Source organism: Enterococcus pseudoavium NBRC 100491, assembly GCF_001544295.1.
GTDB lineage: Bacteria > Bacillota > Bacilli > Lactobacillales > Enterococcaceae > Enterococcus_A > Enterococcus_A pseudoavium.
Map to the genome: position 1 here is coordinate 57672 of NZ_BCQF01000005.1, position 57671 is coordinate 115342.

60 protein-coding genes (1 of these 60 only partly in view) are annotated in these 57671 nt (G+C 39.1%); 6 read left to right on the forward strand and 54 right to left on the reverse strand.

From position 1 onward, the window contains the following. Positions 1-28 precede the first annotated feature (28 nt). The 28 genes from EP1_RS03865 to EP1_RS04000 form a co-directional block, all read right to left on the reverse strand. Complete coding sequence (locus EP1_RS03865) at positions 29-757, reverse strand: class I SAM-dependent DNA methyltransferase (RefSeq protein WP_067623726.1); 729 nt, start codon at positions 755-757, stop codon at positions 29-31. Then, the gene (rsfS, locus tag EP1_RS03870) at positions 757-1095 is read right to left on the reverse strand and encodes a ribosome silencing factor (protein WP_067623729.1); all 339 of its coding nucleotides are present in this window, start codon (positions 1093-1095) and stop codon (positions 757-759) included. Before rsfS ends, EP1_RS03865 begins: the two co-directional genes overlap by 1 nt. Positions 1096-1166: 71 nt before the next feature. Further along, positions 1167-1763 (reverse strand): bis(5'-nucleosyl)-tetraphosphatase (symmetrical) YqeK, encoded by a 597-nt coding sequence (gene yqeK / locus EP1_RS03875; protein ID WP_067623732.1) that lies wholly within the window; start codon positions 1761-1763, stop codon positions 1167-1169. After that, a complete protein-coding gene (locus EP1_RS03880) occupies positions 1753-2388 on the reverse strand; it encodes a nicotinate-nucleotide adenylyltransferase (protein WP_067623734.1) in 636 nt (211 codons plus the stop codon). Before EP1_RS03880 ends, yqeK begins: the two co-directional genes overlap by 11 nt. A 29-nt stretch (positions 2389-2417) precedes the next feature. After that, entirely contained in the window at positions 2418-2729 is a 312-nt protein-coding gene (gene yhbY / locus EP1_RS03885; RefSeq protein ID WP_067623737.1) for a ribosome assembly RNA-binding protein YhbY, read from the reverse strand. 24 nt (positions 2730-2753) lie between these two features. Further along, positions 2754-3863, reverse strand: a complete 1110-nt coding sequence (gene yqeH / locus EP1_RS03890) for a ribosome biogenesis GTPase YqeH (protein WP_067623739.1) — start codon at positions 3861-3863, stop codon at positions 2754-2756. After that, on the reverse strand, positions 3863-4387 hold the full coding sequence (locus tag EP1_RS03895) for a YqeG family HAD IIIA-type phosphatase (protein ID WP_067623743.1): 525 nt from the start codon (positions 4385-4387) through the stop codon (positions 3863-3865). The genes yqeH and EP1_RS03895 overlap by 1 nt, the downstream gene beginning before the upstream one ends. A gap of 128 nt (positions 4388-4515) precedes the next feature. After that, positions 4516-5250, reverse strand: a complete 735-nt coding sequence (locus EP1_RS03900; RefSeq protein WP_067623746.1) for an amino acid ABC transporter ATP-binding protein — start codon at positions 5248-5250, stop codon at positions 4516-4518. Positions 5251-5262: 12 nt separating this feature from the next. Next, positions 5263-5952 (reverse strand): amino acid ABC transporter permease, encoded by a 690-nt coding sequence (locus tag EP1_RS03905; protein WP_067623749.1) that lies wholly within the window; start codon positions 5950-5952, stop codon positions 5263-5265. Positions 5953-5964: 12 nt separating this feature from the next. Continuing rightward, positions 5965-6807, reverse strand: coding sequence for a transporter substrate-binding domain-containing protein (locus EP1_RS03910; protein WP_067623752.1), 843 nt, complete (start codon positions 6805-6807; stop codon positions 5965-5967). 153 nt (positions 6808-6960) lie between these two features. Further along, on the reverse strand, positions 6961-7767 hold the full coding sequence (locus EP1_RS03915) for a transporter substrate-binding domain-containing protein (protein WP_067623755.1): 807 nt from the start codon (positions 7765-7767) through the stop codon (positions 6961-6963). 157 nt (positions 7768-7924) lie between these two features. Next, positions 7925-8710, reverse strand: coding sequence for an acetyl-CoA carboxylase carboxyl transferase subunit alpha (locus EP1_RS03920; protein WP_067623758.1), 786 nt, complete (start codon positions 8708-8710; stop codon positions 7925-7927). Then, positions 8707-9576 carry an acetyl-CoA carboxylase, carboxyltransferase subunit beta gene (accD, locus tag EP1_RS03925; RefSeq protein ID WP_067623760.1) on the reverse strand — a complete coding sequence of 290 codons (870 nt, stop codon included), beginning with the start codon at positions 9574-9576 and terminating at the stop codon, positions 8707-8709. The genes EP1_RS03920 and accD overlap by 4 nt, the downstream gene beginning before the upstream one ends. A gap of 11 nt (positions 9577-9587) precedes the next feature. Beyond that, on the reverse strand, positions 9588-10952 hold the full coding sequence (locus EP1_RS03930) for an acetyl-CoA carboxylase biotin carboxylase subunit (RefSeq protein ID WP_067623764.1): 1365 nt from the start codon (positions 10950-10952) through the stop codon (positions 9588-9590). Positions 10953-10958: 6 nt separating this feature from the next. Then, positions 10959-11381: a 3-hydroxyacyl-ACP dehydratase FabZ gene (fabZ, locus tag EP1_RS03935; protein WP_067623767.1), complete on the reverse strand. Its 423-nt coding sequence runs from the start codon at positions 11379-11381 to the stop codon at positions 10959-10961. A 12-nt stretch (positions 11382-11393) separates the two neighbouring features. Then, positions 11394-11861: an acetyl-CoA carboxylase biotin carboxyl carrier protein gene (gene accB, locus EP1_RS03940; RefSeq protein WP_067623771.1), complete on the reverse strand. Its 468-nt coding sequence runs from the start codon at positions 11859-11861 to the stop codon at positions 11394-11396. A gap of 3 nt (positions 11862-11864) precedes the next feature. Then, a complete protein-coding gene (gene fabF / locus EP1_RS03945; RefSeq protein ID WP_067623774.1) occupies positions 11865-13091 on the reverse strand; it encodes a beta-ketoacyl-ACP synthase II in 1227 nt (408 codons plus the stop codon). 17 nt (positions 13092-13108) lie between these two features. Beyond that, positions 13109-13840 (reverse strand): 3-oxoacyl-[acyl-carrier-protein] reductase, encoded by a 732-nt coding sequence (fabG, locus tag EP1_RS03950; RefSeq protein ID WP_067623776.1) that lies wholly within the window; start codon positions 13838-13840, stop codon positions 13109-13111. Between the two features lie 54 nt (positions 13841-13894). Beyond that, complete coding sequence (gene fabD / locus EP1_RS03955) at positions 13895-14818, reverse strand: ACP S-malonyltransferase (protein ID WP_067623780.1); 924 nt, start codon at positions 14816-14818, stop codon at positions 13895-13897. A gap of 64 nt (positions 14819-14882) precedes the next feature. After that, positions 14883-15110, reverse strand: a complete 228-nt coding sequence (locus EP1_RS03960; RefSeq protein WP_067623783.1) for an acyl carrier protein — start codon at positions 15108-15110, stop codon at positions 14883-14885. A 52-nt stretch (positions 15111-15162) separates the two neighbouring features. Continuing rightward, positions 15163-16125: a beta-ketoacyl-ACP synthase III gene (locus EP1_RS03965; RefSeq protein ID WP_067623788.1), complete on the reverse strand. Its 963-nt coding sequence runs from the start codon at positions 16123-16125 to the stop codon at positions 15163-15165. After that, on the reverse strand, positions 16122-16562 hold the full coding sequence (gene fabT, locus EP1_RS03970) for a fatty acid biosynthesis transcriptional regulator FabT (RefSeq protein WP_067623792.1): 441 nt from the start codon (positions 16560-16562) through the stop codon (positions 16122-16124). The genes EP1_RS03965 and fabT overlap by 4 nt, the downstream gene beginning before the upstream one ends. A 520-nt stretch (positions 16563-17082) precedes the next feature. After that, complete coding sequence (locus EP1_RS03975) at positions 17083-17313, reverse strand: YkuJ family protein (protein ID WP_010740403.1); 231 nt, start codon at positions 17311-17313, stop codon at positions 17083-17085. A 110-nt stretch (positions 17314-17423) separates the two neighbouring features. Further along, the gene (locus EP1_RS03980; protein ID WP_067623795.1) at positions 17424-18284 is read right to left on the reverse strand and encodes an NAD(P)-dependent oxidoreductase; all 861 of its coding nucleotides are present in this window, start codon (positions 18282-18284) and stop codon (positions 17424-17426) included. Positions 18285-18346: 62 nt separating this feature from the next. Next, the gene (locus tag EP1_RS03985; RefSeq protein WP_067623799.1) at positions 18347-19585 is read right to left on the reverse strand and encodes a glycosyltransferase family 4 protein; all 1239 of its coding nucleotides are present in this window, start codon (positions 19583-19585) and stop codon (positions 18347-18349) included. 15 nt (positions 19586-19600) lie between these two features. Next, positions 19601-20644 carry an LTA glycolipid anchor biosynthesis glycosyltransferase, IagA/BgsA family gene (locus tag EP1_RS03990; protein ID WP_067623803.1) on the reverse strand — a complete coding sequence of 348 codons (1044 nt, stop codon included), beginning with the start codon at positions 20642-20644 and terminating at the stop codon, positions 19601-19603. A 201-nt stretch (positions 20645-20845) separates the two neighbouring features. Next, a complete protein-coding gene (gene ptsP, locus EP1_RS03995) occupies positions 20846-22573 on the reverse strand; it encodes a phosphoenolpyruvate--protein phosphotransferase (protein WP_067623806.1) in 1728 nt (575 codons plus the stop codon). Next, the gene (locus EP1_RS04000) at positions 22573-22839 is read right to left on the reverse strand and encodes a phosphocarrier protein HPr (RefSeq protein ID WP_067623808.1); all 267 of its coding nucleotides are present in this window, start codon (positions 22837-22839) and stop codon (positions 22573-22575) included. The genes ptsP and EP1_RS04000 overlap by 1 nt, the downstream gene beginning before the upstream one ends. A gap of 436 nt (positions 22840-23275) precedes the next feature. Between EP1_RS04000 and EP1_RS04005 the strand changes: the two genes are divergently transcribed. Continuing rightward, positions 23276-25495 (forward strand): ATP-dependent Clp protease ATP-binding subunit, encoded by a 2220-nt coding sequence (locus tag EP1_RS04005; protein WP_067623809.1) that lies wholly within the window; start codon positions 23276-23278, stop codon positions 25493-25495. 152 nt (positions 25496-25647) lie between these two features. After that, positions 25648-25947 carry a DUF1827 family protein gene (locus EP1_RS04010; RefSeq protein WP_067623811.1) on the forward strand — a complete coding sequence of 100 codons (300 nt, stop codon included), beginning with the start codon at positions 25648-25650 and terminating at the stop codon, positions 25945-25947. 14 nt (positions 25948-25961) lie between these two features. Here the strand turns inward: EP1_RS04010 and EP1_RS04015 are convergent, their stop codons facing one another. The 4 genes from EP1_RS04015 to EP1_RS04030 all read right to left on the reverse strand — a co-directional run bounded on the left by EP1_RS04015 (position 25962) and on the right by EP1_RS04030 (position 32119). Next, entirely contained in the window at positions 25962-27737 is a 1776-nt protein-coding gene (locus EP1_RS04015; protein ID WP_067623813.1) for a hypothetical protein, read from the reverse strand. A gap of 23 nt (positions 27738-27760) precedes the next feature. Continuing rightward, positions 27761-29338, reverse strand: coding sequence for a peptide chain release factor 3 (locus EP1_RS04020; RefSeq protein WP_067623816.1), 1578 nt, complete (start codon positions 29336-29338; stop codon positions 27761-27763). A 171-nt stretch (positions 29339-29509) separates the two neighbouring features. Beyond that, entirely contained in the window at positions 29510-30886 is a 1377-nt protein-coding gene (locus EP1_RS04025; RefSeq protein ID WP_067623823.1) for a hemolysin family protein, read from the reverse strand. A 108-nt stretch (positions 30887-30994) separates the two neighbouring features. Continuing rightward, positions 30995-32119 (reverse strand): AI-2E family transporter, encoded by a 1125-nt coding sequence (locus EP1_RS04030; RefSeq protein WP_067623826.1) that lies wholly within the window; start codon positions 32117-32119, stop codon positions 30995-30997. 77 nt (positions 32120-32196) lie between these two features. On the opposite strand from EP1_RS04030, the gene EP1_RS04035 reads away from it, so the two are divergent. After that, positions 32197-32652 carry a GNAT family N-acetyltransferase gene (locus tag EP1_RS04035; protein ID WP_067623830.1) on the forward strand — a complete coding sequence of 152 codons (456 nt, stop codon included), beginning with the start codon at positions 32197-32199 and terminating at the stop codon, positions 32650-32652. 115 nt (positions 32653-32767) lie between these two features. Here the strand turns inward: EP1_RS04035 and ntdP are convergent, their stop codons facing one another. From ntdP to recX, 3 genes are all read right to left on the reverse strand, one after another. Further along, entirely contained in the window at positions 32768-33301 is a 534-nt protein-coding gene (gene ntdP / locus EP1_RS04040) for a nucleoside tri-diphosphate phosphatase (RefSeq protein ID WP_067623833.1), read from the reverse strand. Between the two features lie 97 nt (positions 33302-33398). Beyond that, positions 33399-34550 carry an A/G-specific adenine glycosylase gene (gene mutY / locus EP1_RS04045; RefSeq protein ID WP_067623836.1) on the reverse strand — a complete coding sequence of 384 codons (1152 nt, stop codon included), beginning with the start codon at positions 34548-34550 and terminating at the stop codon, positions 33399-33401. Further along, positions 34543-35340 carry a recombination regulator RecX gene (gene recX / locus EP1_RS04050; RefSeq protein ID WP_067623839.1) on the reverse strand — a complete coding sequence of 266 codons (798 nt, stop codon included), beginning with the start codon at positions 35338-35340 and terminating at the stop codon, positions 34543-34545. Before recX ends, mutY begins: the two co-directional genes overlap by 8 nt. A gap of 196 nt (positions 35341-35536) precedes the next feature. On the opposite strand from recX, the gene rlmD reads away from it, so the two are divergent. Then, positions 35537-36910, forward strand: coding sequence for a 23S rRNA (uracil(1939)-C(5))-methyltransferase RlmD (gene rlmD, locus EP1_RS04055; protein WP_067623841.1), 1374 nt, complete (start codon positions 35537-35539; stop codon positions 36908-36910). 42 nt (positions 36911-36952) lie between these two features. On the opposite strand, the gene EP1_RS04060 is transcribed toward rlmD, so the two are convergent. The 3 genes from EP1_RS04060 to EP1_RS04070 form a co-directional block, all read right to left on the reverse strand. Further along, positions 36953-38167 carry an LCP family glycopolymer transferase gene (locus tag EP1_RS04060; protein ID WP_067623844.1) on the reverse strand — a complete coding sequence of 405 codons (1215 nt, stop codon included), beginning with the start codon at positions 38165-38167 and terminating at the stop codon, positions 36953-36955. A gap of 229 nt (positions 38168-38396) precedes the next feature. Then, on the reverse strand, positions 38397-39005 hold the full coding sequence (locus EP1_RS04065; RefSeq protein WP_067623847.1) for a superoxide dismutase: 609 nt from the start codon (positions 39003-39005) through the stop codon (positions 38397-38399). 72 nt (positions 39006-39077) lie between these two features. After that, a complete protein-coding gene (locus tag EP1_RS04070) occupies positions 39078-39545 on the reverse strand; it encodes a GtrA family protein (RefSeq protein ID WP_067623851.1) in 468 nt (155 codons plus the stop codon). A gap of 162 nt (positions 39546-39707) precedes the next feature. Here EP1_RS04070 and EP1_RS04075 point away from each other — a divergent pair, with 162 nt between their 5' ends. Then, positions 39708-40523 (forward strand): DUF1189 domain-containing protein, encoded by an 816-nt coding sequence (locus tag EP1_RS04075; protein WP_067623853.1) that lies wholly within the window; start codon positions 39708-39710, stop codon positions 40521-40523. An 88-nt stretch (positions 40524-40611) separates the two neighbouring features. After that, positions 40612-41559 carry a phosphoglycerate dehydrogenase gene (locus EP1_RS04080; protein WP_067623856.1) on the forward strand — a complete coding sequence of 316 codons (948 nt, stop codon included), beginning with the start codon at positions 40612-40614 and terminating at the stop codon, positions 41557-41559. 12 nt (positions 41560-41571) lie between these two features. Here EP1_RS04080 and EP1_RS04085 read toward each other — a convergent pair whose 3' ends face one another. The 16 genes from EP1_RS04085 to EP1_RS04160 form a co-directional block, all read right to left on the reverse strand. Further along, on the reverse strand, positions 41572-42504 hold the full coding sequence (locus tag EP1_RS04085; protein WP_067623859.1) for a glycosyltransferase family 2 protein: 933 nt from the start codon (positions 42502-42504) through the stop codon (positions 41572-41574). An 11-nt stretch (positions 42505-42515) separates the two neighbouring features. After that, positions 42516-42809: a HesB/YadR/YfhF family protein gene (locus tag EP1_RS04090; RefSeq protein ID WP_067623862.1), complete on the reverse strand. Its 294-nt coding sequence runs from the start codon at positions 42807-42809 to the stop codon at positions 42516-42518. Positions 42810-42819: 10 nt separating this feature from the next. Beyond that, a complete protein-coding gene (locus EP1_RS04095; RefSeq protein WP_067623867.1) occupies positions 42820-43485 on the reverse strand; it encodes a potassium channel family protein in 666 nt (221 codons plus the stop codon). 130 nt (positions 43486-43615) lie between these two features. Beyond that, entirely contained in the window at positions 43616-44248 is a 633-nt protein-coding gene (locus tag EP1_RS04100; protein WP_067623869.1) for a response regulator transcription factor, read from the reverse strand. An 88-nt stretch (positions 44249-44336) separates the two neighbouring features. Then, positions 44337-45434 (reverse strand): sensor histidine kinase, encoded by a 1098-nt coding sequence (locus EP1_RS04105; RefSeq protein WP_067623874.1) that lies wholly within the window; start codon positions 45432-45434, stop codon positions 44337-44339. Then, positions 45431-46153 (reverse strand): cell wall-active antibiotics response protein LiaF, encoded by a 723-nt coding sequence (gene liaF, locus EP1_RS04110; protein WP_067623877.1) that lies wholly within the window; start codon positions 46151-46153, stop codon positions 45431-45433. The genes EP1_RS04105 and liaF overlap by 4 nt, the downstream gene beginning before the upstream one ends. A 201-nt stretch (positions 46154-46354) precedes the next feature. After that, positions 46355-46828: a transcription elongation factor GreA gene (gene greA, locus EP1_RS04115; RefSeq protein ID WP_067623881.1), complete on the reverse strand. Its 474-nt coding sequence runs from the start codon at positions 46826-46828 to the stop codon at positions 46355-46357. A gap of 95 nt (positions 46829-46923) precedes the next feature. Continuing rightward, positions 46924-48066 carry an endolytic transglycosylase MltG gene (mltG, locus tag EP1_RS04120; RefSeq protein ID WP_067623935.1) on the reverse strand — a complete coding sequence of 381 codons (1143 nt, stop codon included), beginning with the start codon at positions 48064-48066 and terminating at the stop codon, positions 46924-46926. 682 nt (positions 48067-48748) lie between these two features. After that, positions 48749-49699, reverse strand: coding sequence for a glycosyltransferase family 2 protein (locus EP1_RS04125; protein WP_067623884.1), 951 nt, complete (start codon positions 49697-49699; stop codon positions 48749-48751). A 117-nt stretch (positions 49700-49816) separates the two neighbouring features. Further along, positions 49817-50785: a glycosyltransferase family 2 protein gene (locus EP1_RS04130; RefSeq protein WP_067623889.1), complete on the reverse strand. Its 969-nt coding sequence runs from the start codon at positions 50783-50785 to the stop codon at positions 49817-49819. A gap of 11 nt (positions 50786-50796) precedes the next feature. Beyond that, entirely contained in the window at positions 50797-52245 is a 1449-nt protein-coding gene (locus tag EP1_RS04135; protein ID WP_067623891.1) for a hypothetical protein, read from the reverse strand. Positions 52246-52318: 73 nt separating this feature from the next. Beyond that, positions 52319-53269, reverse strand: a complete 951-nt coding sequence (locus EP1_RS04140; protein ID WP_067623895.1) for an NAD-dependent epimerase/dehydratase family protein — start codon at positions 53267-53269, stop codon at positions 52319-52321. A 21-nt stretch (positions 53270-53290) separates the two neighbouring features. Further along, complete coding sequence (locus EP1_RS04145; RefSeq protein ID WP_067623899.1) at positions 53291-54424, reverse strand: SDR family NAD(P)-dependent oxidoreductase; 1134 nt, start codon at positions 54422-54424, stop codon at positions 53291-53293. Positions 54425-54438: 14 nt separating this feature from the next. Beyond that, positions 54439-55836: a lipopolysaccharide biosynthesis protein gene (locus EP1_RS04150; protein ID WP_083507485.1), complete on the reverse strand. Its 1398-nt coding sequence runs from the start codon at positions 55834-55836 to the stop codon at positions 54439-54441. A gap of 21 nt (positions 55837-55857) precedes the next feature. Next, entirely contained in the window at positions 55858-57261 is a 1404-nt protein-coding gene (locus EP1_RS04155) for an O-antigen ligase family protein (RefSeq protein ID WP_067623907.1), read from the reverse strand. Between the two features lie 7 nt (positions 57262-57268). Continuing rightward, on the reverse strand, positions 57269-57671 hold the final stretch of the coding sequence (locus EP1_RS04160; protein ID WP_067623910.1) for a CDP-glycerol glycerophosphotransferase family protein. The gene runs 806 nt beyond the window's last position; the window shows 403 of its 1209 coding nt (coding positions 807-1209); its start codon lies beyond the right edge, outside the window; it ends in the stop codon at positions 57269-57271.

The window sequence follows — 57671 nt, forward strand, 5'->3', positions numbered from 1 at the left end:
CATATAAAAAAACCGAGATTTCTCTCGGTTATTTCTGACAAACAAAAAACCAACGTTGACTTGTCTCAGTCGGTGCTTCATCCGTAAAGTCGGCAAAGACCTGTGTCTTAAAGCCAACTTCTGTTAACAACTTTTGATAGGTCGCTAATGGATACGTCCGCTCTTTGTGCAATTCATCCACCCGTTCAAAGGTGTCCTCATTCTTTTTTACAAAAAAAGTCAGAAAATGTTCAATACTATGAGGAACTTCTCCTGGATAACTATCCCACAAAAAAGCAAAATCTTCGGTTTGATCGTGGAAACTATACGCCGGGAAAACTTCATCGATTTGGAAAAGCGAATGAACATCGAAAATAAAGGTTCCCGTATCTTCCAACAACTGATAGACGCCAGCAAAAACTTGTTTGACTTGGGTCTCATCCTGCATATAACACAACGAATCTGAAAAACAAGTAACGGCTTGATACGTACCAATATCAGTCAGATCCAGCATATCCCCAGCGATCCAATTAACGTTGGTATCAGCTTCTAATGCTCGATCACTGGCTAATGTCAGCATTTCTTCTGACAGATCTAGCCCGGTCACTTCAAAACCCGCTTGGGCAAACTCCACTGCTAATGCTCCGGTCCCGCAAGCCAGTTCCAAGATTTGATTAGTCGTTTTAGGCAGATGGCGCAAAGAAAAAGCTAACCACTGCTGATAAAGCGTCTCATCCATCACTTCGTCATAAACGAAGGCAAAGGTCTCATATGCCATTAGTCGATCCAAGCCTCGATATTTTCTAAAGGAGCATCTGACCATAATTTTTCTAAATTGTAGAATTCACGTTCTGAGTTACTGAAGACATGGACGATCACGTCTCCTAAATCGATCAAGACCCATTTACCACCGTCTTTACCTTCCACCCGTTTCACTTCTACTTTAGCTTCTTCTTCTTTATCCATGATTTCATCGACAATCGCATTGATTTGACGATCGGAATTCGCAGAACAAATCAAAAAATAATCCGCTAATAATGAGACTTCTGAGACATTCAAGGCCACGATATCTACCGCTCGTTTTGCGTCGGCAGCCTTCACGGCGATTTCTAACATTTTTTTACTATCTATGATAATTCTCCTCCTATTGTTGCGAGTAACTTTTACTCACACAAGTGTTATAATTTTTACTTCATGCCAGCGACCCAACGGTTATAAGTTTCGATCGTTTTAGGATACACCGGCGTTTCTTTTTCGATCAAATGAGCAAGGGTATGCTTCGTTTCAAAAGCCACCGCTTGATCTAAATCACTAAAAGCAATCACGCGGGCATCTTCCACACCTGGAAAATCACGCCCCGGTTCAATATAGTCGGCGACGTAAATAATCTTATCTAGTAAAGACATCTCAGCTGCACCGGTGGTATGCAAGCGAATCGCGCTCAAGATCGTTTCATCGGTGATGTTTAACTCCCGGGCAACGAAATCAGCACCGACTAGACCATGCCAAATCGAATTACCATACTTTAAAAGTTCGGCTTTATTGTCATAGTTGCCTCGCTCGATTGCCAGTTGAAACTCTTCATCGGAGCGTTCTTTTGCATAATCATGGGTCAAGGCCGCAATACTAGCTTTTTCGGGTGATTCGCCAAACCGCTCTGCCAAAGCTATCGCGGTTTCTTCCACTCCTAAAACGTGTTTGAAGCGGCGTTCACTCATGCGCATTTGAACAGCCTGCATCAATGCTTCACGCGCTAGCGCAGCATATTCATCACTATACTTCATCAAGATACAATCCTTCTTCCGCAATATACTCCCGCACCCGCTCCGGTACTAAATAGCGAATCGAGCAACCTTGTTGGACTTGCTTACGAATGTATGAAGACGATAACTGAATCTCTGGTACATCAACCCAGATGATCGGATAAGGACTCTCTAGCGAGTAGCCGGCCCGCTTAACAGCAACAAAATTTACTAATTGTACCAGCTCATCAATCCGATACCACTTAGGCAGATAGGCGACTTCATCTCCACCGATGATAAAATAATAGTCCGTATCAGGGTGTTCCGCCGTCAGTTCCAACATCGTATCAATCGTATAACTTTTCCCTTTACGCTTCAACTCCCGTGTATCGACGGTTAAAAACGAATTGTCTTCAATCGCCAATTTGACCATCGCCAAACGGTGGCTGCTGTCGATCGTTTTTTTCTCATCCACATGCGGTGGCAAATAACTTGGCAGCAGATGTACTTCGTCAAATCCCATTTTCTGTCCGACTTGTTCCGCAATCATCAGATGCGCTTGATGGATTGGATTAAAATTCCCCCCCAACAAACCCACTTGTTTTTTAGGCATCGCGGCAACCGTCAGTGGTTCGACTTTTGGAATCGTTAAGACATCTTGATACAACAGTTATTCCCCCTCATTTTAATTGATGCTTAAATACTTTTAACTTCTTTCGAGATCTTTTGATATTTTTCCTTGCTTGATGGTTTGTATAAAACCAAGACTCGGCCAATGATCTGAACGATTTCACAGTGAATCTTCTCAGCGATAACACGAGCCACATCTTCTGCGATCTCATCTGTATTTTGCAATAGATTGACTTTGATTAATTCTCTTTTTTCTAACGCTTCATTGATTTGAACGACCATCGCTTCATTAAGACCATTTTTACCAATCTGGAAAATCGGCTGTAAGTGATGAGCCTGACTCCGCAAAAAACGCTTTTGTTTTCCTCTTAATTCCATATTATACCCCTTTGGCTGCTATTTTTAGATTAATGCTTTACGAGTCAACACATCGACTCCCTTTGGTGCCCAGCCGGCTACGACCGCTGGTTTAGTAACCGTGACCCAGCCAAGTCCGGCAAATACGATATCCGTCTTTTCTTTGATTGAGAATTCAAAGCGGACTAATTCAGGAAACTCGCCAACTTCATCAGGACGCGGTGGCTGTAACAAGCCTCCCACATGTTTGGCATAGAAAGCATCCGCTTTTTCTAGTTTTGTACGATGGGGCTCAATGTCATTTGACACGTAAGCCACAAAAGAAGCTCGCTCTCCTTGAATAAAATCAAACCGCGCTAACCCGCCTAAAAACAGCGTTTGTCCAGCATTTAGCTGATAAATTTTAGGTTTGATTTCCTTGTGAGGCGCAATGATCTTCAAATCTTTCTTACCAAGGTAGTGTGCCATTTGATGGCGGTGAATGATCCCTGGTGTATCGAAAAGAAAATGTCCATCATCTAAAGGAATCTCAATTTTATCTAGGGTCGTTCCTGGAAACTGCGAAGTCGTGATCAAATCTTGAACCCCGGCGGTTTGTTTGATGATTTGATTGATCAACGTCGATTTACCGACATTGGTTACGCCGACCACGTACACATCGCGACCTTCACGGTATTCCTCAATTTTAGCTAACAATTCTTCCATCTCATGTGGCTTACGAGCACTCGTCAACAAAATATCGCGAGGCCGCAGTCCTTCTTCATGGGCACGTTCCCGCATCCATTGCGTCAGGCGTCCCCGCTTCAATGATTTAGGCAATAAATCGACTTTATTGCCGACCAGTAAGACTGGATTATCCCCAACAAAACGATGCAACCCAGGAATCAATGAGCCGTTGAAGTCAAAGATATCGACGACATTGACGATTAATGCATCGGCTTTTCCTAGTTCATTCAATAAACGGAGAAAATCATCGTCAGTCAAGGCAACATCTTGGATCTCATTGTAATGACGCAAACGGAAGCAACGTTGACAATAAACTTCTCCATTGGCTAAACCTTTTTCTAAAGCCGACTGCGGCGTATAGCCCAATTCATTAGGTTGCTGTGTTTGAATCTTTGCACCGCAACCGATACAGAATAATTCTTCTTCCATTATAATCCACTCTTCCATTCCATTTCAGGGTCTTTACGAGACAAGATACGCATCACGCGCCGTTCAAAGAAACGATTGATCCGGGTATTCCAGCCATCGGTATCAATAATCGGTTGAACTAAGATACTGCGAATCCCCGCCGCACTAGCACCACGAATATCCGTCATGACTTGATCACCAATCATCACAATCTCATCTTTTGACAGCCCCAATTGTTCTTGCGCATGCTTGATGCCAACTGCAAAAGGTTTCATAGCTCGCGAAACAAAATCCAACTCAAACTTTTCTAGGGCCTTGGCTACGCGACTGGCTTTATTATTTGAAACAACGACTACAGGAATTCCTGCTTCATCCATCATTTTTAACCAATTGATCAGCTCTTCCGTACCGTTGGGATTATTCCAAGCGATCAAAGTATTATCTAAATCCGTTAGAACTGCTTTGAAGCCGTGAGCTCTCAACTGCTCAGGTGTTATTTGATAAATGGCTTCGACCATCCACGTTGGTTTGTATTTATCTAACATGGCAACTCCTATATCTTTATTTTATACATCTACAAAACCTGATTATAACGCAATTTTTTTGAAAACTCTACATTTCACGCTAAAGGTTTAAAAAAAGACTAGGCTTTTTCGGCCTAGTCTGATTAATTCTATAAAACTTTAGATAAGAAATCGATCGTCCGAGGACTTTTTGTATGATCGAAGACTTCTTCAGGTGTTCCTTCTTCAACGATCACACCGCCGTCCATAAAGATCACTCGGTCGCCAACTTCTTTAGCAAAGCCCATTTCGTGGGTCACGATCATCATCGTCATGCCTTCTTTAGCTAGTTGCTGCATAACTTGTAAGACATCTCCCACCATCTCTGGATCAAGTGCCGAAGTTGGTTCATCAAACAGCATCACATCCGGCTGCATCGCCAATGCACGAGCAATCGCGATCCGTTGTTGTTGTCCCCCAGACAATGATTGCGGATAAGCATCCGCTTTTTCGGATAGGCCGACCTTTTCCAATAATTCTCTGGCAATTTTCTCAGCCTCCGTCTTCGCCAAACCTTTCACTTTGATTGGCGACAACGTGATATTATCGAGGACCGTCATATTAGGAAACAAATTGAATTGTTGAAAGACCATTCCCATTTTTTCCCGTGTTTTAAAAATATCGTTCTTTTTGTCGGTAATATCCGTACCTTCAAATTTAATCGTTCCAGAAGTTGGAACTTCTAATAAATTGACACAACGTAAAAAAGTACTTTTCCCTGAACCAGAGGGCCCGATAATTACGACTACCTCACCTGGCATGATCTCAGCGGAAATGTCCTTCAAGACCTCATTGTCGCCAAATTTTTTATTTAAATGTTCGATTTGAATCAATGCTTCTGCCATTATGCCCACCTCTTATCGTTGATAACCTTTCCCAAGTTTTTTCTCCCACAGATTCAGCAGGCGTGAAGTGATGAAGGTCATCACAAAATAAAGTCCCGCTGCCACGATTAATGGTTCTAAAGGAATATAGGAATTTGAGACAACGATTTGAGCAGAGCCCATCAATTCATTGATCCCGATCGTTGCTAGTAAAGAGGAATCCTTAATCAACGTAACAAATTCATTCCCTAAAGGCGGCAAAATATTACGCAACGCCTGGGGCAAAATCACATAGCGCATCGTTTGAGCTGGCCGCAGACCTAACGAATGGGCTGCTTCTGTTTGCCCAAAGTTGACAGCACTGATCCCTCCACGAATAATTTCCGCCACATAAGCTCCTGAGTTCAATGATAAAATAATCATCCCTGGAAACAGCCGGTTGATGCCCACTGACAAGACGCCGAAATCGATATCTTTCGAAGGAAAAAAGCCTTGTAGGATTAAGAAACCGATCGTAATTTGTAATAACATCGGAGTGCCTCGCAGCACTTCGATGTAAATATTCGCTAACCAGTTCAACGGTTTATGTTTTGATAGTTTTAATAAAGCCATCGCTAATCCGATCAAAGTCCCTAAACAGACCGTCACTAGTGAGATAACTACGGTGATTCCTGCACCGGAAACGAAATACGATAAATATTTACTTAAAAATGAAAAATCCAAAACGTATGCCCTCTATTCTTTTGCTGATTTTTCAGCTAATTCATGGTTTTGTTTGACAAATTCATCAATCTTGCCTTCATCATTCAATTTTTTGATGATCTTGTTCAATTCCGTCTGCAATTCATCGCTACCTTTTGGTAAGGCGATTGCAAAGGCTTCATCTGCTGAAGCTTTTAAATCGATATTGGCAATCATCAAATCGGGGTTTTGTTCTACGTAAGATTCAGCGATCGTTTTTTCCACGACCATCGCATCTAATGACCCGCTATTTACTTCGATCACCATATTCGGTACCTTTTCAATTGAAACGAGTTTTGCATCTTTAAGTTGCGTTTTCACGATGTCTTCTTGAATCGAGCCCTTTTGTGCACCGACATTTTTAGCTTTCAAAGCGGCTACACTGGTGAATTGATCTTGATTCTTTTTGTTAATAATAACTACTTGTGGTGGATTGTAATAGTTATCAGTAAAGTTGAACTGCTCTTTCCGTTCTTTGGTAGCAGAGATTGCTGAGATTGCAATATCCGATTTACCTTCTTTTAAAGAAGCTAAGACCGTATTGAAACTCATGTCAGAAACTTCTGCTTTGACACCTAGCTCGTCAGCGATCGCATTGACCAGATCAATATCGGCTCCTACGATTTTATCTTTGCCGTCCACCATCGTATGGAATTCAAATGGCGCATAATCTGCTGAAGTTGCCACTTTCAAGACGCCTGCTTTTTTGATAGCTGCTAATTGGTCTTCCGTTTTTGCTTTTGTTGATGAGTCAGTAGTTTTATCATTGCTGTTGCCACATGCTGCTAAAGTAAATAGTGCGAATAAAGTAAATACTACGCCGGTAATTTTTTTCATCCTGATTCCTCCTAAATTTGAAAGCTTTTTTCAATGCATTTATTATAGCATGAAATTTTCATAAAACAAGCATTTATATGTATAAATATTAAATATAATTTATATATAGTCTTATTTAATGTATATATACAAAGCCAAAATGAATAAACATTTTTAATCAACTGCCTTTTGCGCTAGTTGATTGTTTTTTTCAACCATTTTTTCGATCGTACCGTCTTCCTTCATTTCTTTGATCTGTTTATTCAGTTCCTTGACTAATTTTTCATTTCCCTTAGGAACAGCTATACATAATGAATCTTCTTTCATACTTTTTAAAGGAATATTGGCAATCATCAATTCTGGATTTTGATTGACGTACGCATCGGCAACAGTTTTTTCTACCACTAGTCCATCTAATGAACCATTTTTGACTTCTAGAAAAATATTCGGTAATTTTTCGATTGAGACCAATTTTGCATCTTTCAACTGTTCCTTAACAATATTTTCTTGGATCGTCCCTTTTTGCGAACCGACTTGTTTTCCAGCAAAACTATCGATCGAAGTAAATTGACCAGCGTTTTGTTTATTGATTACGATTACTTGTGGAGACGTATAGTAATCAGTCGTAAAGTCAAAACTTTGCTCCCGTTCACTGGTGACCGAAATCGCTGATACGGCGATATCGGCTTTACCTTCTTTGGCCGCTGCTAAAACTGCATTAAAACTCATATCTAGCCAATCAACCTTGACGCCCATTTTTTTGGCGATGGCTTCAACCATTTCAATATCCGCTCCGACAATTTTATCTTTCCCATCAATCGTCGTATGAAAGCCAAAAGGTGCATAATCCGGTGACGTAGCCACCTTGATGACACCTTCTTCTTTAATCGTATCCAATTTGTCCGCTTTCTCTTCATTCCCACAAGCAGCTAATAAAAATAAAACCAATCCCGCTAAAACAACCTTCATCCCTTTTTTCATCGCTAGCCCTCCAAAATCTTTTTTTATTAGTATAGCATAATATTTCATAAAGTCCACAAAATAATGAATATTTATTTATTTTCATGAATAATCATCACAGCAAAAAAGTACTCTACTTGACCTAGATCAAGTAGAGCACTTCTTTTGCTTTAAGAGATTAAAATTTTCGAAAACGCTGGTAACGTTGTTCAATCAATTCAGCCGCTGAAAGCTGTGCTAAATCAGTGATTTTTTCGATCAATGCTTTTTGCAGCATTTGAATGATTTTATCCTCACTGAGTTTTTTGCCCTTCAGCGTTTCCGGAATCACCCGATCGATCACATCCAAATCTAGTAATTCAGCTGCGGTGATTTTCATCAGCTCAGCTGCCTCGTCGGCTCGTTTGCCATCTTTCCAAAGGATCGAAGCAAAACCTTCTGGCGAAAGAATCGCGTAAATACTGTATTCCATCATCCAAACTTCATCGGCTACCGCCAAGGCCAAAGCTCCGCCGCTACCGCCTTCACCAGTCACAATCGAAATAATTGGGACTTGCAAATCAGACATTTCCATAAGGTTACGGGCAATTGCTTCCCCTTCACCACGTTCTTCAGCTTCAACCCCGCAGAAGGCTCCCGGTGTATTTACAAAACAAATCACCGGCCGTTTAAACTTTTCAGCTTGTTTCATTAAACGCAAGGCTTTGCGATAACCTTCCGGATTGGGTTGACCAAAATTACGAGCCATGTTTTCTTTCAGATCGTTTCCTTTTTGAATACCGATTACCGTGACCGGTTTTCCTGCAAGTCTTGCGATCCCACCAACAATGGCCGGATCATCACCAAATAAGCGATCACCGTGGCACTCCTGAAAATCGGTAAAAACTTTTGCAAAATAATCAAGACTCGTCAAACGATCTTGGTGTCGCGCTAATTTTACAATTTCGCCAGCAGTTAGACTCATTTATCACACCAGCCTTTCTGTTGATGAAGTGCTAATAATTGCGTCAAACGCTCTCGCAACTCTAACCGAGGAACGATTTGGTCGATAAAACCATGTTGCAGCAAAAACTCGGCCTTCTGAAAATCATCCGGTAGCTGCTGACGAATCGTCTGCTCGATCACGCGCCGTCCGGCAAAACCAACTAGCGTTTGCGGTTCGGCTAAAATGATATCGCCTTCCATCGCAAAGCTGGCAGTAACTCCGCCGGTCGTTGGATCGGTTAAGACCGTCAAATACAGTAAACCGGCATTACTATGGCGCTTGACTGCTGCTGAGATTTTCGCCATCTGCATCAATGAAAAAATCCCTTCTTGCATCCGAGCACCGCCGGAAGCCGTAAATAGAACCACCGGTAATTTTTCAACGACGGCTTTTTCAAACAGTCGGGTAATTTTTTCCCCTACAACGGTTCCCATACTACCCATGATAAAATTGGCATCCATCACACCAATCGCCACCGGCTGCTGATTGATCAAGGCTTTCCCCGTCAAGACGGCTTCATCAAGTCCGTTCTTTTCCTTCATTTTATCGATTTTAGCCAAATAATCCGGAAAATCGATCGGATTTTTTTGGACTAAGTCGTTATCCCAATCAACAAAACTTTTTTCATCGATTGTTAACGCCAAGCGTTCCCACGCACTGATTCGGAAGCTGTAGCCACAATGGGGACAAACTTTCTCCGCACCCATCTCTTTTTTATAAAGGGTTCGTTTACAGTTTGGACATTTCGCCCACATGTCGTCTGGTACGGCTGGTTTCGTTGTCGGTACACTGTCGCGGTTAGGATTAATCCGAATGTAGTTTTTTTTCTTATTAAAAAGTCCCACCTAAATTCCTCCTACTCGCTTTGCTGCCACTCAGGTAAAAATATTTTTTGTAAGAAACTTGTATCATAGTCGCCAAATAATACATTTGGATGACTGATCAAGTCCATTTGAAACTCGACATTCGTGATAACGCCGTCAGAAACAAATTCACCCAAGGCACGTTGCATCTTCATTAAAGCATCGAAACGGTCTTCCCCGTGAACGATGATCTTGGCAATCATTGAATCGTAATAGGGTGGAATCGTCACGCCACTATACATCGCACTGTCAACCCGCAATCCTAAACCGCCGCTCGGCAGAAGCAAGGTTTTGATCTTACCCGGTGAAGGTGCAAAGTTGAAAGCAGGATTTTCTGCATTGATCCGACATTCGATGGAGTGACCATGAAACTTCACATCTTCTTGCTTTAATCCGAGTGGTTCTCCCGCGGCGATTTTAATTTGTTTCTTCACGATGTCAATTCCTGTGATCATTTCAGTAATTGGATGTTCTACCTGAATCCGAGTATTCATCTCCATAAAATAGAAGTGGCCTGCTTCATCACGTAAAAATTCAATCGTACCGGCACTTTCATAATTTACCGCTTGACCAGCCTTAACTGCAATTTCTCCCAACATTTGGCGGTTTTCTTCACCGATCACAACGGATGGGGCTTCTTCTAAAACTTTTTGATTGTTCCGTTGTAAAGAGCAATCACGTTCGCCGAGATGAATCACATTCCCTTGTTGATCACCTAGAATCTGAACTTCGATATGACGAGCTGGATAGATAATTTTTTCCATATACATCGCGTCATCACCAAAAGCTGCTTTAGCTTCTGATTTTGCTGATAAAAAGTTTGCTTCTAGTTCTTTTTTCGAAGGAACTTTACGAATCCCTTTACCGCCACCGCCAGCTGCGGCTTTCAGCATGACCGGATAACCGATCTTATCGGCTAAAGCTTCCGCTTCGGCTAACGTATTGATCGCACCGTCACTTCCAGGAATCACCGGTACTCCAGCTTTTTGCATCAATTGACGAGCATGGATCTTATTCCCCATCGCATCAATCGTTTTTTCACTTGGACCAATGAACTTGATATTGCATTCAGCACACATCGTCGCAAACAGACTATTTTCAGACAAGAAACCAAAACCGGGATGAATCGCTTCAGCATTCGTCACGATTGCCGCGCTTAAGATTTCCTGCATATTTAAATATGATTCACTCGAACGTGCGGGCCCGATACAAATGGCTTCATCTGCCATCTCGGTATGCAACGCTTCTTTATCCGCCTCCGAATAGACCGCGACTGTCTGAATGCCTAATTCACGACAAGCCCGGATGATACGAACGGCGATTTCGCCACGATTGGCGATCAAAATTTTTGAAAACATCGACATCTATCCAATCATAAAAGTCAGTTCAGCTTCAGCAACTTTTTTACCATCGACATAGGCAATCCCTTTGCCACAACCTGCTGAAGAACGGACTTTTGTTAATTCTACATCTAAGACTAAGGTATCGCCAGGAACCACTTTTTTACGGAATTTTGCTTTATCGATTCCGCCGAAATAAGCCGTTTTCCCTTTGAATTCTTCCATTGATAACAAGGCCACAGCTCCTGCTTGAGCCATCGCTTCAACGATTAGAACACCCGGCATTACTGGTTCGTGGGGGAAATGACCTTGGAAAAAGGGCTCATTGACCGAAACATTTTTCTTGGCCTTGATACTTTTACCTGCTTCTAATTCTTCCACACGGTCGATCAATAACATCGGATAGCGATGCGGGATGATTTCTTTGATTTCTTCAATTGTTAACATCTGTTTTTCCTCCTAGCTAATACGAAATAGTGGTTGACCATATTCAACAACGTCTTCATTTTCCACCAAAATCTCAGTGATGATCCCGTCATAATCACTGGTAATCTCATTTAACAGTTTCATCGCTTCGATGATACAGACGGTCTCCCCCTGTTTAACCGGATCGCCAACAGCTTTGTATGCTGCTTGCTCTGGCGACGGCTGCAAGTAAACGATCCCGACGATCGGTGACGTGATGACTTTCCCTTCACCTTTACTCGCAACGACCGGCACGGGCTCTGAGTCCATCGGCGCTGCAGAAGCAAGTGGGGCTGCTGACGCTGTTTCTACAGATTGCTCAACTTGGACGGGTGCCGCGGTTTGACGACTCGTCTGATTTTTATTCATGTATAATTCAAAACTGCCTTCACGTAAATCAAATTCGGTCAAGCTAGAATCGTTGAACTGATTCAGCAGTTCTTTGATTTCTTTGATTTCCATTCATTATGCCTCCCAGCGTTTCAAGCAGATCACCGCATTGTGACCGCCAAAACCTAGTGAATTACTTACCGCGTAATTTACTGGAGTTGCTTTTGCTTCGTTCACAACGACATTTGCTTTGATTTCTGGATCTACTTCATTGATATTCGCAGTTGGCGGGATAAACTGATGCTGTAAAGACATCAATGATGCAACTGCTTCGACACCGCCAGCGCCACCTAATAAATGTCCCGTCAATGATTTCGTGCTGCTGACATACGCATTTTCAGTTAAAGCCGCTTCGATTGCTTTACTTTCTGCTTTATCATTGGCTTGTGTACTCGTGCCATGAGCATTGACATAGTTAACTTCTTCAGGTTGAATCCCCGCTTCTTTGATTGCTTCTGTGATCGCTCTTGCTGCACCTTCACCATCTGGAGATGGAGCGGTCATATGGTAGGCGTCACAAGTCGCACCATAGCCAACGATTTCGCCAAGAATATTCGCCCCGCGTTTTTGCGCATGTTCTAAAGATTCTAAAACTAGAACACCCGCGCCTTCTCCCATCACGAAGCCGTTACGGTCTTTATCAAATGGAATCGATGCATGAGCTGGATCTTCTGACGTGCTTAAAGCGGTCAATGCTGCAAAGCCTGAGATACCAATCTTATTGATGCAAGATTCCGCTCCCCCGGCAATGATCACATCAGAATATCCATGTTTGATATTCCGGAATGCTTCACCGATTGAATGCGTTCCACTGGCACAAGCCGTTACCGTACTTGTACAAATACCTTTCGCCCCAATCCGTAATGCCACGTTTCCAGCCGCCATATTGACGATCGCTAATGGTACGAACATTGGTGAGACCCGTGCTGGGCCTTTTTTATCCATCTTAATGACTTGGTCTTGGATCGTTCCTAGACCGCCGACACCAGAACCGATCATGACACCAAAGCGCTCCATGTCTTCTTCTTCGGTCTTGATACCACTCATTTCTAGCGCTTCAAGCGCAGAATAAATCGCATATAACGAATACGTCTCCATCCGTTTAGTATCTTTTTTGACAAAATATTTTTCCAATGGAAAATCTTTAACTTCCCCCACAACACTGATACCTGTTTCGCTGGCATCAAAACGCGTGATCGGGCCAAGGCCATGATTGCCTTCTTTTAAATTCTTTAAAAAGGTTGCTTCATCATTGCCAATCGGTGAGGCAACACCAAAACCTGTAATTACGACACGATTCATTTTCTTCCGTCCTTTCTCTACATGACCATTCCGCCATCAACGTTCAAGACTTGACCGGTGATGTAACTGTTTTGGGCTAAGAATAATGCCGCATTTGCGACGTCTTCGACACTACCAAAACATTTTAAAGGGATCTGACCTTCCATTTGTTCTTTGACTTTCTCATTCAATTCAGCAGTCATATCCGTTTTGATAAAACCTGGCGCAATGGCATTACAAGTGATTCCTCGCGGAGCAACTTCCCGGGCCACAGCCTTGGTAAATCCAATGACACCCGCTTTACTTGCGGCATAATTGCTTTGACCAACATTTCCGATCAAACCGACTACACTAGAAAGATTGATGATTACGCCAGCGCGTTTTTTCATCATTTTCTTCAAGACTTGTTGGGTCATGTTGAATGTTCCCTTCAAGTTAATTGCCATCACTGCATCAAAATCTTCCGGTTTCATACGTAAAAGTAATTGATCCTTGGTGATACCGGCGTTGTTGATCAAAATATCAATCGAACCTAACGTTTCTTCGCATATTTTGATCATTTTACCAGCGTCATCAAAAGAACTGATATCCCCGCAAATACTAGTACATTTCACACCAAAAGCTTCAATTTCAGTAATTTTTTCTGTTGGAATCTCATTACGGCCGTTTAATACGATATTAGCTCCTGCTTGCGCGAAAGCCTTCGCAATTCCCCAACCAATTCCACGGCTACTGCCGGTAATAAAGACTGTTTTATTCGTTAGTTCCATTCGAACCTCCTGTATCGTTATAAAGAACGTCTCACTCCATATTCGAGCTTGTGTTTAGCTTAAAAATGCAATCGTTTCTGCCAAAGTCTGACTGTTTTCTACTCGACTTGTTGCTAAACTGCGATCAATTTTTTTGATAAATCCAGTCAATGTTTTCCCTGGTCCAATCTCGACCAGCTGTTCAATGCTCAACTCTTTTAACGTCAAGACACTGTCGCTAAAACGGACGGGGGACATGACTTGCTTGGTTAATAATTCCACAATCTCTGTTTGAGGCATCACTTTAGCCGTCGTGTTAGAGATCACCGGAATCTGCATTTCACTAAAGGAAATTGTCTGTAACACTTCATTCAACCGTTTGCTGGCCGGTTCCAATAATGCCGTATGGAAAGGCCCGCTGACATTCAACGGGATCATCCGTTTTGTTCCAGCAGCTTGCAATAATTCTTCCGCTTTTTCGACCGCAGCGACTTCGCCACCAATCACGATTTGTTGCGGAGTATTATAGTTTGCCGGTGAAACAATTCCAAGATCTGAGGCTTGTTTACAGCAGTCCTCAATGACTTCTGCTGCTGTGTTCATGACTGCTACCATTTTGCCACTACCCGTTGGGGCCGCCTCACTCATAAATTGACCTCGTTTATGGACGAGCTGTACTCCATCACTAAATGCTAGTGCACCAGAGGCAACTAACGCGGTATATTCTCCTAAACTCAAACCAGCCACTGCATCTGCGTGAAAGCCTTTTTCCGTTAACACGCGTAAAAAAGCAGTGCTGACCGTCAAAATTGCCGGCTGCGTATATTTTGTTTCGTTAAGCTGGTCATTTTCCGCAAAACATAAATCTTCCATCGAAAAACCAAGCAAATCACTGGCTTCTTCAAAGGTTTCTTTTACGATTTTCTCCTGCTGGTATAACTCTTTGCCCATTCCGACATATTGAGCGCCCTGCCCGCTAAACAAGAATGCTGTTTTCATGATCGTCTCCTAATAGCAGGAAAGGCCAGGCCTTACGCCTAGCCTTTTCCCGAAATTTTATTAATTAAGCGTTTTGTTGTTTTTCAACGTATTCAACTAAATCTTTAACTGTTGTGATGCCGTCTTCAGTTTCAATCTTCACATCAAATTCGTCTTCGATTTCGTTGATGATTTGGAATAGGTCCAAGCTATCCGCTTCAAGATCTTCTTGGATGTTTGTTTCTAATTTTACTGCTTCTTTTTCTACTCCTAGTTCTTCTACGATAATGTCTTGGATTTTTTCGAATGTCATAAGTTGGTTCCTCCGATAATTTTAAGTTTTAGTTTTTATATTTTTAACAAACTTACAGCTGGATTAGTAGGTTGCCCCACGCTAAACCACCGCCGTAGCCCGTTAATACCACTTTTTGTTTTCCATCTAAAGATAGAATTTTTGCTTCAATCAACTCGTCCAATAAAATGGGAATACTAGCGGCCGAAGTGTTCCCATAATTCATCAAATTCATGGGGAATTTTTCAAGCGGCTCATGCATTTTACGAGCGATCTTCTCAATGATTCGTTTATTAGCTTGATGCAGCAGATAATAATCAACTGGCTCATCACCAATAAATTCCTTCAAACTTTTGGTCACATCATTTAAAGCAAAGTTCCAGATTCCACGACCATCCATTGCTAAAGCCGTACTAATTTCCGGCCCTTCATGGAAAATCGTCTTGTTTGGTCGAAATCCTGCAGTCAATGCATTGGCCCGTTCGCCATCTGCTCGCAACATTTGCTTTATAATGGAAGGTTCGGGACTTTCAGCTAATAAAACTCCGGCTGCCCCGTCTCCAAATAATACGGCCGAAGAGCGATCATGCCAATCTAATAGCTTCGATGTTTTTTCACCGCCGATGACGATTCCCCGCTTCATTCCGCCGCGAATAAAATTCTCAGCAGTTGCTAAGGCATAAACAAATCCCGCACACGCGGCACTCACGTCAAAAGCCAGCGCTTGTTTCGCACCAAGCTGTCCTTGGACCTGGCAAGCGACTGAAGGCGATGTGTAATCCGGCGACATGGTTGCCACGATGATGAAATCTAACTTCATCGGATCGATGTCGGCTTTCTTCACTAATTTCTTAGCAACTTCCAAACACAGATCTGACGTGTTTTCACTTTCCGCAATATGCCGCTGCTTGATGCCGGTCCGTGATTGAATCCATTCATCGGATGTTTCCATCCACTCCGCTAAATCATCATTGGTCACGACTTTTTCAGGCAAGTAGCGAGCCGTTGCGATTATTTTTCCGAAGCCCATACTCATTTGATCTCCTCTAAATAGCTATATAAATTTACGAGCGCTTTTAAGAAGACTTCTTGTTCTTCCGTATTCAGATCCTTAATCGCACTTTTCACCATTTCATGATGAAAATGTTGATGAATGCGAAAGACCAGTCGACCTTTTTTCGTTAAGCCCAGCTTAACGACCCTGCGGTCATCTTCACTACGGATGCGTTCTACATAGCCCTTTTTCACTAAACGATTGATTGATGTCGTAAGCGTTCCGACTGTCACTAGTAATTCTCTAGCAACTTCCGTCGTCGTTTTTTTCTTATACATCCCGATCGCGTCAATGGTATGCATCTCCGTAATCGTCAAATCGCTAAATTGTGATTTTTTTAGTTCGTTTTCTTCAATCGACAATACATCGTTGAAAATTGAAACTAAATAGGTATTTAATTCTTCCCAGTTTCTTTCCATGTCCTCACCTAATTAGTTTGATTATCAAATCATTTGATGTTCAAACTATATCTTATTTTTTTTCTGAATGCAACAACATTTTTTCAATTAAACAAAAATTAATGATTGTAACAAAACGCCTTTTAATTTCTACTTCCAGTCTAAATACTTTGATGGCCAAACAAAGTTCTGACCTCACTGAGCTTGATCCCCTTCCTTTCTGAGACGTGTATTTCATTGCTGACTGTTAAAACAGCTAAATTTAAAAAAATAAACAAAAAAATAAGCGGGGCATCCGCTTATTAAATTTATCGATACAGCGAAATCGGCTTACGATCGGTAATAAATTAAACAAAATCCAGCATGTTTCACTTTAGCGATGAGTTGCTCAAACATTCTTAGCCAAAGTTTCAGAATCAATGGATACATTTCAACTTCAAAACTCCATGAACCGCAAGGCATGCTCCATCATAGGAGCGGTGAATTCCGGTACACATATATCTATCCAAAAAAAGAACAAAAAAAACGGGTTATCCCCGTTTTATTGAATCAAATCGTAAATTTCCATCGCAACGATGTCAATGTTATCAAATTGATACGATTGTTTGCTGTCACTTTCTGTCAGCTCAAACGTTTCAGTTGTATTATCATAAGTTACAGTACATTTTTCGACGCCTTCTTTTTCAAAACGACGCAATTGTACTTCATTATCCGTTGATTCAGTCATTGCTTCCAAGCGTTTAATAATGGCAACCAATTGTGAATGTTTCATCTAGGGGCCCCCCTTCTTCTCAATTCTGTCTTATTGTATCAAATCCCACCGTATCTTGCATTGATTTTCATCAATTAATTTATGATTTTTTTGCTAAATCTAACTTAAGTTTATGACCACCAGAGTTTAATCAAGGCTTGTGTCCCATCATTTTCATATCCTTTTTCAGCCAAACGCTCATAAAGCTCCGTGGCCAATTGCGTCGCTGGCAGCTCTAATTGCATTTTTTCCGCTTCGTCTAAAGCGATTTTCAAATCTTTGATGAAGTGCTTGACGAAGAATCCTGGTGAATAATCGGCCTTTAAAATCCGTGGAGCATAATTGGCCATCGACCAATTTTGGGCCGCACCGCCACCTAAAGTTGCTAATACTTTTTCAACATTCAAATTTGCGGCCTTGGCATAGACCAGCATCTCCGTCATCCCCGTCATCGTGCCAGCAATCATGATTTGATTGGCCATTTTCGTGTGTTGCCCTGCACCGGCAGACCCTTGAAGTGAATAGCTTTTACCCATGATTTCAAAAAGCGGAACGATTTGATCATAAATGGCCTGATCACCACCGACCATGATGGTCAATGTCGCATTCTGAGCGCCTAAATCACCGCCGGAAACGGGGGCATCTAACGCAGCGGCTCCGTTTTCTTTGGCAGTTTGATAGATTTTTTGCGCTAAAGTTGGTGTAGAAGTCGTTAGATCGACCAATGTTTTCCCAGTAACAGCTGTTGTAAAAATCCCATTTGTTCCGTAGTAAATTTCTTCCACATCACTTGGATAGCCGACCATTGAAAAAATGACTGTGCTAGCATTGGCTACCGCTGCAGGCGTCGCTTGCCAAACGGCCCCTGCAGTGATCAGTTCAGCTGTCTTGCTCTTTGTTCGATTATAGACAGCCACTTCATGTCCCGCTGCCAAAAAGTGTTTCACAATTGACTTGCCCATAACACCTGTTCCAATAAAACCTATTTTCATGACGTTAACCTCCCAAATAAAATAATCCATCTCTAGTATACAGGAAGAGATGGATTTCAGCTTTATTTATCTTCGCCATTTCTAAGCGAGTGAATTCGAATCCGCATTTTTTGAACCGTTCGGACCGTAGAACGAACTTCTTGATGACTCTCTTCGTAATACACCAGCATTTCTTGATAAAATTTGAAAACTTCACTCCCAAAGCGTTCCGCTGAGATCTCAACTAATTTATTTTGCAAAACCGTTGGATCTATCGGAACTTGTTGTTGAGCGTAACGAACAAAGCTATCACTAAAATCATCATCCGATTCAAACGTAATACCTAAAGATTTATCATTCAACAACTGCTCCAAGTAGTCATTGCCTTCTACCACACATTGAGTCCCCGAAGCGAGCGCTTCAGCATAGGTTAATCCTTGGGTCTCCGAGGTGGACGCACTGACAAAATAGTCAGCAGCATGATAATAACAGGCCACTTCTTCGTGTGCTACTTCACCGGTAAAGCGAACATATTCCTCAATCCCTAATTCCCGAACTAAGGTTTCCAGCTCTTCCCGATAAGGCCCCTTACCGACAATCACTAAACGTGCATTGGGATAACTCATTAAAACCTCTGGAAACTGCCGAATAATGGCCTGAATATTTTTTTCATAAGAAAGACGGCTCAAAGAAAGTAGCATTAGCTCGCTTTTTTGAATCCCTAACTTCCCTCGTAAGGCCTCTGTATCTACTTCTGTGATATCTGGACGAATGTAGCGTTCAACCTCGATGCCTGTTGGAATAATCCGCATTGGAATCTCTACTTCATAACGCTCCAATGTATCTACGACCCGTTTACTAGGACAAATGACACCCGTCGAATGATTAACAAACATTTTGATGAAACTTTTGACATGAGCCGGTCTGACGACTTTTCCATTCGCGATATAATGGAGATAATCTTCATACATCGTGTGATACGTATGAATTACTGGAATCCGCAGACGATTGGCGACCATTTTCCCTAAAAAACCGGCTCCAAATTCAGTATGTGTATGAATAATTTCTAATTCTAATTCTTTAGCAATTTGATAGGCAAACCAAAGCCCTCGTACCACGATTCGCCGATCCTTAAAAGAGATAAACGGCACACTTGGCATACGAACGATATCTTTTTCCAGCTCATCAGCATCGGGATCGGTTGTCGTAAAAATATAAACCTCATGGCCCTGTTTCTCAAGCTGTTCTTTTAGTGTTCTAATTGAAGTCGCTACCCCACTGACTTGGGGAAAATACGTATCTGTAAAAAAACCAATCCGCACGACCATACCTCCAAACTATTGCGTGACTTTTTTGTAGATTTGATGATCATAAGGCTGATCTAAGACTGCTTGATAAACCGTCTTTAATTCTTCACCAATCTGATTAATACTCTTCTCTTGAGCTGTTTTAAAACCGGCCAAAGCCAAATTGGGTAAACGACGATTCACTAATTGCTGAATCAGCAGCTCAAATTCCTGATTATTTTTTCCCATATAACAATTTTCACGGTCCCGCAGCCAACCTTCATAGACAGGGATATCCCGCAACAAAACTTGCTGCTGGCTAGCTAATGCCTCTAACACAACGATTCCTTCTGTCTCTTCATAGGAAGGAAAAAAGAATAAATCTGCGCCTGAATAAGCCCCTTCAATCAAATCGCCGTTGATATAACCAGGAAAAATGACATTTTCAGGATGATCTCTTTTTACTACGCGCCGAATATTTAGTGGAACTGACACTAACGGTACATCACCAAACCAAATAAAAGTATATTCCGGCATTTTTTTGGCAACCTCAACAAAATCAAGAATGCCTTTACGCTCAAAAAAGAGACCGACACAGATAACGACTTTCTGGTTCTCCGCTAACTTAAAATGCTTGCGAAAGGCCGCTTCCTTGCGTTCATCTGGATAATAGCGTTTTAAATCGATGCCATTTGAAATCGCTGCGATTGGCTGTTGCAAACCATAATTACGCAATAATTTTTTTGAATAAGGTGTCGGAGTAATTAAATGATCAGCTTGCTGATAAAGACTCACTAACCATTTTTTTACTAAAGGCGCTAGTTGATTTGAACCAACAAATGAGTTGCGAAAATCCTCTTCTGTCGAATGGGCGTGATAAATCACTTTTTTCCCCATTTTTTTGGCCTTTCTGACTAAATGGAGACTCTTAGGTCCATAGGTATTCACATGCAATAAATCATAATCCGTTGACTTGGGATCAAGCGTGTACTCGATTCCAGCCGCCGCTAATGCCCTTTTTTGATGACCTAAAGCGCGCCCAATCCCTGACTTTCCGATAATGTTCTGCCCTTCAAAGTACAGTAATACTTTCATAACTAGCCTCCTTGAAAACAAAGTAATTATATCATAAGCCTTTGTGCTTTTTCTCAACCCCAGGACTGATTTTATCGAATTTCCAGAAATGTATTCGCTTCATCCGATTTTCCCCATAAAAAAATAATTTTTAGCTACAATAATTGTAGCTAACTCGCAAAAAAACCGTTGCCCTTTCAGACAACGGTTTGGTGTTGAAAACTATTTTACGTATTCTTCAACTAACGCTTGAACTTCTTCCATTGTATCGCATTCTTTCAACGCTTTTTCAGCCAATTCAGCCATCTTAGTCGTTGTCAGACGTTTCATCAAGCTACGAGTTCTAAGAACAGATGTCGCACTCATAGAGAACTCATCTAAGCCCATACCCATTAACAATGGAACAGCCGTTTGATCGCCGGCCATTTCGCCACACATACCAGCCCATTTACCTTCAGCGTGTGCTGCATCAATCACGTTTTTAATCAAACGTAAAATTGATGGGTTATAAGGTTGATACAAGTATGAAACACGTTCGTTCATCCGGTCAGCTGCCATCGTATATTGAATCAAGTCATTTGTTCCGATACTGAAGAAGTCAACTTCCTTAGCAAACTTGTCAGCCAATACAGCTGCAGCAGGGATTTCAATCATGATTCCGACTTGGATCGTGTCAGAAACCTTCACGCCTTCTTTAACAAGTTTTTCTTTTTCTTCGTTGAATAATTTCTTCGCTGCACGGAATTCTTTTAATGTTGCTACCATTGGGAACATGATGCGTAAGTTACCGTAAACAGACGCACGTAATAGGGCGCGTAATTGCGTCCGGAACATATCATCGCCTAGTTCGGATAAACTGATTCGCAATGCACGATAGCCCAAGAATGGATTCATTTCGTCAGGTAACGTTAAGTAAGGTAATTCTTTGTCTCCACCGATATCCATTGTACGAACAACGACTGGTTTGTCACCCATGCCTTCTAAAACGGCTTTGTAAGCTTCAAATTGATCGTCTTCTGTTGGAAAATCTGAAGAATCCATGTATAAGAATTCCGTACGATATAAACCGATTCCTTCAGCGCCATTGTTGTGAACACCTTCAAGATCTTTTGGTGTACCAATGTTGGCTGCTAATTCAAAATGCTTGCCATCAGCAGTGACTGTTTCAGCATCTTTCAGTTTTTCCCATTCTGCTTTTTGCGTTGCATATGCTTCGCCGGCTTTTTTGTATTCAGCCGCTTGTTCGTCAGTTGGGTTGACGATTGTTTCACCGATGATTCCGTTAACGGCTAAGACATCGCCTTCTTTAACTTTAGCAGTGATTTCTTTCGTCCCAACGATTGCAGGGATTTCTAATGAACGAGCCATGATCGCTGAGTGAGACGTACGTCCGCCGATGTCAGTAACAAAGGCTTTAACAAAGTTTTTATCTAATTGTGCAGTATCACTTGGCGTTAAGTCATGAGCTACTACGATAACTTCTTCGTCAATCATTGATGGATCTGGTAATGAAACTCCTAGTAAATGAGCCATGATCCGTTTCGTAACGTCACGAATATCTGCTGCACGTTCTTGCATATAAGCGTTGTCATCCATCGCCTCGAACATGCCAATATACATATCAGTTACTTCTTTAAGTGAACTTTCAGCGTTCACTTTATTATCTTGTATATGTTGTTTAATTTGACCAATCATTTCTGGATCTGAAAGAACCATCAAATGAGCATCAAAAACTTGCGCTTCTTCTTCACCTAAGCTTTTTGCTGCTTTATCCCGAATTTTTTCTAATTCAGCAGAAGAAGCTGCCAAAGCGTCGTCTAAACGCTTTTCTTCGGCAGCAGTGTCTTCTACATTATTTTGTTTGAAAGATAAATCCGGTTGTACTAGCAGATAAGCTTTCGCAACGGCAACTCCGTCACTTGCGGCAATACCTTTTAGTAATTCAACCATTATTCAGATAATCCTTCCTTTTTCATTGTTTCTTCGATAGCTTCCATTGCTTCTTTTTCGTCAGCACCTTCAGCAGAGATAACAACGTCAGAACCTTGGCCAACACCTAGAGACATTACGCCCATGATTGATTTAAGGTTAACTGATTTTCCTTTATACTCTAAGTTAATATCAGAGTTAAATTTGCTTGCAGCTTGCACTAATAAAGTTGCGGGACGTGCATGAATCCCTGTTTCTGCTACTACGTGAAAATCTTTTTTTTCCATATTGACCGTTCTCCTTTATAAAAAAAAGTGTTTTTTTATGTTAGGGCTTTAATGATAACATCCATCATTTTGGGCCCTTCATTTCCTTAGATTACCATTTTTTTGCAGTGGATACAACAATTTTAATCGATTTATTCTAGTGAAATGTATGCCCTTTCTTAAAATATCCACCTCACCTCGTCAACAGCCCTATTTCTTCTGTTTTCATAATTTTTACATAACAATCCTAAGATGGAAAAAGCATTTTTAACTACTTTAGCACTCGGATAGATAGAATGCTAATTTTCGAGACAAACTGTTTGCTTTTCTCCTGAAACTCGCTATAATATTCTTATGGTCAGTGATAGTCAAATAATTGACCAGCGTATCTTTTTACGAGATTCGCCTACTCGATGTACAATGGAAGAAACAATCAACTATTGAAAGGGTGAAAAAAATGCTTTGCCAAAATTGCCATGAAAATGAAGCAACGATTCATTTATATGCAAATGTTAACGGGCAACGAAAGCAATTAGATTATTGCCAAAGTTGCTATCAAAAATTGAAAAATCAAGCTGGAGGTGCTCCCCAAATGGCAGGAAATGATCCTTTTGGTTTTGGAAGTTTAGATGATTTGTTCCGCTCAATGTCACAACAAATGCAACAAAGACAAGGCGCTGCAGATCAAACCCCACCAACTCAATTCGGTGGCGGAAATGGTATGAATAATCAACCACCCCGTGGAAACGGCGGCGGTCTATTGGATGAATATGGCATCAATATCACAGGATTAGCTCGGGAAGGAAATATCGATCCAGTCGTCGGTCGAGATGATGAGATCCAACGGGTCATCGAGATTTTGAATCGCCGTACAAAAAACAATCCTGTTTTAATTGGCGAACCTGGTGTTGGTAAAACAGCCGTTGTAGAAGGATTAGCACAAAAAATTGTTGACGGCGATGTGCCACAAAAATTAATGGATAAGGAAGTTATTCGTCTAGATGTTGCCTCACTCGTTCAAGGGACCGGTATTCGTGGGCAATTTGAAGAACGGATGCAAAAATTAATCGATGAGATTCGACAAGCCGAGAATATCATTCTTTTCATTGATGAAGTCCATGAAATCGTCGGTGCGGGTGCTGCCGGCGACGGCAACATGGATGCGGGCAATATCTTAAAACCTGCTTTAGCTCGTGGTGAACTGCAAATGGTCGGCGCAACAACCCTTAATGAATATCGCATCATTGAAAAAGATGCCGCTCTAGAACGCCGGATGCAACCAGTTCGTGTGGAAGAACCTTCAGTTCAAGAAACGATTGAAATTTTGAAAGGTTTACAACCTCGCTACGAAGATTATCATCACGTGAAATATACGGATGAAGCAATCAAAGCGGCAGCCGAACTTTCAAATCGCTACATTCAAGATCGCTTCCTACCAGACAAAGCGATCGACTTATTAGATGAAACAGGTTCTAAGAAAAACTTGACAATCCAAATCGTTGATCCAAAAACGATCGACAAAAAATTAGCGGAAGCTGAACAGCAAAAATCTCAAGCTTCTCAAGAAGAAGATTTTGAAAAAGCAGCTTACTATCGCGATCAAATCAATAAATTACAAAAAATGAAAGACCGTCAATTAACCGACGAAGAAACTCCCGTTATCACTGAAAAAGATATGGAAAAAATCGTAGAAAAACGGACGGGCATTCCAGTCGGTGAGTTGAAAGAAAAAGAACAAACACAACTGAAAAACCTGGCTGTCGATCTTAAAAAACACGTGATTGGACAAGATGAAGCTGTGGATAAAGTGGCCAAGGCGATTCGCCGAAACCGCGTCGGTTTAAACAAGAAAAACCGTCCGATCGGTTCATTCCTATTTGTTGGACCAACCGGTGTTGGTAAAACAGAATTGGCTCGTCAATTAGCAGAAGAACTATTCGGTTCAAGTGAATCAATGATTCGTTTTGATATGAGTGAGTACATGGAAAAACATAGTGTTTCCAAATTAATTGGTTCTCCTCCAGGTTATGTTGGCTATGAAGAAGCCGGACAATTGACGGAACAAGTTCGTCGTCATCCATATAGCCTGATCTTATTAGATGAAATTGAAAAGGCTCATCCGGATGTCTTACACATGTTCTTACAAATTCTGGATGATGGACGTTTGACGGATTCACAAGGACGAACAGTCAGCTTCAAAGATACGATAATTATTATGACTAGCAATGCCGGAACCGGTAAAATCGAAGCCAACGTTGGTTTTGGTGCAGCTAGAGACGGCGTGACTCGTTCAGTCTTGGGACAATTGAAAGACTTCTTTGCCCCTGAGTTCTTAAACCGTTTTGACGGAATCATCGAGTTCAGCCCATTATCAAAAGAAAACTTGATGAGTATTGTTTCTCTGATGTTGAATGACGTCAACGAAATGCTGGCAGCGCAAAAACTGCACATCGAAGTACCTGACAACGTCAAAGAAAAATTGGTTGATTTAGGTTATGATCCTGCCATGGGTGCTCGCCCACTTCGTCGGACGATCCAAGAAAATATCGAAGATGGTATTGCTGAGTTCTATTTAGATCATCCAACGATTACTGATCTGAAAGCGAAACTTGATAAAGAAGATCACATCGTTATCACTTCAAAGCCTGAGCGTTTAGCAAAAGAAGATAAAAAGTAATTTTCTAGGATTCTCGTATTTTTGGCGAGAATCCTTTTTTATCACATTTCCAAAAAAAATCTCACTTAAAAAAAGCAATATTCTTCTTTTTTTCTAATCTTTCTTATATAATTGTTTTATGAGTAAATGTTTTAGAAAGAAGGTGTTTCGGAATGAAGCTAGTCAATGTAACGAATAGTCATTCTAAAATGGTTTATAATCAGCTGGAGCATACTGATGCAAATATGATCAAAGTATATACTATTGGCAATACGACCGTAATTTATACGGATGCCTATAAACACGCTGAGATTGTTTTGAAAAATAGCAAACGAAACATCATGCCCTCAGAAATTGAGTTTGTACATAAATACTTTAAACGCAAATTAGATGAAAATGTCTACGATTTCGCCAATATCTCTTATTTAGAATCTCCAGGTCTGATAGAAATGTCCATAACAAAAAATAGTTGAAGACTATGCTTCAACTATTTTTTGTTTATTTTTTTTGCAATCAACGGTAATTGAATCAGTCCAATAATGGAAAGAATTTCGATCCATTGAATCACTGGGACTCCCGCTCCTGTATAAGTCATCATGAACAAATCTTTGCGCTCCGGTGCCCACGAACAAAACCATGAGACTCCCACTAAGAAAACCACATAGGATAAAATCAAGCCTAATAAAATCAGCAGGATTCCGCGAAAATCTTTTAACTGTCCCTTTGAAAAAAGACTGCCACTTAGAATAATCAATAATCCCAAGCCGCAGAGAACCAACCAGATTGGCAAAAGAAAGCGATACAGCCAAATAATCTGATTTGAAATCTTTGCGATCCAGGTGATTTTCTGAGGTTCTTTCTGCGGTGAATTGACATCTTGCCAATTTTTAAATGTATATTTCAATAGTTTCTCTGCGGCAGGAAGGTCTTCTTTAGGCGCTAAGGTGGCATCGCTCCCTTGCCCGTAATTATTATAGAAAACATTATAGCTAAGACCGCTTTTCATAAATTCACCGACTAAGGGTAAATCTTTTGTCAACTTGCCATCTCCGGTCCCAGTTAAATAGAACTCATTTTTTTCCCGCAGTTTTTCTTTTTTATAGGCCGCAGACAGTTCCGTCTGAACTCGCTGCCAGAACTGCTCTGTTTTCGCACCATCTTGATAGTAGCCGGCTTGAGCCGCCGCATCACGCAAAGCCCAAAAAATGATGTCCCCAGCGATATCTTCCCCGCCACTCCAAGGACTTCCTTGGTAGATCCAATCAATATTTTTAGCAATTGATTTCAGTGTTGGTGAGACTGTCTCAGCTTTTTCCAACGCTTTTCTTGAAACCCAAACTTGGCTGTTCGTCTGATTCAAATTTGTCCCATCATCCAGCCGAATCAACTGTTTCGACACGGCACCAAATGCTCCACCGGTCCGATCATTGACGACCGCAATCCCATAATGTGCTTGATTGACTTGCTCTAGTACTTTCGTTGTGACAAATAAGGCGACAAAAGGCAAACAACACAAGATAACTTTGATGCTTTGGATTTTAGTAAAACGGATTTTTTTGATAGCTGTCCAAATTTTTAATAATTTAAAACTTGGATCATTCTCAAAAACGACTGAACCGATGATAATCAATGAGCCCACGATTAAAAGCGGCAAAAGCCAGAGGGAATCTTCACGGATATACCAATAGAAGGGAAAAAAGAAAGTTAAGCCAATACTCCAAGGTAGAAATGATCGTAATTTGCCGTTTCTACTAAAATATAAGCCTACCAAACAACTAATCACCATTAAAACCGCTGGTACCACTAAGGTGTTGCGATAGATCCGCGTGCTATATTCACTCGTTAAAGTCACTGGAGAATATAAAAAGAAACTGTAGATGAAAGCTAAAAGCCAGCGATTTTTCACTAACGGACGCAAAGCTAAAGCTGCTATGGCACTAGCTGCAATCTGGAACATGCCTAAAAAAATTCCGTAAGGCAAATGAAGTTGGTGGCCCCAGACAAAAAATAGAGAATAAGAAACACCCTTGGATAATGTTTTGGTTGAGTACGCCCCCAACCAGTTTCCTTTCAACATTTCCTGTCCATAGTGAATGAACAATTGATCATCATAGCCAGCAAATAAGTTAACAAAATAAGGAGCTTTGGCGCTTAAGAGTAAACGAACAATCGTTAATCCCATCAAAGCAGCCAAGAAAATCAGATTTTCTGGCTGCTTGATCTTTTTTAACGTACGTAATGCCTCACTTTTTATTTTTTGCATCAAGAGTCTCCTTTTTAAAGATCCTACATCAAACTCTTCAACTCAACATCCGGGTACTTATCCGCAAACCAACGCATCGCAAATTGATTTTCAAATAAGAATAAAGGTTGGTCGAAACGGTCTTTGGCTAAAATATTTCGACTTGAACTCATGCGTTCGTCTAATTGAGCTGGATCAATCCAGCGAGCAATCTTATGGCCCATCGATGTCATTACAACTTCCGCGTTGTATTCATTCAACATCCGATGTTGGAAAACTTCAAACTGTAGCTGACCCACTGCACCAATAATGTATTCATCGGTTAAGTAAGTCTTGTACAATTGGATGGCACCTTCTTGCACCAATTGATAGATTCCTTTATGGAATGATTTTTGTTTCATCACATTTTTAGCAGTTACTTTCATGAATAGTTCCGGCGTAAATGAAGGCAATTCTTCATAGGCGACCTTTAATTTCCCTTCATACAACGTGTCCCCGATTTGATAATTTCCTGTATCATAAACCCCGATAATGTCTCCGGCGACGGCCTCTTCCACGTTTTCCCGCGCATCGGCCATAAACTGAGTTACATTGCTTAGCTTCATTTTTTTGCCTGTTCGGCCAAGTACGACGTCCATTCCACGTTCAAAAGTTCCCGAGCAAACTCGCACAAAAGCGATCCGATCACGGTGGTTAGGATTCATATTCGCTTGAATTTTAAAGACAAAGCCAGAAAATTCTTCTTCATAAGGAGAGATGGCTTCTCCCTCCTCGGTTTTATGAGCATGGGGTTTTGGCGCTAAGTCAACAAAAGTTTCTAAGAAGGTCTCAACCCCAAAATTGGTCAATGCCGAACCAAAGAAGACCGGCGTTTGATCTCCTCGTTGGATTTTTTCAAGATCAAATTGATCGCCTGCTTCCCGGACCAATTCCACTTCACCTAAAACATCTTCATAGATCGATTTTTCTTTTAAGGGGTGATTGCCGGCAATTTCTCCATCAGTCAATTGAACAAAGCGTTCACCGGCATATTGCTCAGGTCGATAAAACTCGATGCGTTGATTGACCATATCGTACAAACCTTCCAAGCCTTTCCCCATCCCGATCGGCCAATTCATCGGATAAGATTCGATGTCTAATAATTCTTCTAATTCTTCCAATAATTCCAACGGTTCGCGACCATCACGATCCAGCTTATTAATGAAGGTGAAAATCGGAATTCCCCGACGTTTTACTACTTGGAAAAGTTTTTTGGTTTGGGCTTCGATCCCTTTGGCACTGTCAATTACCATTACTGCACTGTCGACTGCCATCAAAGTTCGATATGTATCCTCTGAGAAATCCTCATGTCCAGGCGTGTCCAAGATATTCACGCGTTTGCCATCAAAATCAAACTGCATCACGGAACTGGTCACCGAAATTCCCCGTTGCTTTTCAATATCCATCCAGTCAGACTTGGCAAAGTTTCCCGTCTTCTTCCCTTTTACTGTTCCCGCTTGGCGAATCGCTCCACCGAATAATAGCAACTGTTCAGTAATCGTTGTTTTCCCGGCATCCGGGTGAGAAATAATCGCAAAGGTCCGACGACTGTCGACTTGTTGTTTTAAATTAGGATTGTTCATTATATTGCTCCATTCATTGGTCTAATATCTTAAAATTTCAACCCAATCAGTATAGCATGGATTTTACTCTGTTGGAAAGCTGAATCACTCTTCTAATCCCCCGCCAGTAGCAAATCTGCAGGAACGTAAAGAAAACATCCTGCCTAGCAGAATGTTTTCGATTATTCCTTATTAACGTCTTGGTTCATTCTCTTCAAAATCTTTTGTAAATAAACGCCGTCCTTCTTCCGGTTCAACATCTTCATGGTCATCCGGATGGAAGATTGCTCGTAACGTTAAGACTCGTGAGCCTTCCATTTCTTCAGAAATCAACGTCAAATCATCGACATCAAAGGACAATTTCTCCCCTTCGTCAGGAATAGTTCCTAGGGCCGTGATCAAATAACCGGCCATTGTATCAACGTCACTCATATGCAAGTTTAAGCCAAACTCTTCGTTAAATTCTTCAATCAGCATTTTTCCGTTGATCAAGTATTCATTGTCGCCGACTTTTTCATACAGTTTTTCGACTTCATCAGATTCATCGTCGATTTCACCGACAATTTCTTCCAACAAGTCTTCTAAGGTCACTAACCCGACCATTCCACCATACTCATCTAATAAGATTGACATCTGATTCTGCGTTTTTTTCAATTCGTATAACAAATCATCAATAAAGATCGTTTCCGGTACGAATAAAGGCTCTTGCAGGATTTTTTGTAAGTTAACATTCTCAAAGCCGAATTGGCGTGCTGCTTTTAGTAGGGCTTTGGTGTGCAAAACCCCCACGACTTTATCCTTATCTTCGTCATAGACTGGGATTCTTGAATAGCTTTCATTCAAAATCTCATCAATATTTTCCAACACTGGGTCATTGATATCAATCATAAAGGAATCCGTCCGCGGAACCATTACTTCCCGTGCGACTTTGGTATCCAATGAGAAAACACCTTGCAACATCTCGATTTCATCGTTGTCTAAGACGCCTTCATTTTCTAACATGTAACGCATTTCGTCACGAGTCATCTTTGTGTCTTCATCATCAAAGGTCATCGGGGTGATCTTCGCTAATAAGTTGGTTGAAGCTGTCAACAACCAAACGAAAGGTTTAGTGATTATTCCTAATTTACGGACAACACCTGAAGTAAACTGGGCCACTTCTTCGGTCTTAGTCATAGCAATTCGTTTAGGGTATAATTCTCCAAATACAATCGAAACATAGGTCAGTAATATCATGACAATCGCAGCTGCTGCTGTTCGTGCAATTGTACTGCCACCTAATAAAGGTGCTAGACGAGCAGACAAGCTATCTGCCAAAGAAGCCCCTGATAAGATATTGACTAATGTAATCCCAACTTGAATCGTCGACAAGAAATTATTCGGATTTTGAATAACCTCCAACAACTTTTTCGATTTAAGATTACCCTCTTCAGCTTTTTGTTCGATTCGGTTTTTATTGACCGATACTACCGCAATTTCAGCCGCAGCTAAAAAGCCGTTGATTAACGTCAAAATTACTAACAGACCTAGTTGTAAGATTAACGACTGACTATCGGGGTCAGCATTCATAATTGCATTCGCTCCTTAATTTAAAGTGTAAAAAAAGTGGCACAACGGCCACGATAAAATCGTATCACATCAGTTGTTTTTATGCAATCTTTTCCCAACTTAAAGAGGCTAATTAAGAAATTCCTTTTTCCGCTCTTCTTGCTTTGATTGTTTCGCGATTTTTATGATGAAAACAATTACCGTTCGTAAAATCGCATATACGGGAACTCCTAGAAAAACGCCTAAGATACCAGCAAGATTTCCGGCAACCAATAAAATTAGGATAATCGTCAAAGGATGGATATTTAATGATTTGCCAATCACATTTGGATAGATCACATTTCCATCGACCTGCTGTACAACTAATACGATCAAAATACAAAGTAAAGCACGCGTTGGTGAATCAAAGAAAGTGTAAACCAATGCCGGTGCCAAACCAAGATAAGGCCCTAAGTAAGGAATCAAGTTCGTTAGTCCAGAGATTACACCAAAGAGAAACGCATAATCAACTCCAATCAACAAATACCCCAGGAAGGTAAAGGTCCCTACAAATAAACATTCGATTGCTTGACCGCTAATATAATCGGACAAAGTTTTATTCAGTTGCTGTAAAAGACCTTTAATATTTTCTCGTTGCTTTTCCGGGAAAAGCCGTTCAATATTTGGAACCAATTTTTCGCCGTCTTTCAACATATAAAATAAAATAAACGGAACGGTCACCAACAACAAAACAACTGTCGTGATTTTTCCAATGATAGAGCCTAATCCATTTGTCACTCCCGTTAATGAGCGCTGAAGAATACTGCCAGCTGACACATCTAGATTGCTGATATACTTATCAACATCCAACTCCTTAAATAATGGAAAGCGAGTCGCATTATCAGCCAATTCTTGCAGCCAAGTTTGCATATTGTTGACAAAACCAGGAATATTTTTAGCCAATGAGACCAATTGCTCCACCAAATTCGGGATCACGCTCATGAAGACCAGCACGATGATGCCAATCAATAGCAAAAAAATCAGCGCAATCGCAACTAAACGCTTCACACCTAATTTCATCAAAAGATTCACCAAAGGATTTAATAAATAATACAAAAAACCGGCGATTAAGATCGGTGCAAACAACGTCGTAAAAAATGTACCGATCGGTTGAAAAACAAAATCGATTTTTGACGAGACCAAAATTAAAGTCGCGATAATCAACAGTTCAAATGACCAGAACATTAATTTTGAATTTTTTATCTTTTCAAACATCTATCTACTCCTTTTTTTAATATTTAGTTTATAGTATACATCATACGAGGAAAAATCCCTTTGAGGAAGGTGTCATTATGAAAATTTTAATCACTAAAGATACAATGAGTGAGATCTATCTCGATGCTATGCGGATTCGCCAAAAAGTTTTTGTTCAAGAACAAGGTGTACCGGCCAATTTAGAAATTGATAAAAATGAAGCTTACTCTGTTCATTTCGTTCTCTATACTGAAACTGAAACCCCTGTTGCTACGGTTCGCTTGTTACCGCTAGACGATCATACATTCAAATTGCAACGGATGGCGGTTTTAAAAGACTATCGTGGGAAAGATTTTGGTGTGAAGATCATCAAAGAAGCCGAAACTTTTGCTAGACAACAAGGATTCAAAACCATCGAGCTAGGTGCACAATTATCCGCTGAAAAATTCTATCAGAAATTAGGCTATTCTCCCTACGGAGCAATTTTCCAAGATGCGGGAATTGACCACATCCACATGAAAAAAGAACTGGACTCTTCGCCTGAGGTAAGCTGATTCGTAATTCCAGCTATAAAAAACGAAGTGACTACTCTTCGTTCGGTTCTCTTAACCATACAAAAAAACTAGCAAAAAAGGCTGCCCAAAATTATTTTGGACAGCCTTTTCTTTTTTACTTTCGCGACAATTGCTTATAACGATCATACCAAATATCAATATAGCCCTGGGAAAAAGGTCCCTTTTCATTGTTAATCCAGTCTACTAAGATCTTGACGTTTTCCTTGAGGATATAATCAATTTCTTTAGAGTAATGCATCTGCTGACTATGGGCTTCATATTCATCTACGTCCAATAGGCGTTTTTCCCCATCAGGAAAAACTTTGACATCTAAATCATAATCAATATATTTTAGTGCCTCGTCATCTAATGCATACGGTGATGCTAGATTACAATAATAAGAAACTCCTTTCTCTCGAATCATTGCTATTATGTTGAACCAGTATTTTTGATGAAAATACACGATTGCTGGTTCGCGAGTGACCCATCTTCTGCCATCTGATTCAGTAACCAACGTGTGGTCATTTAGGCCGATCAGTGAACACTCACTTGTTTTTAATACCATGGTATCACGCCACGTTCGATGCAAACTGCCGTCGTGTTTGTAACTTTTGATTGTCACAAACTCTCCTTCTTTTGGAACTCCCATAGCTACCCTTCCCTCAGCGAAAAAGCTTTTCGCGTTTGTTTGGGTGTTATCACACCGACATCAGAATTATTATAGCAATAAAATGTACAATTGCCTACTAATCTTTGTCGTCAGCTAAATTATTTTCAAAAACTTCCAACATTTTTTGCTGTGGTTTTGGAAAAACATAGTTAGAGAAGTCAGATGGTTTCACCCAATGTCCTTCAAGCGTTAAGGGAGCTGCCTGGCGACCATAAAAAACCAGAATATGCCAACGTAGATGGCTATAGACATGTTTAACCTCACCAAGGACTTTTTTCTGCCAAATCACGGCTTGTTCTGGGAAAAAAGCTGGACTATCTTCAGCGACTTGCGAACTCGAAAATAAATCCCAAGCCTTTGGATCATATTGTTCTCGCAGTTCATTGAAACGTGTTGCTGAAATCTCTTCTAAAGGAAATAGCCACATGCTCGCTAACAACCCCGTTTCTGGCCGTTGTTGTAAAAGAATCTCTTGCTGTTTATTTTCGATAATGCCAGCCACATAGTAAACATCTTTAGGCTTTTGTTTTTTTGATTTCACGGGGAACTCCGTTTGGCGTTTTTCACGATAAGCTTGGCAGTATGGTTGAATCGGACAACTCTCACATTGGGGACTAGTGGGCGTACAGATACTTGAGCCTAGATCCATCATTGCTTGATTGAAATCTCCCGGCTGATCTTGACTGATGATGGCCCGCATCGCTTCATCAAAAACCTTCCGACTGCTAGCCTTGGCGATATCTTCTTCGATACAAAATAAGCGGCTGACGACCCGCATAACGTTGCCATCGATCGCCGGCTCGGCAATCTCAAAAGCAATACTGCTGATGGCTCCCGCTGTATAAGGACCGATTCCCTTCAATGAACGAATCGCCTCTACCGTCGTTGGAAATTGACCGTTAAATTCTTCCATAATTTGTTTGGCCGCCGCTTGCAGATTGCGTGCTCGTGAATAATAGCCCAGCCCTTCCCAAACCTTCAGCAATTTGTCTTCCGGCGCTTCAGCCAAGGCTTCGATTGTCGGGAATTCCTCCATAAACCGATAAAAATAATCAATCACAGTGTCTACTCGGGTTTGTTGCAGCATAATTTCCGAAATCCAAATCCGATAAGGATCCTGATTGTAGCGCCAAGGTAGATTTCTTTTTTCTTGCTGATACCACGCAAGAAAATCTTCTTGGAACTGACTCACCTCTGAGGCTGACCAATCTTCCCAGCTTTTACTCATCGGCTGCCTCTTTTCCACGAATAAAGCTATCAATCTGATCTAACTGAAAGCCTTTTTGATATAAACTCTGTTTGACTTTTTGGCGTCGTTTGGCTGGTTCAAACCGCTGATTTTTACGCCATAATTTCTCACCTTGCAATTCCAACGCCTCGTTTTCTTGTTCCTCAATTTCTGAAAAATCAATTTCTGCTAAAATCGTTTTACTGATATCGCCACCGAATCCTTTTGTCATCAACAGTTGCTGTAATTTTTGTTGCGCTTCCCGTTGACTGGTGTGGTGAAACTTTCTTAAGGCTTTTTTAGCCGTTTGCAAAGCAACTCGCGCTTGTTCTTCGCCTACATAAAGATCGAGGGCTTGCTCAATATCATTTTCCTTTAAGCCTTTTTGTTTCAACTTTTGGCGTAAGACTCGTGGGCCTTTGTCACCTAAACGCATTTGCGTGCGAATATAGCTTTCCCCGTAAACCAGATCATCCACTAACTCTAACTCTATTAAACGCTTAACAATCTTTTGCTGGTCCTCGCTTGCGATCTCGTGATCTCTCAAATAGGTTCGAATCTCTTTTTCGGTTCGCAATTGGTAGCTTAAATAATTCAAGGCCAGTTGAAAGCCCAGATCTTCTTTGCCTTCTTGCATAATCGCAGCCAAGTTTTTTTCATCTAATTCTTGTCCTTTAAGCAGGCGATGTCGTACCACCGTATCTTCCGATAAGCGCAACGTCTCACCATTTGAAAATTCTACTTTATAGTAAGGTCCGCGACCTTGACTAATCTTTATGACCGTCAACATCTTGCTTCCTCCTTGCTCCTGACTTCCGTTAAAAATAGGCTTTTTTATTCCTATTCAGTTAGTTATAATCTGTAGCTAAACAAAACTCCGTTCATAAAAATTAATTCTATCATAGATGAGCAATCATTCACTAAAAATATGCTAAAATGAATTGCGCTGAAAAAGCTGAAAATATAATTTAAGAAAGAGGCTAACTATGGCTGTTCAACTTAAAACCAATCAAACACTTACCTTAAAAATAAAAAGACTTGGGATCAACGGTGAAGGCATTGCCTATTACAAAAGACTAATTATTTTCGTGACAGGAGCTTTGCCTAACGAAACGGTTGTTGCCCGCATCACTAAGGCAACTCCCCGCTTTGCTGAAGCCAGCTTAGTAAAAATTACGAAAAAAAGTCCTGATCGGATCACGCCGCCCTGTCCCGTTTATGAAGAATGCGGCGGTTGCCAATTGCAGCATCTCGTATACAACAAACAATTAGACTTCAAAAAAGATTTGCTCCGGCAGGCATTAGAAAAATACAAGCCAGAGGGCTACCAAACATTTGATTTACGAGATACGCTAGGCATGGATGAGCCTTGGCATTATCGTAACAAGGCTCAATTCCAACTACGTAAAAATAAAAAAACGAAGCAAGTCGAAGCGGGACTGTATCAAGCAGACTCTCATCAATTAGTCCCTTTAAAAGATTGCTTGGTGCAAGAACCGACAACCCAAAAAGTTATCAACGTTGTCACAAAATTATTAACCAAATACGACCTGCCGATTTATGACGAACGAACCAATTCAGGTATTTTGCGCACGTTGATGGTCCGGATTGGTATTGAAACGGGAGAAGTCCAATTGGTTTTAATTACGAAAACCAAGAAGCTCCCACAAGCAAATGCTCTGATCCGGGAAATCAATCAACGCTTACCTGAAGTCGTCTCCATCATGCAAAATATTCAAGACAAGAAAACTTCTGTAATTATGGGGGACGAAACGATTCATCTATGGGGGCAGGAAGTTATTAACGAAAAAATCAATGAGGTCTCATTTGAACTTTCACCACGAGCGTTCTTCCAACTAAATCCGCAACAAACCAAAGTCCTTTATCAGGAAGCACTAAAAGCATTAGATCTATCGACGCCTAAAACCGTCGTGGATGCTTACTGCGGAGTCGGAACGATTGGTCTTTCCTTGGCCAAACAAGCCAAAGAAGTCCGAGGGATGGATATTATTCCTCAAGCAATCGATGATGCTAAGAAGAATGCTGCCGCCCTTAATTTAAGCAATACTCATTACGAAGTTGGTACTGCCGAGGAGCTCTTACCAAAATGGTTAAAAGCTGGTTTTTCTCCAGACGCCATCATTGTTGATCCACCACGAACCGGTTTAGACACTAAATTATTACAAGCCATTCAAACGACACCGAGTCCGCAGATGGTTTACATCTCTTGTAATGTTTCAACTTTGGCACGGGACTTAGTCAGCCTTGCAAAAATCTATCGGATCGACTATCTACAATCCGTCGATATGTTCCCGCAGACTGCACGTTGTGAAGTTGTAGTAAAACTCAGCAAAAAATAAAATCAGGGTGCTATCTCGCCAAATGAGATAGTACCCTGATTTTTAATACCCTAAAGCCGGTTGACCATAAACATCTTCCTGTTCGACAGCATTCGGATCGGTCGCACCACCATATCCTTGAGTCGAATCTTGGTATTGATCTGTTTCATCAGATTGCCCATAACCATTGTCTACGCTAGAAGAATCACCGTAAAGTCCGCTATCGTCGTAATTATTCGGATTATCATAGCCAGGAGCAAATTGGCTAGTATCTTCACTAGCTTTACCGTCAAAATCATCATAAAACAGAATATCCGCATCTTCTTCCTTCAAGTTAGGCAATGTTTTTGCTGTTGGAATACTCAATTGTTTTTTCAATGTATTTTGGATATCCAATAATTCTCGCGTTCCTAAAATCTGATAATAAATTTCATCAATCATTTGGCTTTTGCCAACTAATTGTTTTTGCTTGATCGTGTCAAAGGCTGGTAAATAATTGGTTCCGATATCCATCATATCCTCCCAGCTCAAATCGGTCGTCATATTTTTTTCGACCGCCTTCAAAATCTTCTTATAATTTCCAACGCCATTAATGGACATCGCTTTACGTAAAATCTTCGTTACGACTTCTCGTTGACGTTTTTGCCGGCCAACGTCACCTTTAGGATCTTCATAGCGCATTCGAGCATAGGCTAAGCCCTTTTCACCATTCAAAGTTTGTTTGCCTTTTTTTACATGGACACCGTCTAATGTGAAGTCGATCTTATTATCAACTTCAATCCCACCAACGGCATCGATCAAATCTTTCAAGCCTCGCATGTTAATGGAAACATAATGATCCAAGGGAATATCCAATAGAGTTTCAATCGTATCCATCGACATCTCTACACCCCCAAAGGCATAGGCATGATTCAATTTATCATTTGTCCCGTAACCCACGATTTTGGCCAAAATGTCACGGTCAAGACTGACGATCGTTGATTTTTTTTGTTTTGGATTGATCGTGACCACCATCATACTATCCGAACGCCCTTGATCCGAACGCCCTAAGTCCCCAGTGTCCACCCCAGCTAGCAAAATAGAGAATGGCTCTGCGTTGTCAATATTCGGTTGATTCCCGTCTGCTCTTTTTAAACTGGTTCGTTTAACGGTTTGACGGATATTGTCGACCATCTTACTCGCATCATTTGTCACTTGAACTGCATAGTATGTGATTCCACCTACAAATAAATTGATTACGATTAACAATCCAATAACGAATTTTTTCCAACGACTCATAGCACACCTCTATCAACGATTTTTTCGTTTTATTTTCTCATAGATCAGCTTTCGGTTCAACTATCGCCAAAAACAAATTATTTTATATAATATAAACTTAACAAAAAACGATGTTACGGCTGACTCTAATATTGAGTTATACCATAACATTATGAAGATTTTTAGATTCATGTAAAAAAAAACACAAAAAAAGGAGAAACTAAAAACAGTTTCTCCGTGAAAATTTACTCTATTTTGCAGCTGCTAAATTTTTGTTTGCTTGCTCCCAGTTGACAACATCCCAGAAAGCAGCAATGTAGTCCGGACGAACATTTTTATATTTCAGATAATAAGCATGTTCCCAAACATCTAAGCCAATGATTGGTGTTTTCCCGTCAGTCAATGGATTGTCTTGATTAGCAGTTGACGTAATTTCCAACTTGCCATTGTTCCAAACTAACCAAGCCCAACCAGAACCAAAACGTCCTGTCGCAGCAAGTTTGAATTCTTCTTTCATTTTTTCAAAGCCGCCGAAAGCTTCGTCAATGGCGTCTTTGATCGCACCAGTTGGCGCACCACCCGCGTTTGGTGCCATGATCTTCCAGAAAAAGCTATGGTTCGCATGACCACCGCCATTGTTACGAACAGCCGTCTGAATATCTTCAGGCAACTCATTTAAGTTTGCAACTAAATCCTCAACAGATTGCTCCGCTAGTTCAGGATATTTTTCAATTGCTACATTCAAATTAGTAACATAAGTATTGTGGTGTTTATCATGATGCAAGTGCATCGTTTCAACATCAATGTAAGGCTCCAACGCATCGTAATCATAAGGTAGATCTGGTAAAGTATAAGCCATTGTTCAATTCCTCCTTAAAATATCTTACAATGCAACTGTATCAAACAACGCAACGTTCTACAAAAGATATGCCTAGTGCAACGAAGAATCCGGTTTCTCTTCTTCAATAATTGTGACTTTTTTGAAGATAAAGACCTTGCTAAAAACATAGTTTGCGATTACGACAACGACTTGCGTAATAAGTTTAGCAACTAAATTTCCTGTATGAAGTAAATCAATAAAGATGAACATCGTTGCCATATCCATGCCAAACGAGACAACACGCGCAAAGATAAATTTACTAAATTCCCAGACTAAGGCACCAAAGTTTGCCGTTTTTGAATGGAACACCCACAGCTTATTTGTTACAAAAGCAAAAAGCACCGAAAATACCCAAGAAATCGTATTTGAGATGGGCCAACTCAATTGTAGGACTTGATAGGATATCGTAAATGTCACAATATTTACGATAGTGGTTAGCCCTCCGAAAAATAGATAAATAAAGACTTCCCACAGTCTTTTTTCTATTAGATAGTTTTTAAATGTATGATAGATTTTCATATTCGCTCACTTTCCGATTCTTTTCTTTCTAATTTAAGATAGACAAGCAAAGAAAAATAGTCAATTATTTCTTGAAATCTTTTTACATTTTTACGGATCGCCTTGTTATTTCAAGATTACTTCGCTACAATGGCACTTGTATAAAAAGATTGGAGCGATCACATGACTTTTCGTCAGTTAATCAAAGGATCTCTTTTTCGCTTTGGAGATCTGAAAAATGCTAGAAACACCCCCTTTTGGAAATCGATTGTCTATTTATTAGGCTTGAGCCTATTTTTAGCAATTCCAAGTGTTTATCAGGCATTGCAAGTAATGGACCAACTTAAAACGGATAGCCTCAAAATCGTCGAAAAAATTCCTGATTTTAAAATTGAAGATGGTGAAATTAAAACAGCTCAACCGGAAAAGGGCTTTATTTATCAAACAAATTCAATTATCTTAACCTTCGATCCAGAAGGCAAACGGACACAACAAGACGTTGAAAAAGATTTGGTCGGAAATTACTTTAGTGTCGGACTTTTAAAAAATCAAGCAATCCTAGTCTTACCTGACTATGGCGGAGTCAGCTCGACACTGTTTGGCGACAACACGCTAAAATTTTCTTACAAACAAGAACCACTGAAAAACATGACTGGCGATAAATTGAGAGCTGGTCTAGCAGATTTGAAAATGCCGATTTGGACCCCGCTAGTGATGTTGCTGGCTGGCTTGTATCCGTCCTTCATCAACTTATTTGTCACCTTAATCTTTGCGGGACTAGCTGGTATGATCGTCGCGAAATTCAGATTGCGGCGCATCACATTCTTTGAGTCATTTAAGACGATCATTTTTTGTGCGACAATTCCCACACTATTATCAACGATTATCTTATTGTTCCTACCCAATTTTGACTCAAGTGTTTTGATTACTTTTATTAGTCTCTTTATCTTTTTCCGAATAATCAATTTTTTACCTAAAATTGATTTACCAAACCGTTAACTGCTTACGATTCTGTAAGCAGTTTTTTTTGACGAGCTTTGTTAAAATAGATTTGTGTTTCTATTTTAATTTGAAACGAGGAGATCTTATGACAAAGCCCATTATTTTCTTGCAACGGCCTTTTCGCGCAGAATTTATCGCTAAAATTCAAACGATGGCTCCTGCTTATCAAATCAGAACGACCCTAACGCCTGAAGAAGTACCCTTTGTCGAAATTTCTGTTGATTGGTCAAAAGAGTATGGCACCGCCCTTTTACAATCTAACCAATTAAAATGGGTCCAAGCAAGTACTGCTGGAGTGGATTATTTACCATTGGGTGCTTTTTCTGAGCGCAAAATTTTATTATCCAACAGCAGCGGTCTCCACGCTCTTTCAATCAGTGAGCATATTATTGGCGTACTGCTAGGATATTATCGCGGCTTAAACGAATCCCTTAAAAACCAGACCCAAAAAAAATGGAATAAACACCTGATCCACTACGATCAATTAGCTGGAAAAAACTTGTTGGTGGTAGGAACTGGTCAGATTGGTCAGCAACTTTCAAAATCGATTCAAGGTCTCGGAGTGAATGTTTATGGGATTAACACGACAGGACATCCCGTCACTGGCTTTATTGAAACCTATTCAATTAAAAATTTGGCCAAAATCGTTCCTGAAATGGATGTCATCGTAGGTATCTTGCCAGGCACACCAGATACCTACCATATTTTTAACAGTGATATTTTTGAAAAGATGAAAGATTCGGCCGTTTTTATTAATGTTGGTCGCGGTGATACCCTGCACACGAAAGAACTGATTTCTGCCCTTGAAAAAAAACAGTTAGCCTTTGCTGCATTGGATGTCTTTGAAGAAGAACCTTTAGGAAACGAAAGTCCGCTGTGGGAGATGGAAAATGTTGTGATCACCCCTCATATTTCAGGATTGACTGTAGATTTTCAAAATAAGTTTATGAAAATCTTTTTAACTAATTTAAAGAGCTATCTTACGAATAATGAATTAGCCATCAACCAAGTAGAATTGAACAGAGGATACTAAAAAAGCTGGAGCCTATTGCTCCAACTTTTTTTCTGTTTCCTTCACGATATAGACGGGGCGTTTCTTCGTCTCCATAAAAATCTTACCGATATATTTTCCGATGATCCCAATACAGAGCAATTGAACACCGCCAATAAACAAAATGATCGTTACTAAAGACGGCCATCCGGCAGTGGGATCGCCAAACAACAAGGCACGAACAATGATAAAAATCATCGCAATCCCTGAAGCGACACAAGAAAAAGCCCCTACAAATGACGCAATATTTAGTGGCGCATCAGAGAAATTAACAATGCCATCGATTGAGTAATTCAATAATTGCCAAAATGACCAAGACGTTTTTCCTGCCACCCGTTCACGATTTTCAAAAGTAATATATTCCGTATCAAAACCGACCCAACTAAATAATCCTTTAGAAAAACGATTATGCTCTGTCAACTCAAGAATCGCATCGACCATCTGTCGAGTCATTAATCGATAATCACGTGCACCATCAACCATTTCCGTGTCACTGATTCGATTAATCAACTGATAAAATTTCTTAGCAAAAAAACTGCGAATCGGCGGCTCACCTTTTCGATTGGCCCGTCGAGTTCCGACACAATCAATCCCCTTTGTCTCAATCATCTCAATCATTTGCGGCAATAACTCTGGCGGATCTTGTAGATCGACATCCATCACCGTTACTAAATCCCCTTTAGCCGCCCTTAAGCCGGCATACAATGCCGCCTCTTTACCGAAATTTCGCGAAAAAGAAATATAACGCACAAATGGATGTTTCTGAGCCAATGCTCTCAATACTTTAAGTGTACGATCACTTGAGCCATCATTGATAAAGATATATTCAAAACCATAGTTGAGTTTTTCTTTTACTTTTTCCATCTCCGTAAAAAAAAGAGGAATCGCTTCCTCTTCGTTATAGCAAGGAACAATCACTGATAACATTCAAATCACTCCTAAATCTGAGCAAAATCATACTTGGGCTCATCAAGTTTTGCATCATAATCGACTGCCAAGTCGTAACCTTTAAAGAACCATTCATCAGCTTCTTCAATATAAAAAAGCTGATTATCAATAGTCGTTTTCACTAGCGGACTTTCTGGTGTATCAACAGAGATCCCGACTGAAAAACCATCGTGGACTTGGGTCTTTCCATAGACTTTCCCATAAAATTTAATTCCCTGACCATCCGCAGGTTCTATTTCACGTTTAAACCAAGCTTGTGCTTGTGGTGTTATCGTTAATTTCATTTCAATTCACCTATCCATTCATTTTCTCATCTAAATAATCCACATCTTCATCGCGGCCGATCACCACTAAATGATCGTTTTTCTGCACGAGTTCTTCAGCTGAAGGAGTCACAATCGGATCTTGGTTTCCTCGACGAATCGCCACCACATTCAAACCAAAGCGCTGCCGAAAATCTAGCTCATCCAATGTTTTACCATAGAATTTTCGATTCGTGACATTGATTTCTGCTAATGAAAATTCGTCTGACAGTTCTAAATAGTCCAAAATATTTTTTGAAACTAGATTATGAGCAAGCCGTTGCCCCATATCCCGTTCAGGGTGAACCACGCGATCAGCACCGATTTTTTCTAAGACACGAGCATGATATTCATTTTGGGCTTTAGCCAAAATATTGGGCACACCCATCTCTTTCACCATCAAGGTCACCAAGATACTCGCTTGGATATCTTCCCCGATTGCTACGATCACATGATCAAAATTTCGGATGCCCAACGAGCGCAAGGTCATTTCATCTTGGGCATTCGCCACTACGGCATGGGTGGCGATATTCATATATTCATTGACGCGGTCTTCATTACTATCGATTGCCAAAACTTCTTGCCCTGATTCGACTAATGTTCGACAAATACTGCCGCCAAATCTTCCTAAACCAATAATAACAAAACTTTGTTTCATCTTAACTCCTTATCTACATACCATTTTTATTACTTCAACAAAAAAGCATGCACTTAAATTTATTTAGAAATTCTGATTTTATCATTCTTAGTATAACAAAGAGCGGGTTAATAAAACAGAGAATGACTCTCTATTTTATCAACCCGTGTTTAAAGGCATAAATAGCCGCTTGTGTGCGGTCTTCCACTTCCAGTTTCGCTAAAATATTAGAAACATGCGTTTTGACCGTTTTTAATGTAATAAACAATTCATCAGCAATCTCTTGGTTACTCATGCCTTGCGCGATTAATAGTAAAATTTCTTGCTCACGATTGGTTAATTCTTCATGGAGCACGTGACGATGACGATTCGATAATTGTTCCATCATCTTAGTGGTAACCTCTGGCTCTAAAACACGTTCGCCATTGTACGTTTTACGAATGGCATTGGCAATTTCGTGCGCCGTTGAGGTTTTTAGCAAATAACCCGAAGCTCCGGCTTCAATTGCTGGATATACTTTTTCATCATCAATAAAACTAGTCACGATCAAGATCTTCGCTTCTGGCCAATCTTTTAAAATCTTTTTAGTCGATTCAATCCCATCCATCACTTCCATCACTAAATCCATTAGTATGACATCTGGTCGTAGTTCCAGCGCCTTCTCATAGCCTTCTTCACCATTTTCCGCCTCACCGACAACTTCAACATCAGATTGGATCGATAAATAAGAAGAAACGCCTAATCGAACCATCTCATGATCATCAACAAGTAACACACGTATCATCTTCTGCCTCCTAATTTTTATTACTGATCTTTCTTTTCAAACAAATACTCCTTTTGATGTTAGCTAACCTTTGCCTTCTATCATCTATCTACTCTTCAGCTAGTTTTACTGGTACCTTGACCGCTGTAGCAGTTGCCGAAACGACCGGGACTTTAATTTCAATACTGGTTCCTTGACCTTTAAAACTGATTATCTTCGTCGAACCGCCAATACCGGCGATTCGTTCACGAATATTTCTTAGCCCATAGCTACCAGCATGTTCATCCTTCGCCTCAAAACCAACACCATCGTCAATCACTCGCAGCAAGATATTTTGTCCAATAATTTTTAAATAGACTTCTAACTCATTCGCCTTAGCGTGTCGCAAAGTGTTAGATAATAATTCCTGCACAACTCGGAATAATTGATCCTCGATACTAGCAGAAACCTGAATATCTTGAACGTCCCATTTTAATTTAATTTGGATCTTTGTCTGTAATTCTTTTAATAATTGCTCAATCCCTTGACGCAAGCTTTTACCTTCCAAACTGATTGGTCTTAAGTGCAGCAAAAGTGCCCGCATCTCTGACTGGGCCGCATTAATAATGTCAGCTACCATCGCCAACTGTTTTTTATAAGGCTCTAATTCTTCTGAATACTGTGACTGTTCATTCAAGGCAGACATCATCATCATCGCTGCAAACAGCTGTTGAGAAACAGAATCGTGAAGTTCTCTAGCTAAACGATGTCGCTCTTCTTCTAATATTTTCTCTTTCGTTGTACCATCCACCATTTGCGGCTGGCTGCTTAATTGCTGCAATTCGCGCGACATACTCACTAATTTTTCTTTAATTCGTTTGATATCATGATCGACTAACAGCATCTCTTTATTTTGTGAGATAGCCACATCCAATGAAGAATCTTCATAATTGCCCGAAGCTAAATTTTGCAATTTCCCTTCGATTTTTCCAAGCTGGCGTTTTTCGATAAAAGCTACCAAAAAATAGACGACGCTGCTGACAGTCAATGAAATCACAAGAATATGGACAAAGATAGGAATGTAAAAAATACGAGCTGCAAATAGCTGGCCAAATAATTGTCTTTGTCCAATCGCATACATATAGAGAAACAATGTCGTTAAAATTAGTAAAAAGGAGATCAAACCAGAGTAAAGAGCGATTTGCAGACGAGAATATTTTCCCATCATACACGAATCACCTCGACATCTCCTACTAAGGTATTGGTCACTATTTTCAATCGACGCGGACTTTCATCATAATCTTCACTATAAATTTTCAGCGTTTCATTTCGTAAAACTTGCGAATCATCATCAAAATCGACTTTCCCATATAAAGTCGCGTGTTCAAAAAGAATCCCGATACCATAGGGAACTAAAATCCGGGTTCGGCCAAATCCTTTGCGAACAATTACTACGCTATCTTCTTTAGGTAATAACGTATTGCCTAAATCCACGATTGTATCCCCTGCAAAAATCGCTACATTGATATCATCCCATTCAAAAACTTGGGCGCCAATCCGATCATTACCAAACCAATTTTGTTTCTTGCGTTCCCCATTGTGTTTTTGTGGATCGGTGGTCTCAACCATCACTATGCTTTTTTTATTTTTTAAAGAATGGTTCGGCATTGAGATTCCTGCAATTTCAAATCCTTTGAGTCCCAGAAAAAGAACTGCAAAAACCAACATCAGCCAGGTTGCCGGACTGTTTACCAAACAGATTATCAAGATTACTGAGCCCAAAACTAATTGGAATTTACTTCGCCGATGCTTACGCAACGCCCAGTAAATATTTAATGCCCCAAAAAGCAACATGATCAACATCGCAGGATTTGAAGACAATTGCCATAATAAGAAAATTGCAAGTAAGGCCTCGATAACAATGAAAAAGCGCCATGGATTTTTCATTTTTGTCTTTCCTCCCAACTTTTTATTTATACTTCATTCTACTTTTTTTATTCGTTAAATACTATCGGTCTAAGGTCGCAAACTAGCTAAACTTGAGCAACTAGTTTAAAACTTCAGTTATGTAAAACTTTCTAACCCACTGAATTTAGAAAAAACTCGAAAAATAAAAGAGGCGTCCAGCGCCTCTTTTACTTATCAAATTTATTTTACGTTAACAATTTTGACTTCCATGCTTCCGCCTGGGGTTGCGATTGTCATAACGTCTCCAACATGCTTACCAATCAAGGCTTGAGCGATGGGTGAATCGTTAGAGATTTTGCCAGTTAATGGATCTGCCTCGGCTTTCCCAACGATCGTATATTCTTCTTCTTCTTCATCAGGTAATTCTACGAAGGTAACCGTCTTACCGATTGAGATTTCATCCGCAGCAACGTTATCATTATCAATGATTTGGGCAAAACGAATCATCGTTTCTAATGTATTAATCCGACCTTCCACAAAGGCTTGTTCATCCTTAGCAGATTCGTACTCCGAGTTTTCAGATAAATCGCCAAAACTACGAGCGATTTTAATTCGTTCAATAATTTCTCCCCGTTTAACTGTCTTTAGTTCTTCTAATTCCTGCTCTAATTTTTCTTTTCCTTCTAGAGTCATTGGATAAGTTTTTTCTACCATTTTTCTTCTCCTTCAATCAACAAAATTACGAAAGGTAATCTTTTATAGAATTAATCCACAAAAGATTACCACGTAATTACTGTAATGTAAATTGTTTATTTGTCTTTATTGACATATTTTTCAACCAATTCCATATGTTCTTCATAAGTCTTGGCATAATATACTTTCCCAGTCGAGATATCTGCAACAAAATAAATATAATCATTTTCTGTTGGGTCTAATACCGCTAGAATCGCTTCTTGACTTGGGTTGTCAAATGGTCCAGGACCATAACCAGTATTCTGATACAAGTTGTATGGTGAATCAACTTCCAAGTCTTTGTTGTAAACGAACTCTTTGTGGACACCTAATGCATAAAGAATCGAAATATCTGATTGTAATGGCATTCCTTGATCAATTCGGTTAAAGAAGACTTGCGCGATCTTCTTACGGTCTGCTTGGGTGACCCCTTCTTTTTCAACGAGCGAAGCCAAAGTCATAACCTCTTGAACCGTCATTCCTTTTTCTTTAATTTGACTATAATATGGTGTCATAACTTGATTCATCGTATCAACCATCTGGGTAACTAAATCTTCAAGACTACGATTTTTATGAACATTATAGGTTGCCGGGAATAGATAGCCTTCCAAACGATAACGGACATCGTTAGCATTGCCTGCATCCGTTAACAGATCTGGATACTGAGTTTTTAATTGATCAAAGAATTTTTCATCTTTCATCACTTTGATAAAATCAGCTTTCTTGAAGTCTGTCTTCTTCGCAACTAACTCAGCAATCTTATCAACATCGTAACCTTCGGGAATCGTTAATTTCGATGCATCATCTAATGGCTCGGCACTTCCGCCCTGCTGTAACTCCTTACTAATTTGGTCCAACGTCATATTAGGTGAAAACTGATAATAGCCAGCTTGGAAATTCGTTAAGTTTTTAAACTTTGTATAGAAATTAAAGACCATACCGTCACGAATAACGTCACCTTCTTCTAGAATATCCCCAATCTGACGATTCGATGAACCGCTTGGAACTTCTACCTGGACTAATTGTTTATCATTCTTATCCAGTGGCTTTAACCCAGCACTGACATAATTGTAACCAGAGATCGCTAAAATCCCAGCAACAATCAAAATACCAATGGTTAATATATACACGATCTTTCGGACCACGCGATCCTCTTTGTTACGCTCTGCTCGCTTCAAGTTGCTCTCCTCACTTAAATCCCCTTCAAACTCTTCTTCCATCCGATGAAGTTCATCAATTTTTTCACTAATGCGATGGAAAATTGAAGGTTCTGCTTCTGTATCTCCGTCATTTTTAGTTTTAGCACTCGGCTCTTCAGCAGGAAGCGGCCTTTTGGCTTCTTCACGAGAACTTAACTGACGGGTGGGTGTCCTATCGAACTCTTTAGAAGATTCTACTGATTGTCTTTTCTCTTTTGCGGGTTCTTTCTCAATCTTGGTCCTAGCCGTTTCTTTCTTCACAACTTTTGCTGATTGAACAGCACGTGCTGAAGTTTTAGCTTTAGAAATAGCCGCCTCTTTGCTTGGTTCGGCAACCTTCTCAACCTTTTCAGTTGTTTTGGCCCTTTGCTTAGAAACGGATTTTTCAGATTTATTTCTTTTATTACCAAATAAGCGCTCATAGGACGAAGCCAAGTCGTCGTCATCACTAACCGCTGTTTTCTCATTCGATTTTACATCCGAAGCACGGGTGCCTGAACGCGTCTTTTTAGTCGTTTCTAGTTCTCGATTCTTTCGACCCTCTTCTAAAGCTCGCATAATCTGCTCTTTAAAAGATTCTTCGTCCGAGTGTTGGTTTTTATCTTCAGACAAAAACAACTCCTCCTTACTTCATGTCATAACTTTACCCATTATACATGAAATAAAAGAGGAGTGGAATGTAAAATTTATTTAGTTAAGGAAATTATATTTTTTTCTTTTGAGAGTCATCTTCATACAAACGGTATAAATTTAATTCATAGTCCTTTTTCGCATTGGTCACAACTGTGTCTAAAATCAACCCGGTAACAAGCAATAATAGTGAAAAAATCATTAAGCCTGACGCTAGAATCGAAGAAGGTACTTTTGTGATAAACCCAGTCTGAAGAAATTCATTGATGACTGGAATACCAAAGACAAGACCGAACAAAAAGAAAATCAAACTAAAGATCGAGAAAAATAGCATTGGCTTGTAGTCTTTGAACATTCTTAAAATTGTCAACAAAACTTTGATACCATCAGAATACGTGTCTAATTTCGATTCACTGCCTTCTGGGCGATCTCGATAATCAATTGGGACTTCCACTAGCTTGAAGCGTTTATCTAATGCGTGAATCGTAAATTCTGTCTCAATTTGAAACCCTGAACTCATTACTGGAAAACTTTTAACAAACATTCGATTAAAGCCACGATAGCCAGTCATTACGTCTTTGATTTGCGCTTTATATAAATAATTGATCGAGTTCTTAACTAAGTTATTACCAAAATCGTGAAATGCTCGTTTATTTTCATTAAAATAAGTCCCGTTAGATAAACGATCTCCGATTACCATGTCCGCTCTTTCTTCACGTAGAGCCGCTAACAACTCCGATGCATATTCCGCTGGATACGTATCATCACCGTCAACCATTAAATAGAAATCTGCTTCGATGTCAAAAAACATTTGACGAATCACATTCCCTTTACCTTGACGAGGTTCCTTTTTGACGATTGCTCCTTCATTCAGGGCAATCTCATACGTATTATCCGTTGAATTGTTATCGTAGACATAAATGTCCGCATCAGGCAATTGCTTCTGAAAGTCATTGATCACTTTTTTTATCGTCAATGCTTCGTTGTAGCATGGGATCAGGACAGCAATTTTTTCATTATTCATGTTTAATCTCCTAACTTCACAACTATCTATCATAATACCAAAAAAAAGCCGGATATGCTCCGACTTTTTAAATCAAATTACTGATGCAAACCCACTATATTAAAAATGTTACTTTTTTCAAATAATTTTTTTGTCCCTATTCTCTATCATTTTTGATTTTTTTATATCTTCAATAAAATAGAGCGGCCTTTGTTTTGACTCAATAAAAATTCGAGAAAGATATTCTCCGACAATACCGATTGAAATCAACTGACATCCGCCCAGAAAGAGCATAACTATCATTAGTGACGGGAACCCCGATGTATCTGATCCGAATATTAAAGTTTTAATTAAAACATAGATCATATAAACAAAAGTCATCGCAGACACTATAAATCCAAAATACATCGAGATTCTTAACGGGGCAGTTGTGTATGACGTAATCCCTTCAATCGCCAGTTTTATTAAAGATTTATAGCTCCATTTGGAGTCTCCATGCAATCTCTCATCAGCATTGAATTCAATTGAAATTTTCTTGAAACCGATCCAATTATAAAGTCCTTTGGTATATCTTTGAGTTTCTCTTAATTGTTTTAAAGCTTCAACTGCCTTTTTGTCAAGCAATCGAAAATCACCTGCATCGGGATTAACTGGAGAATTCGACATCTTCTCAAGTAATTTGTAAAATAATTTGGATGTCGTCTTTTTTAAATAAGATTCTCCTTTTCGCTTCTTCCTTTTTGCATACACGTCCTCGTATCCAAGACACCACAATTCTATCATATCAGGAATTAATGTTGGAGGGTGTTGAAGATCGGCATCAATTGTTATTACTGCATCGTGCATAGAATAATCGAATCCCGCTGCCATTGCGACCTCTTTTCCATAATTCCGTGATAGTTCTATTAGACTAACGTCATTTACTTCCTCAATCAACGATTCAACTACTTCTGTAGTTGAATCTGTACTACCATCGTTAATAAAAAGATATTCAAAAAAATAATCTTGAGACAGTGGATCCAGAGTTTCCTTCAATTTACGATAGAGAGGCCTAACGTTCTCCTCTTCATTGTATGCGGGAATTGAAATTAGAATACTCTTCTTCATTTATAGACCTCCTACTTGAAAATAACATTTTTATCTGCTGGTATCCCATAAAATTTTTTGAATTTAACTAGCCAATCACCTGGCTCAGCACTAGTCTTCCATGTATAATTTCCGTTTGGGAGGATGGGTAAAACTATTTCTGTTTTATTCGTTTTGATTGATTCCTCTATAAGGTTTTCTCTCTGTAATTGAACTTTATACATATATCCGAAAATGAATAAGTAAAAAACTAACATTGAGACGATAGAAACTGTTATCCCTGACTTCATTAATCTATAAAAGTTTTTTGATATGTTAATTCCTTCAAGCAGTTCAAAGTAAATAATTCCGGTAAATAATATAAATAAGCAGTACGTTAAAAAGAACGAACGAGGTCCAATAGGTTCTGCCATAATTAATGGAGCCGCTGAAAACGGAATAGATATAAATATAATTAAATTGAATAATAATATTCTTCCAGAAAAAACTATTGAAAAAATTTTTAACAGACTGATAAAGTATGCAATAGAAAAAAGATTGACAATTGTATTTTCATACTGAAAAGAAAATTTCATCTGTCCATAAAAAAATATGCCATAAATAAAATATGTTATCGTTAATACTATAGAACTTTTACTCCAAAAATTGAGATTTCTATTTTTCTTAAAACAAAGCAATAATAACCCTAAGTTAAATATAATGAATAGGAACTTATAGTTTAAAATCATATTCGGTAATATCTGAGAACTAATTTTATTCCAAATAAAACTGAAAGATAATTCTATTTTTTTATATCCATCAGTATTATTAGCCGCATTCAAATATGCTGGATTAACAAACATAACAATAGTCCCCAACAATGCGGAAACCGTTGCCCCAATTACAAAACGTGTATTCTTTTTATTAATCATTTTCTCAATAACTAGTATTGAGAGACTTAAAACTAACATAAAGATCGTTACATTTTCACTAAAAAATTGTGTTCCCAAACTAATAAGTATTCCTGAGATTAAATAGGCCTCCTTTGTCTGTTTCTTTATCACATAACAATATATTGACTGTAAATATAGAATCACAAAGATGACTGGAGGAACAAAATTTACAAACGCTGCTGGCCACCCATAGATTTGCCGAAAAAGAACCGTTGGGACCATTAGTAATAGTAAAAAAGTACATAATAAAACAAATTCTCTATTTTCATCATTACTTTTTAAAACACCGTAAAATTTCTTTATTGATAAATACACTCCTAGTGTTACAACTGTCATAAAAAACGCTTTAAAAAAATTACTTCTTGTAATTAGAAGCGACAAGATATCACCAAAATATCGGCCGTTATAACCTTGGAAAAAATTCCTCAAATACCTAATTCCCGCATCAGTTCCCCAAGCCCACTCATCATGGTTGTAGGGAACCATAAAAAAAATTGTAAATAGCATTGCAACTACTATTATTCTTTTTATTATATCCTTTTTTTTCATCGAGTACTGACCCCACCTAAAATTCATTTCATTTGAAATATTCTAATTTTTTAAGAACTCATGTTTATGAAAATTATAGATGGAAATCCTCTGATTTCAAATATTTCTTCATGCCTTCTTGAACACTAAAGTTTGCTTGATAGCCTAGACTTTTTAATCTAGCAATGTCAGAAACTGAATCTTTAATATCGCCATCTCTTTCTGCTTCGTGTTTGATTGGCAAGGTTATCTCTAATGTTTCATCAATTACTGCTATCAATTCTTTAAGAGTAATTGCGCTACCTGTTCCAACATTGAATTGCTTTCCTAGGGCTTCCTCTTTGGTCGCAACAAGGAGTAAAGCTTGGATCACATCTTCAATAAAAACAAAGTCGCGAGATTGTGAACCATCACCAAATAATGTGAATTCTGTAGCTAATCCATTTTGAAGCTTTTTATAACGGTCTACTAAAATCGAGATTACTCCGCTGTAAGGTGATTCTGGATTTTGATTAGGTCCATAAACATTGAAAAAACGTACGGCGCTAGTATTTACGCCATAAAGATGATTGTAGTCCAACACATATTGTTCTGCTGCAAACTTATCGACCGCATAAGGTGTCAGCGGACGAATCACTGACTCTTCTTTCTTGGGCAATGTTGGTTCATCCCCATAGACTGCTGCCGAAGAACTGAAGACTAACCGTTTCATATCTTTTTGATGCGCTCTAATTAATTCTAGTAACATCAGAACACTCTCAAAATTGATTTGATGTGTTTCAACTGGCCGTTCTACCGAATCCGCCACACTTGCAATGGCTGCCAAATGGAAAATATAGTCGAACGAATTGTTGGAAAGTACATCCGTCATTAGTTCCCTGTCTGTAACAGAACCCTTAATAAACTTCAGGTTCGAATTTTTGTTTAAGTTTTCTTCTTTTCCCATCGATAGGTCATCGATTACGATGACAGAATTTTCTTTCGATAAATAATTAGCTAACGTTGAACCGATGAAACCGGCACCGCCAGTGATTAAATTGTTCATGAGTTCTCCTTCCCTTTCACCTTAGCTATCGGTAAGCGCTTTTCTTAATTGAGTACTACTCGTTCCTTTAGTATAATCAAAATAAATAATTTGCACATCTTTATCTTCGAAATACTTTTCATAAGTATCAAAACGCTCAGTTCCTTTATAGTCACTTCCAACAAACAGATAATGATAGTTAATTTCTTCCCAAACATCCATATCTTCTGGTTTTGATTCGATTACTTCATCAACAAACTTTATTGCTTTTAGTATTTCAACTCTTTCATCAAAAGAAATGAACGTTTCTTTTCCCTTATGAGAGGCATCTCTATGAACACCTACAACTAAATAATCACAATATTGTTTGGCTTTTCTTATCAAATTTAAATGACCCACATGAAATAAATCGAATGTTCCACTTAGATACCCAATTTTAACTTGAGGGACATTATTTAGCCTCCCCGAATCTATCTTATAATTGTAACTTTCCACACCAAAAGTGTGTGGATCTTTTTGATAGCGCTCTATAACATCTCCATAAACATCAATATCAGGAATAAAAAGCGTTTCGCGATTAAACATTTGTTTAAGTATAAAATCTGCTAATAGGTTTATTTGATCTAAATCAGTCGAACCACCGTTAAAGCTTGTACCCTTAATTGATCCTGGTGATACGTTAAGAATTCTATTTTGGCTGCCAGATTCCTCAATTTCAATATTAACACTTTCAATAAAACGAGTAATCCCTGCTTTACTAGCACTATACACAGAAAACAAAGGAGACGAGATCATTCCTGCAATACTTCCCATTATAAGACAATAAAAGTCATCATTAGAAATAATTCTCTTATAAAATTTTCTTATAATGCGAATTGGCGAGATCTCATTTACAGAAATTCCATTCCTTATTTCAACATCTTCAAAAGTCTCGAATTTCGAGACTCTACCAAAACCAGCAGTAATTACAAGCGTGTCTACTTTATCAACTAAGGAATCAAATTTACTAAAATCGTCCTCAACTAAATTGAACTGAGTAAACTTGATTTTCTCAGATGATAAAGAAGGATCTTTTCTATCAAAAACATAAATCTTAGAATAATCTTGTTCAAGTAATTGTTTCACTATAGCAAGACCAATACCATTACTACCTCCGACAACAAGTGCTGTTTTCACAAAAAAACCCCTCTCTATTTTGCTTTTCTTCTTATTAATTTTAAAAAGGAGAAAATTAAATCTTTATTTATAAATAAAAATAGTAACCAAATTAGAAACTCAAGCATAATTAATTTAAAATCATCAAAAATGAAAATTAAAGCAATTTGAATAAAAATTACAATATGGTAGGAAAGCAATGTTTTAATATTGACAGCGAATTTTATAAACTTTCGAGTATCATATATCCGAATTAACCAACCAACAAAAAGACTAACCATAGCCGCTATCCCAACACCTATTAAACCAAATATAGAAATACAAACATAATTTAGAATGATACTAATCACACCAGAAACAATAGAGGTGTTCATTAGGCCGCGAGTTTTCTTTTCAGCAATATAAAATTGTCCATAAAACCCAATAAAAGCTGAATAAATCGAAGACAATAACAGTAGTGGCGTTACAGTCCAACTGATATAATAAGCATCTGCAACAAAATGTCGAATGAAGAATTTCAATACAATCATTACACTACTAGCACAAAAAAAGAGTAAAAAAGCATAATATTTGAAAGTTGTTTCATGAAATGCTTCCCTATTTTTTGATTCTCTCTCATCTACTAAAGATATTTGCCATGCCTGTGAAAAGACTGACTGCATCATAGATATTAATGATGGGATTTTACTTGCCACTGCATAAATACCATTGTAGCTTATTCCCATCAAAAATAGAATAAAATACCTACTCGAACTATTAACAAACCACCACAAAACATCGTTTGGAATTGTAGGTAACGAAAAATAGATTAACTCTTTCATAAAAGATTTATTTATAAGCTCAAATTTGAATAATTTAAAGTATGGAGTGGTAAGTGTCAGATATAGTAATGATACAATTTCTGCAATTATCAGTGAAAGAAGATACCCATTTAAGCCCAAATGGAAGTACATTAATAAGCAAATATTTGCCAATCCAATTGAAAATGTTTTAAGCATTCCATTTAAAGCAAAAACCTTAACTTGGCCATTTCCTCGAGCAAATTGCGCCATCACTTGTGTCAATATTTGTAACAATAGCAAGGCCGCAAATAATGTAACTGAACCTTCAAATAGTCCAATCATTTTCAGTAGCGGGGTAATGATGATTCCTATCAATAAGCTTCCCAAAGTTAAAACGATAGAATTTGAAACAACAACTGCATTATCAATATCCTTTTCTAGTGCATAGCGCAGAACTCCTACACCGATGCCAAATGAAACCATAGGTAACAAAAGGCTGATGGTGGTCGTTATTAATTCAACAGTTCCATATTCTTGAGTTGTTAAATAATAGGTATATAAAGGAACCATTATAAAAGATATCAGCTTGCTCCCTAAATTTCCAGCAGCAAAAACAGCTGAATTGCCTACTAGTTTTTTATATTTTCCCACAAAAATTCCACCTTTAATTGTCTATTTCTTAGACAAATGATAATTTCTTCCCAAAAATAGCCAGAAAAGTAACGAACCTATAGAGTTCACCATAACGATATCATTTAAGAAGAACGCAGAAGCAGCTATTGCTAAAACAATCTGAGCATTCAATCCGAAATTATTTTTAAAAAATAAATTCATTTTTCCATAAGCATTTATAACAACCATAGTGAAACTTCTTATGAAAAAGAAGAATATTGGAATTGAACCAGCTAAACCTGTAGAAGTAATAATATTTACATACGTATTATGTGTATATTTTTGTGTTTTTGCAATAAATGTGGTAGGTAATACTTCTTTTGCATATTCAAAAATCCCTTTTGGTGATGTTCCAAATAAAATATTAGTTTTGAAAAGTTCAAAACCACTTTTCCAAAGACCAAGTCTTCCATTTGAAACATCTGAATTATTCTCAACATCGCCTCTTTCAAGGCTGATTTTCCCAACATCCTTTTCAGGAATCCCTTTTAATATTTTATGTTCTTCATTAAATAAAAGTGCCGGGAGTAGGGAAAGAATTTCTTTAAAGCCCTCTAACAGTACATACGAAATAATTACAACTATACATGCAGAAATCAAACTACCTAGCCATTTATATAATTTTTTCTTTTTGATCCAAATATTTAAGTTCAATATATTTGAAAAAGAAAAAACGAAAATAGACAGTAAAAGAACGATTAAACCAGTTCGTGATCCAGATAGTTGAATATATGCAAGTTGAAAAAGAATTGCTAAATACGAAAAAAAGGATTGCATTTTCCCTTTTTTTATTTTTAATGAATAAACTATCAATAATATTACAACTACGGAAACAGTCGAGCTAAAATTTGGATCTTCAAAAACACCGAACAATCTTGCATCAAAAAAACCTATTCTTAAAAATCTTGCACGATTGGTTAAATGAACAGCATAGCCAAATCTAGATACGAACATTCCCAAAGAAATTGTTGTAAGGATTGTCCACACAAGTACCAATAAATTGCTGATATTTTTTATTATTCTCTCAGATTGAATATTGTCCTTCCCAATTTGAAAAACAACCAGCAAATATATTGCTTGCCAAACTAACAATTTCAAATTGCTAAATAGAGCAAATCGATAATTAAATACTATACTTAAAAATAAACCTACCAGAAAAATAACCAGCCATATATTATAAGTGTTTGCTTTCTTTTTTAACACTATCAATATAAACTCTGTTGCTATTAATAGAAAACCATAAATTGCACCAATACCAAAAATAATTTGATCGAATCGAGGATTAATGAGACTATACGGTCCAATTGATCTACATATTACTAAGAAAAATAAATAGTAAATGAAATATTCTTGGAATTTTTGTAATGTCTTTTCTTCTTTTAAAATATTGTTTTTATTATTCATTTTTTACCTAACTCTCTATCTGTTTAAGTATGATATTTCCAATATCTTCACTGGCGTGTCCTGATTCAATCACATTATGTTGTTTTTTGAACCTTCTTACTTTTTTTAAATATTTATCGTTATTAAAGTCAGTAATTTGTTTTTCAAGTTCAGATTCATTCTTAGAAATCGGAAACGGCAAATCTAAAAGATCCATCAAAAGACCTCTGTCTTTCATATATTCATCATAGTCATAGGCATAAATAAAGCATTTCTTTTCAGCTACCATCATTTCACCAATCGTTGAAGAATAATCAGTAATCAATGTGTCAACGGCACAAAGTAATTCTTGCATGTCATCGTAGCTAGAAGCATCAATAACCCTATCTCCAAAACTAGTATCTTTGAAAATTCTTTCTTTACTCTTTGTA

Bases quoted from the DNA above. Each gene is read 5' to 3' on its own strand.
- EP1_RS03920 (WP_067623758.1), bottom strand. From the start codon at position 8,710: ATGAGTCTAACTGCTGGCGAAATTGTAAAATTAGCGCGACACCAAGAT.
- EP1_RS04100 (WP_067623869.1), bottom strand. From the start codon at position 44,248: ATGATACGTGTGTTACTTGTTGATGATCATGAGATGGTTCGATTAGGC.
- EP1_RS04060 (WP_067623844.1), bottom strand. From the start codon at position 38,167: ATGAGTCGTTGGAAAAAATTCGTTATTGGATTGTTAATCGTAATCAAT.
- EP1_RS03975 (WP_010740403.1), bottom strand. From the start codon at position 17,313: ATGAAACATTCACAATTGGTTGCCATTATTAAACGCTTGGAAGCAATG.
- EP1_RS03965 (WP_067623788.1), bottom strand. From the start codon at position 16,125: ATGAGTATGGGCTTCGGAAAAATAATCGCAACGGCTCGCTACTTGCCT.
- EP1_RS03990 (WP_067623803.1), bottom strand. From the start codon at position 20,644: ATGAAAGTATTACTGTACTTTGAAGGGCAGAACATTATCGGAAAGTCA.
- EP1_RS04075 (WP_067623853.1), top strand. From the start codon at position 39,708: ATGACTTTTCGTCAGTTAATCAAAGGATCTCTTTTTCGCTTTGGAGAT.
- EP1_RS03895 (WP_067623743.1), bottom strand. From the start codon at position 4,387: ATGTTAGATAAATACAAACCAACGTGGATGGTCGAAGCCATTTATCAA.
- ntdP (WP_067623833.1), bottom strand. From the start codon at position 33,301: ATGGGAGTTCCAAAAGAAGGAGAGTTTGTGACAATCAAAAGTTACAAA.
- EP1_RS04095 (WP_067623867.1), bottom strand. From the start codon at position 43,485: ATGAAACAAAGTTTTGTTATTATTGGTTTAGGAAGATTTGGCGGCAGT.
- EP1_RS04010 (WP_067623811.1), top strand. From the start codon at position 25,648: ATGAAGCTAGTCAATGTAACGAATAGTCATTCTAAAATGGTTTATAAT.
- EP1_RS04020 (WP_067623816.1), bottom strand. From the start codon at position 29,338: ATGAACAATCCTAATTTAAAACAACAAGTCGACAGTCGTCGGACCTTT.
- rsfS (WP_067623729.1), bottom strand. From the start codon at position 1,095: ATGTTAGAAATCGCCGTGAAGGCTGCCGACGCAAAACGAGCGGTAGAT.
- EP1_RS04140 (WP_067623895.1), bottom strand. From the start codon at position 53,269: ATGAACAATTTAATCACTGGCGGTGCCGGTTTCATCGGTTCAACGTTA.
- greA (WP_067623881.1), bottom strand. From the start codon at position 46,828: ATGGTAGAAAAAACTTATCCAATGACTCTAGAAGGAAAAGAAAAATTA.
- yhbY (WP_067623737.1), bottom strand. From the start codon at position 2,729: ATGGAATTAAGAGGAAAACAAAAGCGTTTTTTGCGGAGTCAGGCTCAT.
- yqeH (WP_067623739.1), bottom strand. From the start codon at position 3,863: ATGGAAGAAGAATTATTCTGTATCGGTTGCGGTGCAAAGATTCAAACA.
- EP1_RS04035 (WP_067623830.1), top strand. From the start codon at position 32,197: ATGAAAATTTTAATCACTAAAGATACAATGAGTGAGATCTATCTCGAT.
- EP1_RS04065 (WP_067623847.1), bottom strand. From the start codon at position 39,005: ATGGCTTATACTTTACCAGATCTACCTTATGATTACGATGCGTTGGAG.
- EP1_RS04030 (WP_067623826.1), bottom strand. From the start codon at position 32,119: ATGTTTGAAAAGATAAAAAATTCAAAATTAATGTTCTGGTCATTTGAA.
- EP1_RS04125 (WP_067623884.1), bottom strand. From the start codon at position 49,699: ATGAATAATGAAAAAATTGCTGTCCTGATCCCATGCTACAACGAAGCA.
- mltG (WP_067623935.1), bottom strand. From the start codon at position 48,066: ATGGAAGAAGAGTTTGAAGGGGATTTAAGTGAGGAGAGCAACTTGAAG.
- EP1_RS04025 (WP_067623823.1), bottom strand. From the start codon at position 30,886: ATGAATGCTGACCCCGATAGTCAGTCGTTAATCTTACAACTAGGTCTG.
- EP1_RS03915 (WP_067623755.1), bottom strand. From the start codon at position 7,767: ATGAAAAAAGGGATGAAGGTTGTTTTAGCGGGATTGGTTTTATTTTTA.
- yqeK (WP_067623732.1), bottom strand. From the start codon at position 1,763: ATGAAGTATAGTGATGAATATGCTGCGCTAGCGCGTGAAGCATTGATG.
- EP1_RS03910 (WP_067623752.1), bottom strand. From the start codon at position 6,807: ATGAAAAAAATTACCGGCGTAGTATTTACTTTATTCGCACTATTTACT.
- fabF (WP_067623774.1), bottom strand. From the start codon at position 13,091: ATGAATCGTGTCGTAATTACAGGTTTTGGTGTTGCCTCACCGATTGGC.
- EP1_RS03960 (WP_067623783.1), bottom strand. From the start codon at position 15,110: ATGACATTCGAAAAAATCCAAGACATTATCGTAGAAGAACTAGGAGTA.
- EP1_RS04105 (WP_067623874.1), bottom strand. From the start codon at position 45,434: ATGATGGGAAAATATTCTCGTCTGCAAATCGCTCTTTACTCTGGTTTG.
- EP1_RS04070 (WP_067623851.1), bottom strand. From the start codon at position 39,545: ATGAAAATCTATCATACATTTAAAAACTATCTAATAGAAAAAAGACTG.
- EP1_RS03930 (WP_067623764.1), bottom strand. From the start codon at position 10,952: ATGTTTTCAAAAATTTTGATCGCCAATCGTGGCGAAATCGCCGTTCGT.
- EP1_RS04000 (WP_067623808.1), bottom strand. From the start codon at position 22,839: ATGGAAAAAAAAGATTTTCACGTAGTAGCAGAAACAGGGATTCATGCA.
- ptsP (WP_067623806.1), bottom strand. From the start codon at position 22,573: ATGGTTGAATTACTAAAAGGTATTGCCGCAAGTGACGGAGTTGCCGTT.
- EP1_RS03900 (WP_067623746.1), bottom strand. From the start codon at position 5,250: ATGGCAGAAGCATTGATTCAAATCGAACATTTAAATAAAAAATTTGGC.
- fabT (WP_067623792.1), bottom strand. From the start codon at position 16,562: ATGGAAAGAAACTGGGAAGAATTAAATACCTATTTAGTTTCAATTTTC.
- EP1_RS04005 (WP_067623809.1), top strand. From the start codon at position 23,276: ATGCTTTGCCAAAATTGCCATGAAAATGAAGCAACGATTCATTTATAT.
- liaF (WP_067623877.1), bottom strand. From the start codon at position 46,153: ATGAAAAATCCATGGCGCTTTTTCATTGTTATCGAGGCCTTACTTGCA.
- EP1_RS04090 (WP_067623862.1), bottom strand. From the start codon at position 42,809: ATGAAATTAACGATAACACCACAAGCACAAGCTTGGTTTAAACGTGAA.
- mutY (WP_067623836.1), bottom strand. From the start codon at position 34,550: ATGAGTAAAAGCTGGGAAGATTGGTCAGCCTCAGAGGTGAGTCAGTTC.
- EP1_RS04085 (WP_067623859.1), bottom strand. From the start codon at position 42,504: ATGTTATCAGTGATTGTTCCTTGCTATAACGAAGAGGAAGCGATTCCT.
- EP1_RS04015 (WP_067623813.1), bottom strand. From the start codon at position 27,737: ATGCAAAAAATAAAAAGTGAGGCATTACGTACGTTAAAAAAGATCAAG.
- EP1_RS03980 (WP_067623795.1), bottom strand. From the start codon at position 18,284: ATGAAAATAGGTTTTATTGGAACAGGTGTTATGGGCAAGTCAATTGTG.
- EP1_RS03865 (WP_067623726.1), bottom strand. From the start codon at position 757: ATGGCATATGAGACCTTTGCCTTCGTTTATGACGAAGTGATGGATGAG.
- EP1_RS04155 (WP_067623907.1), bottom strand. From the start codon at position 57,261: ATGAATAATAAAAACAATATTTTAAAAGAAGAAAAGACATTACAAAAA.
- EP1_RS04130 (WP_067623889.1), bottom strand. From the start codon at position 50,785: ATGAAGAAGAGTATTCTAATTTCAATTCCCGCATACAATGAAGAGGAG.
- fabZ (WP_067623767.1), bottom strand. From the start codon at position 11,381: ATGTTAACAATTGAAGAAATCAAAGAAATCATCCCGCATCGCTATCCG.
- fabD (WP_067623780.1), bottom strand. From the start codon at position 14,818: ATGAAAACAGCATTCTTGTTTAGCGGGCAGGGCGCTCAATATGTCGGA.
- recX (WP_067623839.1), bottom strand. From the start codon at position 35,340: ATGTTGACGGTCATAAAGATTAGTCAAGGTCGCGGACCTTACTATAAA.
- accB (WP_067623771.1), bottom strand. From the start codon at position 11,861: ATGGAAATCAAAGAAATCAAAGAACTGCTGAATCAGTTCAACGATTCT.
- fabG (WP_067623776.1), bottom strand. From the start codon at position 13,840: ATGGAACTAACGAATAAAACAGTCTTTATTACCGGCAGTAGCCGTGGA.
- EP1_RS04080 (WP_067623856.1), top strand. From the start codon at position 40,612: ATGACAAAGCCCATTATTTTCTTGCAACGGCCTTTTCGCGCAGAATTT.
- rlmD (WP_067623841.1), top strand. From the start codon at position 35,537: ATGGCTGTTCAACTTAAAACCAATCAAACACTTACCTTAAAAATAAAA.
- EP1_RS04135 (WP_067623891.1), bottom strand. From the start codon at position 52,245: ATGAAAAAAAAGGATATAATAAAAAGAATAATAGTAGTTGCAATGCTA.